This window comes from Telmatospirillum siberiense (assembly GCF_002845745.1).
GTDB lineage: Bacteria > Pseudomonadota > Alphaproteobacteria > Rhodospirillales > Magnetospirillaceae > Telmatospirillum > Telmatospirillum siberiense.
In genome coordinates this window covers 1-42,045 of sequence record NZ_PIUM01000044.1, presented here as the reverse complement: position 1 = coordinate 42,045, position 42,045 = coordinate 1, and the positions used below count along the sequence as shown (strand labels likewise).

The window sequence follows — 42,045 nt, the reverse complement described above, 5'->3', positions numbered from 1 at the left end:
ATCGACCTGGTCATGGGCCTGCGGGTCACCCCGGAAGAGGAATCCGAGGGGCTCGACATCACCCTGCATGGCGAGGTGATCCATTAACCAATCCCCACCGGGATTGGTTAACGAGGGAGCGCCCGAAAGGCGCTCCCTTTTTTATTAAATAGCCCTCAAACGCCGGGCGGGCGGGGCCATTCGGCCCCTTGGCTTTATAAATGTCCCTCAGACGCCGGGCGCCGGCATCCGCCGGCTTGGCTCTCCTCGCTTATGCCTCCGCTGACGCTCCCGGCATAAGCTGCGGCGGCCTTAATGGCCTAGTCACCGGCTGCGCCGGTTCCGGTCGGGTCACGTCAGGCAACGGTGCCAATGAGGAACGGAGCGGGCTTGCCCGCGACTGGGCCGTTGAGGCCCCGCGCGAGCGCTCGCGCGTAAGCCAAGGGCGCGGACGCGCCCGCCCGGCGTTTGAGGGTTATTTAAAAGAAAACTTCGGCTTCGCCGGAGTTTTCGGTAAATTCCCCCCATCATGACCAATCCACGGCTCGATCTTCTTACCGATTATCCGTTCCAGCGTCTCGCCACCCTGCTGCAGGGGCCGCCTGGGGCCGATCCCATCATCATGTCCATCGGAGAGCCGCAGCATCAGCCGCCGGCCTGGGTCTCCGACATCCTCACCGAACAGGTGGCCGGATGGGGAAAATATCCGCCGATGGCCGGAACGCAGGCTTTTCGCGCCGCCGCCGCCGCCTGGCTGACGCGCCGCTTCCGCCTGCCGGACGGCGCCATCGACGGCGACCGGCAGATCCTGCCGTTATCCGGAACCCGCGAGGGCCTGTTTCAGATCGCCCATCTGGTCTGCGATCCGGCCAAGAGCGCCAAACCGCCCGTGGTGTTGCTGCCCAATCCCTTCTACCAGGTCTATGCCGGCGCCGCGCTGCTGGCCGGAGCCGAGCCGGTTTTCGTGCCGGCAGGGCCGGAAAACGGCTTCCTGCCCGATTTCACGGCGCTGCCGAAGGCCCTCCTCGATCGGACGGCGCTGGCCTATCTGTGCAATCCCGCCAATCCGCAAGGCACGGTGGCCGATGCCGCCTATCTCGAGGCCGCCGTCTCCCTGGCCCGCCGCCACGGCTTCACCCTGGCCGTGGACGAATGCTATTCCGAAATCTATGACGGGACCGAACCGGCCGGAGCGTTGCAAGCCTGCGCCAAGCTGGGCGGAGGCATGGAAGGGGTGGTGATCTTCCATTCCCTGTCCAAGCGTTCCAGCGCGCCGGGCCTGCGATCGGGCTTCGTCGCCGGCGAAGCCGGTTTGATCAAGGATTTTGGACGGCTGCGCGCCTATGGCGGAGCGGCCGTGCCGCTGCCCATCCTGGCCGCCTCCACCGCCTTGTGGCAGGAGGAGACCCATGTCGAGGCCAATCGGTCGCTCTATCGGGCCAAGCTCGACGTCGCCGAGGAGATCTTCGGGAAACGGTTGGGATTTTACCGGCCGGCCGGCGGTTTCTTCCTTTGGCTGGATGTCGGAGACGGCGAGCGGGCCGCATCCCGCCTGTGGACAGACGCCGGTGTCCGCGTCCTGCCCGGCGCCTATCTGGCCCGGCCCGACGAAGGAGGCCGCAATCCCGGCGCTCCCTTCATCCGGGTCGCCCTGGTCCATGATCTGGAAACCACGCGGCGGGCGCTTTCGCGCATCGCCGATGTGCTGGTGGAGGCCTGATGGCGAAGCCGGTCGCGCGCCGCAAGATCGAACACCGGTTTCTGCCCGCCGGAGCGGCGGACATGCTGAAACGCTGGTCGCTGCAGGCCGGCGGATTGGCGATCGTCGCCATCGCCCTTGCCCTGGCGGCGGCGCTTGCCACCTATAGCCGGCAGGATCCTAGCCTGGATACCGCCGCCGCGCCCGTCGGCTCCATCCGCAACATGCTGGGGGCGCCTGGCGCCATTCTGTCGGACCTGCTTCTGCAATTGTTCGGACTGACGGCCTGGCTGCCGGTTCTCGCCCTCGTCGCCTGGGGCGGCCGCCTGCTGGTCAGCGGCATCCCGCTTGAGAAAACCTGGGCGCGGGCGCTGCTGCTGATTTGCAGCCTGTTGCTGCTGGCCATCTCCTTGGCCTCGGTCCCGCTGCCCGATGGCTGGCATCTTCCTGGCGTGGTCGGGGGATCGGGCGATGCCCTGGGCGGATCGGCCGGCCGGCTGCTGCTCGAAGGCCTCGGCGAAGCGGCGCGGTTGCTAGGCGGACCGGTCGCGCTCTGGGTCCTTGTACCCTTCAGCGCGCTGCTCGGCCTGGTCTGCGCCTTTTACGCCCTGGGACTTTCCCTGGAGGAATGGCGCTCCATCGCCACCCATCTGCGGACGGCGGCGGCGGCCGTGCGCCGCTGGAGCGAAACCTTGCGCGGACTGCGGCCCATGCGGCCGCTGATGGCCGCCGCCGAGGGTTTCGTTCCGCAAGGGAACCGCCACGACCCGTCATTCTTTGGAGGAGGCGGCGGCGAAGAGCCGGACGAGGAGGAGCAATTCGCCGACCAGCCGGCGGCGGCACCCGTCGCCGCCGAGCGGACGCCCACCATCCGGCCGTCCGAACCCCTGGTCGCGCCGCGCGCACCGCGGACCCAGCCTGGCCGGCGCGAACAGGACGGCCGCCAGGGCCGCCTGGACCTGCCGGACGACAGCTACGAACTGCCGCCGCTCGGCCTTCTGGCCGCGCCTCCGGACAATCGCGGCACCGGCATCAACGAGGATGCCCTGGCCCAGAACGCCCGGCTTTTGGAATCCGTTCTCGACGATTTCGGCGTCAACGGTCAGATCGTCAAGGTGCGGCCCGGTCCCGTGGTCACCCTCTACGAACTGGAACCGGCGCCGGGAACCAAGACGTCGCGGGTGATCAGTCTGGCCGACGACATCGCCCGCTCGATGAGCGCGCTGTCGGTCCGCATCGCCACGGTCCCCGGCCGCTCGGTGATCGGCATCGAATTGCCCAACAGCCGGCGCGAAACCGTCTTTCTGCGCGAACTGCTGGCTTCCGAGGCTTTCGAGCGGGCTCCCTCCCGCCTGACCCTGGTGCTGGGCAAGGATATCAGCGGGCAGCCGATCATGGTCGATCTGGCCCGCATGCCCCACCTTCTCATCGCCGGAACCACCGGATCGGGCAAATCGGTCGCCATCAACACGATGATCCTCTCGCTGCTCTACCGGCTGCGTCCGGAGGAATGCCGCCTGATCATGATCGATCCGAAGATGCTCGAACTTTCGGTTTACGACGGCATCCCCCATCTGCTGGCGCCCGTGGTGACCGAACCCGGCAAGGCGGTCGTGGCCTTGAAATGGGCGGTCCGCGAGATGGAGGACCGCTATCGGGCGATGAGCCAGTTGGGCGTGCGTAATATCACCGGTTACAACCAGCGGCTGGCCGAAGCCCGGACCAAGGGGGAAAGCCTGTCGCGCACGGTGCAGACCGGGTTCGACCCGGAAACCGGAAAGCCGGTTTACGAAGACCAGGATCTGGATCTGCAGCCCCTGCCCTTCATCGTCGTCGTCGTCGACGAGATGGCCGATCTCATGCTGGTTGCCGGCAAGGACATCGAGGCGGCCATTCAGCGGCTCGCCCAGATGGCCCGGGCCGCCGGCATCCATGTGATCATGGCGACCCAGCGGCCCTCGGTCGACGTCATCACCGGCACCATCAAGGCGAATTTTCCGAGCCGCATCAGCTTCCAGGTCTCGTCGCGCATCGACAGCCGCACTATCTTAGGAGAACAGGGCGCCGAACAGTTGCTGGGCCAGGGCGACATGCTCTATATGGCGGCCGGCGGCCGGATCACCCGCGTGCACGGGCCTTTCGTCAGCGACCAGGAAGTCGAGTTGGTGGTCGAACATCTGCGCCAGCAGGGTGAGCCGCACTATGTCGACAACGTGACGGAAGAGGACGAAGGCGGCGGGGAAGATCCGGGCGGCCGTGGCGATTCCGGAGACGGCCTTTACGATCAGGCGGTCGCGCTGGTCGCCCGGGAAGGGAAGGCCTCGACCAGCTTCATCCAGCGGCATCTGCAGATCGGCTACAACCGCGCCGCCCGCATCATCGAGAAGATGGAAGCCGAGGGGGTGGTCAGCCGGGCCAATCATGTCGGCAAACGCGAAGTGCTGGTGCGCAGCCACGGCGACTGAGCCGTCGCCGGCGGCCTTAGTTTTTCTTAGGAGTTTCCATGTCGTTCCCTCAGAACCACTCCGGCCGCGCAATCGCGGGAAAACGCAAAGGAAGGGGCTGGCGTCTGGCTTTGGCGGCGGCGCTGTGCTCGCTATCGCTGACCGGGCCCCTCTCGGCGGCGGTACCGGCCTCGGCCGAGAGCGCCGATGTGGAGAAGGCCGAGAACTATTTGAACGGCATTACCACCTTCAAAGCCCATTTCATGCAGGTCAATCCCGACGGCGCCACCGCCGAAGGCACGGTTTATCTGTGGCGGCCCGGACGGTTGCGGCTGGACTACGACCCGCCCAGCCCCATCGAGGTGGTCGCCGACGGCAATTTCCTCATCTATTACGACAAGCAGTTGCAGCAGGTGAGCTATCTCGGTCTCGATTCCACACCGGCCGGCATCCTCGTCCGTCCCGCGATCAAATTGAACGGCGAGGATCTGAAGGTCACCAAGGTGGGCCATCAGCCCGGCATCATGAATGTGACGGTGATCAAGGCGGCCGATCCGTCCCAGGGACGGATCACCCTGGTCTTTACCGAATCGCCGTTCCAGTTGCGGCAATGGCAGGTCACCGACCCGCAGGGACAAGTCACCACCGTCTCGCTGTTCGACGCTTCGACGGGCCTCACCTTCGACAAGGATCTTTTTTATTTCAAGGATCCGAAGCTGGGTCATGGCCCGGACTTATCCACAAGTGGTCGGTAAACCTCAAGAATTGCTATTTTGCGGGTCAGCCATGTGATATTCACATGGCTGATATGTGACTGGGCGAATTGAGGACCGGCCTCCCCGCGACCATTTCTTAAAACAGATGGTCGCGGTCGCAACGTCCGTGATCGGTGGGAGCGGTTTCCCCTGCCGTTCCCACGCTCCGCAGAGGAGCATTGGGCGCCCGGTTACCCCCCTGACCGGGCGCCCTTCTTTTGTACCAGGCGATCGGTTGGCAACTGTGCTTTTCATATCTTCGTCTTTTCTGATTATACTCCCCGCTTGCTTCTCGCGCGTTCCTCCAAAGGCGGAGTTCCCATGACGTTCTTTGTTTTCCCCCCGCCCGCTCCCGTCGTTTTGCCGGTGTCCGGCGGCGGCCTGTTTCCCGTGCGCCGTGTCTTCTGCGTCGGACGGAATTATGCCGATCACGTCCGTGAGATGGGGAACGACCCCGACCGCGAACCTCCGGTCTTTTTTACCAAGCCGGCCGACGCCATCACGACGCTGCCGACCGTTCCCTTTCCCAGCGCCACGCAAAATCTCCATTACGAGGGAGAACTGGTGGTGGCCATCGGCAAGGGAGGCGACGCCATTCCGGCGACCGCCGCGCTTGAGCATGTGTACGGCTATACCGTCGGCTGCGACCTGACGAGGCGGGATCTTCAGTCGGCCGCCAAGAAGGCGGGGCAACCCTGGGACATGGGCAAGGGCTTCGATTTCTCGGGCCCCGTCGGCGTCCTGCACCCAGTGGAGGAGATCGGCCATCCCGCCACCGGGGCCATCACCCTTTCGGTCAACGGCGCGGCCAAACAGCAAGGCGATATCGGCCAGATGATCTGGTCCGTTTCCGAAGTCATCGCCGCCTTGTCGGAATATGTCCATCTGGCCCCGGGCGATCTGATCTTCACCGGTACGCCGGCCGGCGTCGGTCAGGTGGTCAAGGGCGATCGCATCGAAATCCATGTCGACGGGGTCACCACCCACGTCTTCACCCTGGTCTGAGCGTTGCGTCTCGTCACCTGGAACGTCAATTCGGTGCGGCTGCGCCTGGAGCAGCTCGCCCGGATCGACATGGCCTTGCGGCCGGACGTGGTCTGTCTGCAGGAAACCAAGGTCGCCGATCCGCAGTTCCCCCGGGAAGCGCTGGAAGCGCTGGGCTATCACGACATCGCCATCTTCGGGCAGAAAAGCTACAACGGCGTCGCCATCGCCTCGCGGCTGCCGCTGGAAGACGTGCGAAGCCAAAACTGGTGCGGCCGCGACGATTGCCGCCATCTGATCGCCCGCGTCGGAGAGGTGGAGGTGCATTGCCTTTATATCCCGGCCGGCGGGGATATCCCCGATCCGGAGGTCAACGGCAAATTCGCCCACAAGTTGGAGTTTCTCGATTCGCTGACCGCCTGGTTCGCGGCTCAGGACGCCTCGGATCGGCCCAGAGTGCTTGTGGGCGATCTCAATATCGCGCCTTTGCCGACCGACGTATGGTCGCATCGGCAGATGCTGAAGATCGTCACCCACACGCCGATCGAGATCGAAAAGATGACCGCGCTACAGGAATCGCTCGGCTGGGTCGACGCCGTCCGTCATTTCATTCCTCCTGCGCAACGACTGTCCACTTGGTGGAGCTATCGGGCCGCCGATTGGGCCGCCAGCGACCGCGGGCGCCGTCTCGATCATATCTGGGTGACCCCGCAGTTGACGCCCCGCCTGACCGGTGCCGCCGTCTTCGCGGAAAGCCGGGGCTGGCAGCAACCTTCCGATCATGCGCCGGTCATGATCGACCTGGCTTAGGGCTTCAATTCAGCCGGTAGCCGCCGGCCATGGTGGACAGCAGGGCTTCGGCCCCCGCGGTGCCGGCCAACTTGCGGCGCAAGCGATAGATGTGGGTTTCCACCGTATGGGTGGAAACCGCGTTGGAGTAGCCCCAGACCTGGCCCAGAAGCTCGTCACGCGATACCACGCGGGCACCGGCGCGGTGAAGATAGGCCAGAATGGCGGTTTCCTTTTCCGTCAGATGAATGCGCCGGCCGGCATCGTCGGTCAGGTGGCGCGCAATGGGATGAAGACGAAAGGCGCCAATGGCAATTTCGCCACCCGCCGGCGGATCGCGCAACCGGTCCTGTAGATGTTGAAGCAATTCGGCGAAACGATAGGGTTTTGCCAGACAGGCGTCGGCGCCGGCCGCCTTCAGCGCCGCCTCGCCTTCCCGGCCGACGCCCAGGACGACGATCGGACATGGTCCCAGGGCGGCCCGCATGGTTTGGCAAACCGCCGGCAGCGTGTCGTCCACCGATTGGGCATCGAGCAGCAGCAGATCGATGGCCTTGCCGGCGAGCCACTGGTCGATCCGCGTTACCGAAGGCGCCGCCGCCACCAGATAACCCTGAGCGGTCAACTGATCCGCCAGGGACCGGGCCAGCAATTCGTCGGCCTGCACCATCAAGATGTGTTTCGTCATGGAATATCGAACACTCGAAGCCGAAGACGCCATGCTATCCTATCCGTTTCTCTTTCTCACGATTTCTAATCGGCGGCCGAAAGCGGATTGGTCATGGAACCGAACGGTGATAGAGAAAAGCGGGCCTTGAAGGCCAGGTCAACGCGTTCGTCCTTTTGCATCGGGGGAAAAGCGGCTATGGTGCCGCGCCTCCGGTCTGCTGCCAGAGTTACATGAGCCGATCCTTGATCGTCAAACCCGTTCCCCTTCCCCAACCGCCCAATGCATTGGTCGCGGTCGATCGCGCCGTCGCCGAACTGCGCCGCGGCGGCCTTGTCCAAATCGACGCTGAAGACGGCTCCTCCGTCCTGGTTTTGGCGGCCGAGGCGACTTCGGCGGAGTCCCTGACTCGCCTGACCCGCCTCAGCGGGGATTCTCCGCGGGTAATCCTGACCGGACGCCGGGCGCATGTCCTCGGCCTGATCGAAGACGTTCCGCAAGTCGCGGTCGTCTCCGGCCCTGATCCGCTGACCCCAGTGCAGGTGGCCGGATTGGCCAATCCGCTTGGCGATCTGCGGCTGGATCCGCATTTGACGGTCAGTGCCGATCCGATTCCGGCCTGGGCGCCGGGCGCCGTCGCCCTGGCCAAATTGTCGCGCCTGCTGCCGGCCGTCGTGGCGGCGCCGACCACGGGAGACCACGAGGGTCTGTTCCGGGTCGCGGCCGGCGACATCCTGGCCTATCGGCCGATCGCCGCGCGCAGTCTCAAACGGGTCGCCGAAGCGCGCGTTCCCCTGGCCGATGCCGAAGAGGCCCGCGTGGTGGCGTTCCGGCCCTCGGACGGTGGTATCGAACATCTGGCCATCATCGTCGGTCATCCCGACCGCGACCAACCGGTTCTGACCCGACTGCATTCGGAATGCTTCACCGGCGATCTTCTCGGCAGTCTGCGATGCGATTGCGGCGACCAGCTTCGCGGCGCCATCGCCCTGCTCGCCAAGACCGGCGGCGGCGTGCTGCTCTATCTCGCCCAGGAAGGACGGGGCATCGGCCTGGTCAACAAGCTCCGGGCTTATGAACTGCAGGATGCCGGCTTCGACACCCTGGATGCCAATCAGCAGCTGGGTTTCGACGACGACGAACGGATTTATCTGCCGGCCGCCGAGATGTTGCGTCTTCTCGGCATCCAGCATGTCCGCCTGCTGACCAACAATCCCGGCAAGGTCGAGGGATTGGCCCGTCACGGCGTCGAGGTCATCGAGCGGGTTCCCCATGTGTTTCCCTCGAACGGGCACAATGCCGCCTATCTTCACACCAAGGCGACACGCAGCGGCCATCTCTTCTAGCCCGGCAGAAGCTGCCCGGCAAGACGCGTCCGGAGCGATCCGCGAGCGTCCTGGCAAGATAAAATATCTATATATTCCAATTATTTATAAGTGGCACGACATTTGCTTTTGATTCTTCCGGTTGCCACTCTTGGAAGCGTCGAGCGCCATGACCGTCGAGTCCTCATTCGGACCTGCCCCCTTACCGGCCCATAGCGAGCCGGAATCGGTCGTCGCCGCCAGCCAGACGCCCGGCGACGGGAACTCCACCATCAAAGCCTTCGACGACGACGACGGCCCGAGCTTTTCCGACCTGCTCGATCTGGTCAATCCGCTCCAGCATATTCCGGTGATCAACACCATTTACCGCGAATTGACCGGCGACAAGGAAGGCGCCGTCGCCGACGTGATCGGCGGCGCCCTGTGGGGCGGCCCCATCGGGTTGGGCGCCGCGGTCGCCAACCTGCTCATCGAGGACAGCACCGGCAAAAGCATCGACGGCCATGTCATCGCGCTGTTCTCGGATGACACCGGGGATACGGCCCTCGCCAAGAACGACCCTCCCGCCGCCGAACCGGCCAACACCGCTCGGAACGAGCCGTCGAACGAACCGATCACGATTTCAAGCCTGGCCGGCACCGCCTCGGAGCCGGTGGTTTCCGGCAATGGTCCGGCCACGGCCGGCGACTTCATGGTCTTCGGCGGTTCCACGCCGGCCAGCACGGCGATGGCGACGGCGGCCTCCAAGAGCGCTGCGGTGCCTGCAAGCAATGGCGACGCCATCCTGAGCGGGGTTTCCGACGGACCGGCCCGAAACGGCGACTTCATGGTCTTTGGCGCGGCTGGTGCCGTGGCGACGGCGGCCACACCGTCAAAGGAAAAAGACAGCAGCGCGATTTCCGGCAAACCGGTTGCGGCCGACGCCTCGGCACCCACCACGGCCGGCGATTTTCTGATCTTCGGCAATTCCCAGCAATCCGCGGGAAACGGTGCAGCCACGACGGCGGCAGCCACAGCCCCGGCGCCCGTTCCGGCCACTCCGATCTCCCTGACGCCGGCCGTGGAAGCGAAAGCGGCCACCGCCAATCAGCAAACCGCGGCCGCCACAGCCCAGCCGGCCCGCACCTTCCCCACTCCCACACAGCGCAACACGGTCATCCCCCGGCAGACTTTGCCCATGCCGACCACCGGGCCCGCCGCGGTTCCCGGCAATGCGCGCGCCGTCGCCCAGACGCGCCCGAACCCCTCCTCCGACCAGACCAACACCGCCTGGTTCGCCGGCGCCTTCAACGACGCGATGGATAAATACAATCGCGCCGCCAGTCTTGGAACCATCACCCCGGCAACGCAGAAAACCGACGGCGAGACGGCCAACAGTATTTTGCAGATGAACTGAGCAGTGTCCGATGTAGATCATTCGGCAATCTCACGTCGGGCTTCCTGTTTGGTTCGTGAAAGCGCTGTGAAAGCGGCGGAGCATTTCGTATCATCGAAAATCGGATAATGCTTCGCGGGGGATTCAATGGGAGTGTCAGCGAAAGGCTTGGCCATGGCGGTCTGTATCGCCGTGGGGGGATGGTTCGGGCCCGCTGTGGCGGCCGATCCGAGCTATGTCGCCATCGGCGTCGGGGCCTGGGAGGTTTTTCGCGATGACGCCCATGCCGCCGAGTTCGATGTCGGGTTCCGGCCCGACGTCGGGCTGGGAGTCCTCAGACCGCAAGTCGGATTTCTCGCCGCCACCGATGGCGACTATTTCGGCTATGGCGGTTTTCTGGCCGATTTCGCACTCACCGACCATGTCATCCTGACGCCGAATGTCGCTGTCGGCGGCTATGGCGGCCACGGGTACCGGTTGGGATCCCATGTGGAATTCCGCACCGGGGTCGATATCGCCTGGCGTTTCGAGGACAAGTCGCGTTTGGGCGTGGGCTTCTACCACATGTCCAATGCCGGCCTGACCCAGCGCAATCCGGGCAACGAATCGCTTCTGGTCCAATATTTCATTCCCGTCGGCAACTGACGATCGGAAGAATTGCCGCCGGGCTACCTATGCCCGAAAATGGCGGTTCCCACGCGGACATGAGTGGCCCCCGCGGCTATGGCGCGGGGATAATCGCCGCTCATGCCCATGCTCAAGATCGGCAGGCCATGCCGATGGGCCATGGCGGCCAGCATCCGGAAATGGACCATGGGATCATCGGCTTGCGGGGGGATGCACATCAATCCTTCGACCGCCAGCCGCCGGCGATGACGGCATTCCTCGATGAACGCGTCCGCCTCCTCGGGCAGTACGCCGGCTTTTTGCGGTTCCGCACCGGTATTGATCTGCACGAGGCACCGCAAGGAACGGCCGGTCCGCTCCATTTCCCTCGCCAGCGCATCGGCGAGTTTCGGACGATCGACGGTTTCGATGACGTCGAACAGCGCAACCGCTTCCCTGACCTTGTTGGTCTGCAAGGGACCGATCAGATGCAGCTCCAGATCGGGGAAATCACTCCGCAGCGCCGGCCATTTCTCTTCCGCCTCCTGGACCCGGTTTTCTCCGAACAGACGATGTCCTCTCTCCAGCAGCGGACGAATCCGCGAAGCCGGGTGGGTTTTCGATACCGCCACCAGACGCACCGATCCGCCCGGCCGGCCGGCGGCGGCTTCGGCAGCCGCCAGTTCATCCGTTACGGCTTGATATTGCGCGAGCACATCGGCTTGGGAATCATCGGTCACCACGGGATCGTCCTTATTGGAATGAGAGCATGCGGACCCTAACAGACTTGGCGCGCCACCTCAATTTTGGGGGCGGAAGATATGCACGGCGTTCCGCCCGCCTGCCGCCGATCATCCTGGTAACCGATGACGTCAGACTGCCGGATCCACTTGCCGCCGCCGCCCGCCTGCCCTTTGGAAGCGTGGTGATTTATCGTCACTACCAGGCGCCGGACCGGGCGGTTCTCGCCGCCCGTCTGGCCAAACTGTGCAAGGCGCGGCGGCTGCACCTGTTGATCGCCGGCGATTTCGGACTTGCCGTTCGTCTGAATTGCGGGCTGCATCTGCCCGAAGGTCTGGCGGCTTGCGTTCCGGTGCGCGTCCGGTTGTGGCATCGGCGACGGCACCCGATGCTGACCGCCGCCGCCCATGGACGAAAGGGCTTGCTCAAGGCCGCCCGTCTCAAGGCCACCGCCGCCCTTCTCTCCCCGGTTTTCCCCACCCTCAGCCATCCGGGCGAAGCCAGTCTGGGTCTCCTGGGGTTCCGTCGGTTGGTTCACCGGACGGCTATTAATGTTTACGGATTGGGGGGCATTACCGTCGCCACGGTGACCCGGCTGGTCGGCAGTGGTGCCGCCGGAATCGCCGCCATTGGCGGTTTGGGAGGAAGCGACCGCACTCGGGAATGAATCCCGGGTGCGGTCAAAAAGGGAGAATCGCGCCGGATCAGAAAACGATGCCGGTCTCCAGCGTCAGGCGCGCTTGCGATTTCTTCGTACCGGTGCCGCCGAAGGCCGAACCGCTGGTCGCGTCGATGGTTCCGACGTAGGCCGCCTCGGCGCGGGCGAAGAACAGCTTGTACTGATAAGTCGGCGTGAAGGTGATCGACCAGGCGTCGCTGCCGGCGCCGTAAAGCAGGTTCGGGGTTCCATCGCTCGCGCTGCCCGACGACGAAATATATTCGAAACGGATGGGCAGACTGACGCCGTTGAGCGGCGTCTCGGATCCGAAGCTGTATTTGGCGAGCAGCGCCCCGCCGATGGTCGAGCCGTCATGGGTGATGCCCAGGGAGACATTCTTCGGAACGTAGGAATATTGTATGTAGGGCGCGATGGTGATGGGATCGGCGTTGTAGGTATAAAGCACATTGTAGATTTGCGAATTGTTCTGCGCCAACGGCGTCGCCGTGCTCTGCACGCCGCTCTCGTCGAAATTGCCGCCACCGACGAAGGCCACCGAATTGGCCGGGTCGATGGTATAGGTGGCCGAACCGGTCAGCCATTTGAGCTGGTCCGAATAGAATCCATCGGTCCACTGCAGCGAAAAGGCCAGCGGTCCGACGGTGTAATTGCCTTGCACGCCGCGGGTGACGGCGTTTTCCTGGTTCCACAGCAAGCCGCGGTTGATGTTCATGTTCTCGACCGAGAAGGTGTATTCCCCGCCGATCAGAGTGGTCAGCTTGCCGGCCTGGATGGATAGGCTGTCGTTGGGCGCCACCTTGGCATAGGCGACGGGAACGGCACCGTAGAAATTGTCCACCGTCTTGCTCGACCGCATATAGGGAGTCCCCAGCGACGGCAGCGAATAGGTGCCGGCCTGGACATAGAATTGAAAGAGTCCGTCGGTCTTTTGCACGATGGCCTGACCGTTGGTGATATCGGTCTGGTTGTGATGGTCGCCGCTCGCGTGGTTGGTCTGGATTTGCCCGAATCCGCTCAGGATTCCTGAAACATAGATGGTCCCGGCGGGACCGGCATCGAAGCTGAATGGATTGGGATTGGCGGCGATCGGCCCCGTCATGGCCGGCTGCGACAACGCCGTCGGGCCTGCGTCCGGAGCGGCCGCCGGCGTCTCTTCGGCCCAGGCCGGGAAAGACGCGCCGGAAAGAGCGATCGCGGCAACGCCAGCAAATAAAGTCCTCTTCATTGATATTCCCCTCGTTCCCTTGAATGCCGGCCGGTGAGGCGGCGGGTTCCCTGTCCGCCCTTTTTGTACCGCACCCGTTGGTTGACATGAAAAGGAATGGGATTGCCTTGTAACGTTAGCGTCATGCTGTGATGGGGATGCCACGTTTTGGCCATGCAAAAATCACATTGCTCACGTTTTAAGCAGTATTAGCGACCTTATTAGAGGCAAAATAAATATGGTTTTCGAAGGTTTGCGGCCCGGTTGGCCGAGCGCAAAAAGAAAGGGCGGTCCGAAGACCGCCCTTCCGGGAACGCTAATGATGTCTTCTCGACGAATTAGAAGTCGAGCTTGACGCCGGTGAGCGCCGCGACACCGCTGTTGTTGTTCAGGTAAGCAGCGCTATTATTGATCTTGCTGCCCCGATAGTCGACGTAACCAACACCAGCGCGGAAGGTCACGCCCGGACCGGCGAGATAGGACGCACCGATATCATAAACATCGGTGCTGTCGGCCTTACCCGTGCCGTTGAGGACCTTCAAGCTCTTGGTGTTGTCATGGAAGTACGCGAAGCTGACCGCATAAGGACCGGTCGCATAGCTGAGACCGGCGGTGTAGGAATTACCGGCATAAGCAGCAGCCTGAGCGATCGAGTTCGCCGAGGTGCTAGCGGTGAAGGAGGTTGCAGCACCGACACTGTTAAGCAGGGCGTTCGAATAGATTCCGTTGACCGTCGCATCAGACGGCACGTCACGGATGATCGAGGAGCCGCCGAGGGTGAAGCCACCATAGGACAATTGCAGGCCCTGCTGATAGACGCGCAGATTGGCGACATTGGCCTGCACCACCGTTGCATCGCCCTTCACGCCCACGCCCGCCACAGTATTCGAATAGGCCAAACCGCCGCCGTAAGCGTCACCGCCGTAGTTGGCGCCATTGATCTGGCCATTGCTGACCCAGGTCGCCACGTCGCTCGAGGTGGGCGCGGTGCCCGAACCCGAACCGACCGAGTTGGAAACGCTCGGAACATAGGTGAAGGCGGCGGCCAAGCCGTGGAAGGACGGCGTGATGTAGGTGATCTTGTTGCCGCGATCGTCATAGCGGCTGTCGTTGTCGAGAGTATAGGTCCGATGCTGAGAAGGCGAGCTCACCCACCAATACCAATAACCGTCGCCGATCGGCGAGAGCGGGCTGACGTCGGGAGCGCTATTGTGGACGATGTAGGTGGCGTCCTCGCGCTCGCCCAGGATGAACGTGCCGGCCTGGGTGCCGATGGTCACATAGGCGCGCTTGATCACTTCGTTGCCGACGCACTGCTTGGTGGAAGTCGCCCCGGTGAAGGCGGAGGCGGACGTGTTACCGCAAGAGCCATTCACGCTGCGGCTCTGGCTGCCGCCGTAACCATAGAGATCCCAGTTGGCAGCGACGGTGATGCCGTTGTCCAGCGTGGTCTTGCCGACGATGCTGATGGTGCCGTCGTCCTGCTCATAGATCTTGTTGGTCTTGCTGCCGGCCGGCGTCGAAGCGCTGTTCAGGGTGTAATTGCTGGCATAGCCGAAGTTTTCTACAATAGTGCCCTTCAGCTCGAGCTTGATCGGCTCGGCGGCCTGGGCCGAAATGGCGCCGAGCGCGATCAGAGCGCTGCTGGCGAGAAGAACCTTCTTCATTTTATCTCCTGATCCCAACGTGAGGGGCGAACCCAGGGGTCCCCCGGACAAAACTGAGGATTTGATGAGCTTTAAGAAGCCATTGCTGAGATATCTAGTCAAATAGCTTAACGTGCTTCTTGTGATAAATGTCGCTCACTGTTGCAGATAAAGCACAATTTCTGTCTGGTGGCCTGACCGGAGGGTAACAGTTCCATGACAAGCCGGGGGATTCGCGCAAAGACGGCCTTGGTCCTTACCGGTGCCTGTGGTACGAGAGAGGGTTGCGGCGGCGAACCCATCGGATGAGCCTGGTCGCGGACCGCAAAGACAAGGCCGGAAGAGGTATTTCGATGAACAGGAAGATGTGGACGGCGCTGGTACTGGCCGCCACCACGGCGGCTTTGGCCGCCTGCAGTCAATTTGATTCGGTCTATCCCGACAAGCGTCCGGGCGATGACAGTCCGACCTGGGGAAACCAGGAAAAGCCGGGCCTGTTCGGGGAGGGTGGAATAAACCTGTTCGGCGGCGCAAAGAAAAAGAACGAGGAGGCCGGTGCCGGCCTCGGCGTCAATTCCTATCTGTGGCGCGCCAGCCTCGATACTTTGTCTTTCATGCCGCTTGCCTCGGCCGACCCGTTCGGTGGCGTCATCATTACCGACTGGTACGCGCCGCCGGAAAGCCCGACGGAACGTTTCAAGATGTCGATCTTCATCCTGGACCGTACCTTGCGCGCCGACGGTATCCATGTGTCGGTATTCCGGCAGGTGCAGACCACCGGCGGCGATTGGGCCGATTCCAATGTCGATCAGAAGACGGCGATCGACGTGGAAAACGCCATTTTGACGCGGGCCCGCGAAATGCGCTCGGCCAGTGCCGCGGCCCAGAAGAACTGACTTAACCGTCCGTCTTGATCCCCGCGCCCCGCCCCTGACCATCGGCGGGGCGCTTCATCCTCCGATGGATGCCCGCGCCCTTCGCGGGCATGGCTTGTTTTTATAGAAGATACGGTGATGACCTCGCGCAGCGAAGAGCGCTACAACGTCCGGGAAACCGAAGCCAAATGGCAAACGGTTTGGGAGGAGCGTCAAAGCTTCCTGGCCCGTGACGACGACCCCCGGCCCAAATATTATGTCCTGGAGATGTTTCCCTATCCGTCGGGTCGCATCCACATGGGACATGTCCGCAACTACACCCTGGGCGACGTGGTGGCGCGCTATAAAAGGGCGCGCGGTCATGCCGTGTTGCACCCCATGGGGTGGGACGCCTTCGGCCTGCCGGCGGAGAACGCCGCCATCGAGCGGGGTATTCATCCGGCCAAATGGACCCGCGAAAATATCGCCGCCATGCGGACCCAGCTGAAATCCATGGGGCTGTCCTACGATTGGACGCGCGAGCTGGCCACCTGCGAGCCGGACTATTACCGCCACGAACAGAAGATGTTCCTCGACTTCCTGAAGGCCGGACTGGTCTATCGGAAGGAATCCTGGGTCAATTGGGATCCGGTGGAACATACGGTGCTGGCCAATGAGCAGGTCATCGACGGGCGCGGCTGGCGATCCGGCGCCCTCGTCGAAAAACGGTTGCTCAGCCAATGGTTCCTGAAGATCACCGCTTTCGCCGAGGATCTTCTGACAGGCTTGAGCCAGCTCGACCGATGGCCCGACCGGGTCCGGCTGATGCAAGAGAACTGGATCGGACGCTCGGAAGGCCTGCGCCTGTTTTTCGATCTGGTCGACCGCGACGATCGCATCGAAATCTATACCACCCGGCCCGATACCTTGTTCGGGGCCTCGTTCTGCGCCATCGCCGCCAATCATCCGCTGGCCGGCGCCTTGGCCGCCGACAATCCGGCGCTCGCGCAATTCATCGCCGAATGCAATCGCCTGGGAACCAGCGAAGCCGCCCTGGAAACGGCGGAAAAGAAAGGTTTCGCCACCGGCCTGAAGGTCCGCAATCCGCTGGTCGACGGTCAGGAACTGCCGGTCTATGTCGCGAATTTCGTACTGATGGACTATGGCACGGGCGCCATTTTCGGCTGTCCCGCTCACGACCAGCGCGATCTCGATTTCGCCCGCAAATATGGTCTGCCGGTAACGCCGGTGGTCGCCCCCAAGGGTGTCGATCCGGCCAGTATCGTCGTCGGAAACGAAGCGTTCGTCGAAGACGGCGTGATGATCAATTCCGGCCCGCTGAACGGCCTGCCGGTGGCGGAAGCCAAGGCCAAGGTCATCGATCTGATGGAACGCCGGAATGTCGGACAGCGCGCCGTCAATTACCGGCTGCGCGATTGGGGCGTTTCCCGCCAACGCTATTGGGGATGTCCGATCCCGGTCATCCATTGCCCCGATTGCGGCGTGGTGCCGGTGCCGGCCGAAAGCCTGCCCGTGACCCTGCCCGAGGATGTGACCTTCGACAAGCCGGGCAATCCGCTCGATCATCATCCCAGCTGGAAGCATGTGGCCTGCCCCAAATGCGGCAAGCCGGCGAAACGGGAAACCGACACCTTCGACACTTTCTTCGAATCGTCCTGGTATTTCGCCCGCTTCTGCTCTCCCGGCGAAACCGACCGGGGGTTTTCCCGCGCCGCCGCCGACCACTGGCTCCCCGTCGATCAATATATCGGCGGCATCGAGCATGCCGTGCTGCATCTGCTCTACTCCCGATTTTTCACGCGCGCCTTGAAGACCTGCGGCTATCTGAACGTCGAGGAGCCCTTCGCCGGCCTGCTGACGCAAGGAATGATCTGTCACGAGACCTATAAGGACGCCGACGGACATTGGCTGCTTCCCACCGACGTTGAAAAACGGGCGGATGGTTCCGCCATCGAAATAAACGGTGGACGGCCCGTCGCCGTCGGGCGTTCCGAGAAGATGAGCAAGTCGAAGAAGAACGTCATCGACCCCGCCGGCATCATCGCCACCTACGGTGCCGATACGGCCCGGCTGTTCATGCTGTCCGACAGCCCGCCGGAGCGCGATCTCGACTGGACCGACGCCGGCATCGACGGGGCGTTCCGTTACGTCAACCGGCTGTGGCGCATGGTCGTCGATCCGGTGGTGGCCCTGCCCCCGCCCGGCAGCCCCGCTCCCGACGAGTTCGGACCCAAGGCGAGGAAGGCCAGGCAACAGGTCCACAAGACCATTGCTCTGGTCGGCGAGGATCTCGACCGCTTCCATTTCAACAAGGCGGTGGCCCGCATCCGCGAACTGAGCAATGTCCTTGCCGAAATTCCGGCCACCGAGGCCGGCGCCGGCTGGGTTCTGCGCGAAGGCATGGAGACCCTGGTCCGATTGATCGGTCCCATGATGCCCCATCTCGGCGAGGAATTGTGGTTCGAGCTTGGGTATGAGCAATTGCTGGTCGACAGCGGTTGGCCGGAAGCCGATCCAAGCCTGGTCAGCGAGGACAGCGTCACATTGGCCGTTCAGGTCAATGGAAAGCTCAAGGGAACCGTGGAGATGGCCAAGGATGCCGACAAAGGATTGGCCGAGGCGGCCGCCCTCGCCTTGCCTGCCGTTGCCTCCCTGCTGGCCGGCAAGGCACCGCGCAAGGTTATCGTGGTCCCCAACAGGATCGTCAATGTCGTGGTCTGAACAGTCCCCAACCCGTCGCAGGGCGCCGGTCCGGTGTCTTGCGACGGCTGTGCTATGCCTTGGCGTGCTGTTGCTGACCTCCTGCGGATTCCACCCGCTCTACGGCAAGGATTCCTACAACGCGGCGGTCATGAGCGACCTGGCGAGCGTCCAGGTCAGTCCCCTGGTCGACCGCGAAGGGCAACTGATCCACAACGCCCTGCTGACCGACCTCAATCCGCGCGGCGAAAGCGCAAAAGCGCGATATCGTTTGGTGGTTACCCCCACCATCTCGGAAACCCAGCAGGCGCTCCGCAAGGACGATACCGCCACCCGGAATCTTGTTACTTACGGTGTCACCTACTGGCTCTATGAGGGTTCGACCCGCGTTCTCTCCGGAAGTTTCAGCCAGATGTTCAGTTATGACTTCCTTGAGGAGCATTACGCGAATATTTCCGCCGCCGACGATATTCATCGCCGCGCCGCCCAGTCGATCGCCGACGAGATCCGCAATCGTCTCGCCGCTTATTTCGCCAAGGCGGCGGAAGTGAAAGCGCAAAGCCCCGCCAAATGAAGCTGGCCGGCAACCGCATCGAGAGTTTCCTGAAGACGCCCGATGCCGCCGCTCGCGTGGTTCTGGTCTATGGGCCCGACGCCGGATTGGTCAAAGAGCGGATCGCCCGCCTGACCAAGGGCGTCTGCGCCGATACCAATGATCCTTTCCGTATCGCCGATTTGACGGCGACCGGCGTAAAGGACGATCCCGCGCGGTTGGCCGACGAGGCGGCGGCCATCGCCATGACCGGCGGACGGCGGGTCGTTCGCGTCCATGACGCCGGCGACGGCGTATCGCAGGCCGTGCAATCCTTTCTTGATCATCCGGCCGGCGACGCCCTGGTTCTTCTCGATGCCGGCGAACTGGGACCCCGCTCCGCTCTACGCAAGCTGGTCGAGGGCGCCGACAATGCCGTCGCCCTGCCCTGCTATGCCGACGAGGGCGGAAGCCTGGAGGCCGTCATTCATGAAAGCCTACGGGTACAGGGACTGACGGCCGAACCAGACGCCGTCGCCTGGCTGGCCGATCATCTCGGCGGGGATCGCCTGCTCACCCGCTCGGAGCTGGAGAAGCTGGCACTTTACATGGGCGGCGGCGGCGGCCGTGTCCGCCTGGAGGATGTCATCGCCTGCATCGGCGATACGGCGGCCCTGTCGCTCGACGATCTATCCATGGCCTGCGCCGAGGGCGACCACCCGACGGCCCAAAGGGTCTTGGATCGTCTCTATCGCGAGGGAACCTCGCCTATCGCCGTATTGCGCAGCCTGCAGCGGCATTTTCAACGTTTGCATCTGGCATCCGGAGCCATGGGCCGTGGCAAGAGCCCAGACCAGGCTTTGGCGGTCCTCAGGCCGCCGCCCCATTTTCGCGTAGCGGAGCATATGCGCGGCCAATTGATTCGTTGGCCGGCGGAACGTTTGGGGACGGCCCTCGATTTGCTGGTGAACGCGGAAATGGACTGCAAAAGCACTGGTATGCCAGCCGAGGAAATCTGCAGCCGTACCGTCATGCAACTGACCCGCGCCGCCGGCCGCAAAGGACCGGCCGCACAAAGGCGCTGAAAGATCACCGCCCGGCTTTCTGGGACGGTAGATCGGTTCCAATCACAACCAAAAATCGTCATTTCCGGGCTTGACCCGGCAATTCATGATTGCAAAAATCAACCGGCCTCATTGGAGGCGGACACGGGAATGCCCGGATCAAGTCCACGGCTGTCCGGCATAGTTTGTGCGTTGCTCGCATTTGAGTGATAGCTGCAACCCAAAACCGTCATTGCCGGGCTTGACCCGGCAATCCATGATTACATAGATCGACCGACGTCATTTGAAGTGGGCACGCGGATGCCCGGATCAAGTCCGGGCATGACGACTTTAAGGTAGCTGCTCAAAGAGCGATTCAGTCCCCGTGAACCGCCGCGCGGCCATGGACGCCGTTGCTGAGACGATGCAACACATCGTCGAGCTGCTCCAACGTCGAATATTGGACGGAAATCTCTCCCCCCTTCCCTTGCAGGACGATGGAGACTTTCAGTCCCAGGATGTTGGTCAGATCGCGCTCGAGAGCGAGAAGATCGGCATCCTTGACCGGAGCCGAGGCGCCATCCTTGCGGGATTTGGCCTTTTCCGGCCCCTGCTGAGCCAATTTCTCGGTTTGACGAACATTCAGCCCCTTGCCGATCACCTGTTCGGCCAAGGCGACCGGATCGCTGCTGGTCAGCAGGGCTCTCGCATGGCCGGCGGTCAACGACCCGTCGTCCAGCATATGCTTGACCGGATCGGGCAGCGCCAGGAGCCGCATGGTATTGGCGACATGACTGCGGCTCTTGCCGACGGTTTTCGCCAATTCCTCCTGCGTATGGGAAAAATCGTCCATCAGACGCCGGTAGCCTTCGGCCTCCTCCAGGGGTGACAAATCCTGACGCTGGAGATTTTCGATCAGCGCGACTTCCAAAGCCTCGCGATCGGACAAGTTCCGCACAATGGCCGGGACGTCGTGGAGATGGGCCGCCTGCGCGGCCCGCCAGCGGCGTTCCCCGGCGATGATCTCGAACATTTCCGGCTCATCCGGACATGGCCGGACCAGAAGAGGCTGCAGAATGCCCTTTTCCTTCACCGACTCGACAAGATCATCGATGGCGCTCTGATCGAACACGCGGCGCGGCTGATACCGGCCGGGCTGCAATTTTTCGATCGGAAGATTGCGCAAACCCTTCAGGGGAGAGCCGGCCTGGGAAAATTCACCATCGGCCGCCTGATCCACGGCGGCAACGACGGGATCGCCCAGCAAAGCGGAAAGACCGCGGCCCAAGCCACGGCGACGAGACTCTTCAGCCATACCTATGCCACCAGACTACGTTCACGTTTCAAGACTTCGCCGGCGAGGCGGATATAGGCCTCGGAACCGGAACACCGCATATCGTAAAGAAGGACCGGTTTGCCATGCGATGGGGCTTCGGACACGCGAACGTTTCGGGGAATCACCGTTTTATACACTTTGTCTCCAAAATAACCACGTACGTCGGCGGCCACCATATCGGAAAGATTGTTCCTCTTGTCGAACATGGTCAGCACGATTCCGTGCAATTCGAGATCGGGATTGAAGGCTTGCTTGACCCGTTCGATGGTCTTGACCAGATGGCTGACGCCTTCCAGCGCGAAGAATTCGCACTGCAGGGGCACGAGGACCGCCTGGGCGGCCACCAGGGCGTTCAAAGTCAAAAGCCCGAGCGACGGCGGGCAATCGATCAAGACGAAATCGTACTGGATTTGAGTATTCAAGGCGGCGGCCAGTCGATGTTCCCGCTTGGGCTGGTTCACCAGCTCGATTTCCGCGCCGGAAAGATCGATGGAGGACGGCACCACGGAAAGGTTGGGTATCGAGGTGGCGATCACCCCTTCCGCCAATTCCGCCTCGCCGATCAGCACATGATAGGAACTGACGGCCCGCGTACGACGCTCGATGCCAAGACCGGTACTGGCGTTCCCTTGAGGATCCAGATCGATGATCAGCACCCGTTTTCCCACCGCCGCCATGGCCGTGGCCAGATTGATGGTGGTGGTGGTTTTTCCGACGCCACCCTTCTGATTAGCAACGGCAATGATACGCGACGACGCCAATAAGCCGCGGCTAACGTTCGTCTCGACCACGATGAACCTCTCTCAGATGGAGAATTTGTCCCGACGAATCGGCAAGACTGGGAATTCGTTCTAGGGTCATCATCCAATCTTTGCGCGCGTCGGTCAATTCTTCTTCACCACCACGGCCTTTAAGAAATAGGCAATGAACCGCCGGATGAAGAAAATTTTCAGCCATTTCCAGCAGTTTGGCGAGAGGTGCCAGGGCCCGGGCGGTTATCGCCGCGACGGGAAACGGCGCCAAAGTTTCGATGCGGACGTTGTGCACCACCGCATCGGCCTCCGTCAGGCGAGCGGCCTCTCGCAAAAAGGCGCATTTTCGAACATCCGATTCGACCAGATGCACCGGCCCTCCCCGCATGATGGCCAGGACCAATCCGGGAAAACCCGCGCCGGAGCCGAGATCGAGAACGGGGCCGGATGGCAGATGAGCGGTCAATTGGGCCGAATCCAACATATGGCGCTCCCACAGCGCGGGGATCGTCGAGGGGCCGACCAGGTTGATCCGCGCTTGCCATTTCACCAGCAAATCCGCGTAACGTTGCAAGCGGTCCAGAACATCAGGCGTGACCGGAATGCGGCGGGCGAAGTCGGCGCGGGTCATCGGGCCGATCCCAATGTTTCACGTGAAACCATCATCATGTCCTTCCAGGCGCTTAAGCCCGAGCGGCGCCTGAGCCCGCCGTAGCGGAGCGCAGGCGTCATATGGAATCTTAGGGTTTGGAGCGATAATTTCGCGACAAGCCCTAAGCCGCCTGCCCCCGGTCCGAGCGCCTGACATGGGCGAGAAGCGCGGTGAGCGCCGCCGGTGTGATCCCCGGAATACGCCCTGCCGCCCCCAGGGTGGCCGGACGTGCCGACGTCAACTTCAATCGAACCTCGGCCGACAATCCACCGACCGCGCCATAGTCGAGATCGTCGGCGAGAGCCAACGATTCGTCCCGCCGGAAGGCGGCGATATCGGCCTCCTGCCGATCGAGGTAACCGGCGTAGCGTCCCTCGATTTCCAACTGCTCGGCCACCTGAGAGGTGATCGAGCCCAGCTCCGGCCAAATCCCGACCAACTTCGACCAGGTGATCTCGGGATATCCCAGCAAGGTAAAGGCCGAACGTCGAACGCCATCCTGATTGATCGCCAATCCCTGTGCCTTCAAGGCATTGGGCGTGGCCTCCAACCGCTCCATCAGCGCCCGGCCCGTCTCCAGGCAAGCCATCTTCCGGCGGAAAACCCCTTCCCTCTCCGACCCGACGCATCCGACGGCCAAACCCCGGCCCGTCAGACGCAAATCGGCGTTGTCGGCCCGCAACAAAAGGCGGTACTCGGCCCGCGAAGTAAACATGCGATAGGGTTCGCTGGTCCCCCGCGTCACCAGATCATCGATCAGAACGCCGATATAAGCCTCCGCCCGGTCGAGCACGAAAGGCACCTCGCCACCGCCCGCGCGCAAGGCGGCATTGATCCCCGCCATCACCCCTTGCGCCGCCGCCTCCTCGTAACCGGTGGTGCCGTTGATCTGACCGGCGAAGAACAGACGGGCGATCTTGCGGGTTTCCAACCAGGGATGAAGGGCTCGCGGATCGACGAAATCATATTCGATGGCGTATCCCGGCCGCAGCATGACGGCCTTTTCAAGACCGGGAATGGTCGGAAGTAGCGCCCGCTGCACATCCTCGGGCAAGGAGGTGGAGATTCCGTTGGGATAGACGGTCTCGTCGTCCAGTCCTTCCGGCTCAAGGAAGATCTGATGCCGCTCCCGCTCGGCGAACCGAACGACCTTATCCTCGATGCTGGGGCAGTATCGTGGACCAACGCTGCCGATCTGCCCGGAATACATCGGCGCCCGATGCAGATTGGCGCGTATCAGCTCGTGGGAGGCTTGCGTCGTGCCGGTGATGCCGCAGTTGATTTGCGGCGTGGTGATGCGATCGGTCAGGAAGGAGAACGGGACCGGCGGCGTATCCCCCGGCTGACTCTCCAGCGCCGCCCAATCGATCGTCCGGCCATCCAGGCGACAAGGCGTTCCGGTTTTCAGTCGTCCCAGGACGAATCCGGCCTTCTCCAGACTGGCCGACAGTCCGATGCTCGGTTCGTCCCCCATGCGGCCCGCCGGAAAACGTCGCTCGCCGATATGAACGAGCCCCCTTAAAAAGGTTCCCGTGGTCAAGATCACGGCGCCGGCGGAGATCGTCTCGCCGGCGGCGGTGACGACACCGCTCACCCGGCTCGCCTCGTCGCTCAGCAGCAATTCCTCGACCGCCGCCGCCTCGATGACGAGATTGGGCGTTTCGGACAGGATTTCGCGCATCGCCTGGCGATAGCGCTTGCGATCGGCCTGGGCGCGGGGACCGCGAACGGCCGGTCCCTTGCTACGGTTAAGAACCCGGAACTGAATGCCGGCGCGATCGATCACCCGCCCCATCACGCCATCCAGGGCGTCGATTTCCCTGACCAACTGCCCCTTGGCCAATCCACCGATGGCGGGATTGCAACTCATCTCGCCGATGGTGTCCAGACGATGAGTCAGCAAAAGGGTCTTGGCACCTTGACGGGCCGCCGCCGCCGCGGCTTCGCAGCCGGCATGTCCGGCGCCGATGACGATAACGTCAAATTGCCTCATAGTTCGTCCTTAAAGATCGATTGCTTCAATTCGCACCGCAACGCGCGAGCGATAACACAAGCGACACCATTGTTCCACGTGAAACAGTCTATTTTCCGATGCAGAACTCGCGGAAAATCACGTCGAGCATTTCCTCCACATCGATCCGTCCGGTGATCCGTCCCAGTTCCCGTCCGGCCAGACGGATATCTTCCGCCGCCAATTCGGCCGACGATGCCTCCAGGGCCCGACGCAACGCCGTCTCGGTCTCCTCAAGCGCCCGACGATGCCGGGCTCGCGATATGACCGGCGCACCGCTTCCGTCGAGAAGCTCGGATGCCTTTTCACCCAAGGCGGCCAGCAATCCATCAACCCCGTCGCCATTTTCCGCCGAAACCGCCAGGACGGGATATCCTTCGATCCGCTCGGGAAGGGTGACCGAAGCCAGATCGCTCTTGTTGACGACGATCAGGGAACGCCCATCCACCAAAGCCAAACTGACCGGATCGAGGGCCGGCAATGCGGCGGCGTCGAATACCACCAGACGCAGATCGGCGATCTCCGCCCTGGCCTTGGCCCGACGAACCCCCTCCTCCTCGATGGCCTCCGCGGCATCTCGCAGGCCGGCGGTATCGGCCAGGGTCACCGGATAACCGGAAAGATCGAGATTCACCTCGATGATATCGCGCGTGGTTCCGGCAATCGAAGAGACAATCGCAGCTTCCCGTCCGGCGATACGGTTGAGAAGACTCGACTTGCCGACATTGGGGGCGCCCAGAATGGCCACCGACAATCCTTCTCTCAGACGCTCTCCGCGGCGCCCGTCGGCGAGATGCCTTCCAATCTCTTCGCCGAGTGCCGCCAAGGCCGTTCGCGCCGCTTCCCCCAGACCATCGGGAAGGTCCTCGTCGGAAAAGTCGATTTCCGCCTCAAGATGGGCCTGGCAGCGCAGCAACCTTTCCCGCCAATCGTCATAGAGACCACTGAGCGAGCCCTCCAATTGACGCAAGGCCTGCCGCCGCTGCGCCGTCGTCTCGGCATCGACCAGATCGGCGATCGCTTCCGCCTGGGTCAGATCGAGTTTGCCCGCCATGAAGGCCCGGCGGCTGAATTCCCCCGGTTCCGCCGGTTCCAGACCCGCCGCAAGAAGAGCCTCGGTCAGCGCCCGGGCAATGGCGCGACCTCCATGCAGATGCAGTTCGACGACGTCCTCGCCGGTAAAGCTGCGGGGGGCCGGAAACCACAAGACCAGGCCATCGTCCAGAACGTCGCCCGCGGCATCGCACAGCCGGCGACGGCAGGCCCGCCTTGGTTCCGGCAAGGGCCGTCCCGTCAGATCGACCAGGGTCCGTCCAGCCGCCGGGCCGGACAGACGATAGACCGCCATCCCTGCCCGCCCCACGCCGCTGGCCAGAGCGAAGATCGTCTTCATGGGAGCCATGGACACCGTCTTACGTCAGGCCTGAACCGATTGGCGGATCTCCGGAGTATCATTGGGTTGCAACAGCAACCGGGCGACACGGCCACCCTTGACCAGATGGGTCTGGAGAATTTCTTCCACATCCTCGCTGGTCCGAAATCCGTACCAAACCCCTTCCGGATAAATCACCATGACAGGCCCCAGCTCGCAGCGGTCGAGACAGCCCGCGCTGTTGATCCGCACATCAGCCAGTCCGAGTTCCTTGGCGCGGGCCTTCAGGTAATCGCGCAACGATTCGGATCCCTTCCCCGCGCAGGAGCCGCGGGGATGCCCATCGGGACGACGGTTGGTGCAAAGAAAGGCATGGAGCCGATAATAAGGCGGGGGGTCTTGAGGAATGGACAAGGGTTTTACTCTCCGTATCTTATTTCTTTTCCGGTTTGTCGCGGCTTTGCGCGGATTGCAAGCCGGTCCAAAACATCTTCTGCAGCTGTTCGATGCCCTGCACGCCGGCCGGCAACCAGGTGCGCAGCAACGCTTCCGGACTGATCGCATCGAGATTGGCGGCCATTCGCTCCTCGATTTTGGCCAGCAAGGCATCCTGCATCGGCTTGACGTCGGGAAGACCGAAAAAGCTGCGCGCCTCCTCCGGCGTACAGTCCACGTCGAAGGTGATCTTCATAACATGGATCCTCCATCTTCGATCGCAAGGTTGCAACCGATCCTCTCCCACCCAAACTAAGCTTTCACCCCGCCCTCTGCAACGTCCTCAAGGAAAGGGGTTTTTCCGTTTCATCCAGCCTTTAAGGATGCCTTCATGAGCCGTAACCGCCTCGACCAGGAAACCAGCCCCTACCTGCTGCAACATCGTTTCAATCCGGTCCATTGGCGGGCCTGGGGGGCCGAGGCCCTGGCCGAGGCGAAAGACGCCAACAAACCCATTCTTCTTTCGGTCGGTTACGCGGCCTGCCACTGGTGCCATGTCATGGCCCATGAAAGCTTCGAGGACGAGGCGACCGCCAAACTGATGAATGAGCTTTTCATTCCCATCAAGGTCGATCGCGAGGAACGACCGGATATCGATGTGATCTACCAGTCGGCTCTGGCCAGTCTCGGCCAGCAGGGCGGCTGGCCGCTCACCATGTTCTTGACGCCGGACGGAGAGCCGTTCTGGGGAGGAACCTATTTTCCGCCGACGCCGCGATTTGGCCGTCCCTCCTTCCAGGACGTGCTGAGGGGCGTGGCTGATGCCCATGCAACGGAACCGGAGAAGATCACCACCAACGTCTCGGCCCTGAAAGAGGCATTGAAGCGGCTGGCGATGCCGGCGCATGGAGACCTTCCTGATCAGGATCTATTGGATCGCATCGCCGTAGCCCTGCAGGGCGCCATCGATAAAATCGAAGGGGGTCTTTCCGGGGCTCCGAAATTTCCCCAAGTTCCCGTTCTTTTTCTGCTTTGGCGCGCCGGTTTGCGTCTCCGGGAGAAAGACTTCGAACAAGCCGTCATCCTCTCCCTCGACAAAATGAGCCAAGGCGGAATCTACGACCATCTGGGCGGCGGATATTCGCGCTATTCCACCGACGAACATTGGCTTGCCCCGCATTTCGAAAAAATGCTCTACGACAATGCGCAGTTGATCGATCTCCTGTCGTCTGCCCGGCAGAAAACGGCCAACCCTCTTTATGCCGCCCGCGTGACCCAGACCATCGACTGGCTGCACCGAGAGATGATGGCCGATCATCAGGCGTTCGCCGCCACTCTCGACGCCGACAGCGAAGGAGAGGAGGGAAAATATTATGTCTGGAGCGAGGACGAGATCGATCGCGCCCTGCCTGCCGATGAGGCGGCTCGGTTCAAGGCCGTCTATGACGTGAGCGCGGGAGGAAATTGGGAAGGAAAATCCATCCTTAACCGCAATCATCGTCTTGGCGCGCCTTCCGACGCGACGGTGGAACAAGCCCTTGCCGACGCCAGGAGCGCCCTCCTCGCTTTGCGCCGCCAGCGGATTCCGCCCGGCCGCGACGACAAGGTCCTCGCCGATTGGAACGGCATGATGATCGCGGCCCTGGCCAATGCCTCCTTCGTCTTCGATCGGCCCGATTGGCTCGCCACGGCAAAAGCGGCCTTTGACGCCATAGAACATCACCAAACATCCGACGGGCGTCTGGCCCATTCGTCGCGCTGCGGCCGACTGCAAAACGAAGCGATGCTGGACGATTATGCGCAAATGGCCAGGGCGGCGCTTCTCCTTTACGAGGCGACCGGAACAGCCCATTACCTCGCCCAGGCGGTCCAATGGACGGACATCCTCGATCGCTACTATTGGGATGTCGCCGACGGCGGCTACTTCTTCACGGCAAGCGACGCGGAAGGCCTGCTGATCAGGACCAAATCCGCCTTCGACCAGGCAACCCCTTCCGGCAACGCGGTGATGATCGAGGTCCTGGCCAGGCTTTATTATCAGACCGGCCGGCCAGCCTACCGGGAACAGGCAGAAGCCGTCATGCGAGCCTTCGCAGGCCTTGTTGAAAAAACCTTTCCAAGCATGGCCGCCATGCTCAATGCCTGGGACCTTCTCGCCAACGCCGTACAGCTGGTGCTCATCGGTCCGCCGGAAGACGAGACCTATCGCGACATGCTGAAAGTCATCACCGGGATTTGCCTTCCCAATCTTATTTTAACCCGCCTTTCAGCCGATCAGCCGCTTCCCAAAGACCATCCGGCATTCGAAAAAGTGACGGCGGCGTCCCACTACACGCCCACGGCCTTCATCTGCGTTGGTCCGGTCTGTTCCCTGCCCCTCTCCAATCCGGCGGAGTTGCGCCACTCTCTCCTCGAGGTCTAAGCTGAGCCACATGAGCTATCACTCCTTCAGCAGCCCGCTCGGCGACCTCACGGTTTTCGAGACGGACGGAAAACTGGTCGCTTTGGAATGGGGCCGGGTCCCGGGCGGCGACGGCTCCGCCGGCGTTCTGCAAATGGCGGAACGCCAGTTGGACGACTATTTCGAAGGACGCCGAAAAAGCTTCGATCTTCCTCTCGACCCGGATGGTTCCGTCTTTCAAAAGAAAGTCTGGGCTGTTCTTCAGCATATTCCTTATGGCTCGGTCATGAGCTACGGACAGATCGCCCTCCACATCGATAGCGCGCCGCGTGCCGTCGGTGGAGCCTGCGGTCGCAATCCCCTGCCGGTCATCATCCCCTGTCACAGGGTCGTGGCCGCAGCCGGCTCATTGGGCGGCTATTCCGGTTTGGACGGTTTGGACACCAAGAAATTCCTGCTTACCCTGGAAGGATGGCCAAACCACTAGGGCGCGTGGACGCCCTAAAGGCCCATAGAAAATGTCATTCAAATGATGAAGCGGAGCACATCGTGAGCAAAGCCATTCTGATACATCGCCAAGGCGGACCGGAAGAAATGCGCTGGGAGGAGGTCGAGGTTCTCGCTCCCGGCCCCGGTGAAGCCCTGATTCGCCATACCGCCGTCGGTCTCAACTTCATCGACGTTTACCATCGCAGTGGCGTCTATCCCCTGGCCAAGCTTCCCAGTTCCCTAGGGTCCGAGGGAGCGGGAGTCGTCGAGGCCATCGGATCGGGCGTCCAAGAGGTCAAGGTGGGCGACCGCGTCGCCTACGCCGGTGGTCCGATCGGCGCCTATGCCGAACGACGGGTTCTTCCCGCCGCCCGCCTGGTGGTTCTTCCCCCCTCCATCGAGGACCGTCAGGCGGCGGCGATGATGCTCCAGGGAATGACCACGCAATATCTTCTTCGCAGCACCTACCGGGTTCAGCCCGGCGACACCATTCTTCTCCACGCGGCGGCTGGCGGTGTCGGTCTGATCGCCTGCCAATGGGCGAAACATCTCGGCGCCACCGTCATTGGAACCGTCGGCAGTTCCGCCAAGGCGGAATTGGCAAAGGCCCATGGTGCCGACTATGTCATTGACTACAGCAAGGAAAACTTCGTCGCCCGGGTCAAAGAGATCACCGGCGGCAAGGGTGTTCCGGTGGTTTACGATTCGGTCGGCAAGGATACCTTCGAGGGTTCCCTCGACTGCCTGCGGCCACGCGGCCTGATGGTAAGCTTCGGACAATCCTCGGGACTCGTGCCGCCCTTCAATCCGGTCGTGCTCTCCACCAAGGGATCGCTATTCCTGACTCGGCCGACGTTGGCGACCTATACCGCCAGCCGGGGTGACCTTCTGGCCAGCGCCGGAGAACTGTTCGACGTGGTTGGCAAAGGCGCGGTAAAGATCGAAATCAATCAGAGCTATCCGCTGGCCGAGGCCGCCCAGGCCCACCGCGATCTGGAAGCCAGAAAGACCACCGGATCGACGGTTTTCCTCGTCTGATCATCTTCAGACGGCACATGAGAAAGGGCTGTGTTTCACGTGAAACACAGCCCTTTTCTACGTTCAAACTAACAAAATGCTCTAGCTGTTCATCGCTTCGAAGAAATCGGAATTGCTCTTCGAATGCTTCAGCTTGTCGACCAGGAACTCCATCGCGTCGGTTACGCCCATCGGCATCAGCACGCGACGCAGCACCCACATCTTCGATAGAACGCCCTTGTCGACCAGCAGTTCTTCCTTACGGGTGCCGGACTTCGTGATGTCGATGGCCGGGAAGGTCCGCTTGTCGGAAAGCTTGCGGTCAAGGATGATTTCCGAGTTACCGGTTCCCTTGAACTCTTCGAAGATGACCTCGTCCATGCGGCTGCCGGTATCGATCAGCGCCGTGGCGATGATTGTCAGAGACCCGCCTTCCTCGATGTTGCGCGCCGCGCCGAAGAAGCGCTTCGGCCGCTGCAGGGCATTGGCGTCCACACCACCGGTCAGCACCTTGCCAGAGCTCGGCACCACGGTGTTGTAGGCCCGGGCCAGACGGGTGATCGAATCGAGGAGGATCACCACGTCGCGCTTATGCTCGACCAGCCGCTTGGCCTTTTCCAAGACCATCTCGGTAACCTGGACGTGACGGGAAGCCGGCTCATCGAAGGTCGAACTGATCACTTCGCCTTTCACCGAACGCGCCATATCCGTCACTTCTTCCGGCCGTTCGTCGATCAGCAGAACGATCAAATAGACTTCCGGATGATTGGCGGCGATGGCATGGGCGATATTCTGCAGCATCACCGTCTTGCCGGTGCGCGGCGGCGCGACGATCAGACCGCGCTGACCCTTGCCCAGCGGCGAGACCAGATCGATCACCCGGGTGGTCAGATCCTTGGTGGTCGGATCCTCGATTTCCAGATGCAGCCGCTCATCGGGATAGAGCGGCGTCAGATTATCGAAGTTGATCCGATGCCGCACATTGTCCGGCGGCTCGAAATTGATGGTGTTGACCTTGAGAAGAGCGAAATAGCGTTCGCCATCCTTCGGCGCGCGGATCTGCCCTTCCACCGTATCGCCGGTGCGAAGCGAAAAGCGCCGGACTTGACTGGGCGACACATAAATGTCGTCTGGTCCCGGCAAATAATTCGCTTCCGGCGATCGCAAGAAGCCGAAACCATCCTGAAGGATTTCGAGAACACCGTCGCCATAGATCGGGGTGTCATTCTCAGCCAACTGCTTGAGAATGGCGAACATCATGTCCTGCTTACGCAGAGTCGATGCATTCTCGATCTGCAATTCTTCGGCATAGGCGAGAAGTTCGGCCGGTGTCTTGGCCTTCAGCTCCTGGAGATTCATGTGGCAGGTCCACTATGGGAAATGAAAACAATTGGGGAATGGCCATTGACGGCCGAGAGAAAACTTCCGCTTCGGACGAAGCCGGTCCGAAGGATCAGACAGCGTTGCAAATCGGATCAAACCGCTGGGGATTCCGCAGCTTTATCCAAAGGTGCCAAGCAAGTCAAACGAAGATTGATGATCCGCGCAGATTTTTACAAAGAGTTCAGGAAAGGACTCCCGCATGGCCACAAGCTTTCCACGCTTCACCGCATTGACGGTCGTTCCCTTCCGAACAAAAGGACCGCTCGCTCGACGCCGTCTTGCCGATGAGATCCGCCAGGCCTTCGATGAACAAAGGATGACTTCCCAGGGCCGGAACCCGCACATAAAGCGGCACGCCGGCTTCTTTGGCCAGATGGGCATATTCGATGTCCAACTCGACCAGGGTTTCCGAATGTTCCGACACGAAAGCGACCGGTTGCACGACGAGGGCCTTGCCCTCCGCTCCCGCCCTGCGGATCTCGGCATCGGTGGCCGGGCCGATCCATTCCATCGGACCGACCCTGCTCTGGTAGCTGACCAGCCAATCGAGATCCGATCGTCCCAAAGCCGTCACGATGGCCCGCGCGGTCATTTCCACCTGCGACTGATAGGGATCGCCGCGTTCGATGACCTTTTTGGGCAGCCCATGCGCTGAAAACAATACCCTCGCCCCAGTGCCGGCCTTCTGGAGGGCTTCCTCCAACAAGGCCGCCTGCGCCCTGATCATCTTTTCCTGGGTCGGATAACAGCAGATACCGGTGGTCGGCTTGACCAATCCGGCCTTGGCGGCCGCTTTTCCCCACTCCTTGACCGATGAGGCGGTGGTCGTCGTGGAAAACTGCGGATAAAGCGGCAGTAGAACGATACGATCGGGATTCCAGGCCTTGACGGCGCTCACCGCCTCATCGGTGAACGGCGTCCAATAACGCATGGCGATGAAGACCCTGACATGATCGCCCAGACGGGCTTCGATGGCCGAAGCCTGATCCCGGGTCAGCTCCAGCAAGGGCGAGCGGCCGCCGAGATGGGCGTAAATTCCTTTGGCGACCGATTCCCGGCGCGTCGAAATCAGCCAGGCCAAGGCCCTCCGGATCGGGGCTGGTGCGCCGATGATGGCCGGATCATTGAAAAGATTGAATAAAAACGGCCTGATCGCCTCGGGACTGTCAGGTCCACCCAGATTGAAGAGGACGACGGCCAGTTTTTCCATGATCACCCTCTCCAGGCTCTGACCCGTTCGACCAGTCTGGCGACATGATCAGGCGGCGTGGTCTGCAGGATGCCATGGCCGAGATTGAAGATGAAAGGGCCCTTGGCGCAAAGCGACAGGATACGATCGATCGCGGCATCGAGCGCCGGTCCGCCCGTCACCAGTTTGACCGGATCCAGGTTCCCCTGGATGGTGACTTTCGGTTGCAGGACCTCAACAGCCCAATCGAGCGGAATGGTCGTGTCGAGACTGACCGCATCCACGCCGGTTCGCTCGACGAACGGCTTATAAAGCGCGCCGGCCCCACGGGGAAAGCCGATCACCGGTATTCCCGGCCTTTCCGTTTTGATCCGTTCGACAAGGCGGCGCGTCGGAGAGATCACCCATTTTTCGAATTCGTCTTCAGGCAGGGCTCCCGCCCAGCTATCGAACAACTGAATGGCTTCCGCCCCGTGATCGATCTGGGCGAGGAGATAATCCCCGGTCGCCTCGACGAGGAGATCGATGATTTTTTGAAACAGGTCGGGACGGCCGTAAGCCATTGCCTTGGCTTCGAGATAGTCCTTCGACCCTCCTCCCTCCACCATGTAGGTGGCTACCGTCCAGGGGGCTCCGGCAAATCCGATCAAAGCCGTCGATGTCGGGATAGCGGTCTTCAAACGGGAGACGGTCTCGAATACGGGCCGCAATCGATCCTGAAAACCATCGAGCGTCAGGGCATCGATCTGCCGGGAGTCTCGCACAGGCGTCAGTTTCGGTCCTTCACCTTCCTGGAAGCGGACGGCTTGGCCCAAGGCGTCGGGAACAACCAGGATGTCCGAAAAGAGGATTGCCGCGTCGAAACCATAGCGCCGCAAGGGCTGCAAGGTGACTTCCGTGGCTTTGTCCGGCGAATAGCAAAGGTCGAGAAAGCCGTTGGCTTCCGCTCGAACCGACCGATATTCCGGCAGATAACGGCCGGCTTGACGCATCAGCCAGCAAGGGGGTGGCGTCAGGACGTTGCCCTTGAGGCTTTGAAGAAAGGGTTTGATGGGCGTCGATGCGTCGGTCACTGGGGCCCCCGGCAAGAAAGTTCTTCAGAGCCCCCATTCAATACAGGTCTTGGAAAGTTATGGAAAGGTAGCTGTGGTAGTGGATGGCTGTGGATAACGGGGATCCGCCGCGGCGCAGGAAACATCCCTTCGGTTATCCACGGTTTTTCCTGGAATAGGAAAAATGTGGATAATCCTAGGGAATAATTCCGGATCCATTTGATATTACAGAACAAAAATTGTGGAATACTGGGGCGGGCAAAGTGGGGAAGATCCTCTTTAAAGGGAGAATTCCCCATATTTCGCCACCCCGTCCCCTCGAACTTTCCACATCGGTACGGAACGACCCATTCGTCGATGGTCATCGGGGAGCAAAAAAGGCACAATCGACCGAAGGGGCCACTTATCCCCGTTAAAACGATTTATCCACAGACGCGGCCGCCTCCTTGTCGATCAAACAGTTTCATTTGCACCTCGTTTCCGACGCCAGCGGCGAGACGGTCTCCTCGGTTGCCCGGGCATGCCTGGTGCAATTCGAAGGCATCGAGGCGATACCTCATTTGTGGTGGCTGGTGCGGACCCAGGGCCAGGTGGAACGGGTGGTCGAGGGCATCGAGGCTAGTCCCGGCGTCGTCCTCGTCACTTTGATGGATGGCGCGGTTCGCGGTCTGCTGGAGGAAGCCTGTCGCCGGTTGAGCGTTCCCTATATTCCGGTTCTCGATCCGGTCATGGCGTCCCTGGCCGGCTATCTGGACGCCGACTTCGGGACACAGCCCGGTCGTCAGCACGCCCTCGATGCGGCCTATTTCCAGCGAATCGACGCCATGCATTTCACCTTGTCGCATGACGACGGACAGATGCTGCACGATCTCGACGCGGCCGACGTCATACTGGTCGGCGTATCCCGGACATCGAAGACGCCGACCTGCATGTATCTCGCCAACCGGGGTCTCAAGGCTGCCAACATCCCCCTGATCCCCGGCATGCCGCCGCCGCCGGAACTTTTCGCGACCAAGCGGCCGCTTATTGTCGGTTTGACCAAGGAACCGAAAAGCCTGACGGATATCCGCCGCTCGCGCCTGCGTTTTCTGAGCCAGGCCGAGGAAAGCGATTATGCCGACCCCGACCGCGTACGCGAGGAGGTGGGCATGGCGCGCAAGCTGTTCACCCAGCAGGGGTGGCCGGTGATCGATGTTTCCCGTCGCTCCATCGAAGAGGCCTCGGCGACGATTCTCCAGCTTTATATCCGCCGCAAGGGAGCACCGACATGACTGCCGCAATGCCCGCTCTGCTTCTCGCGTCGGCCAGTCCGACCCGTCTGGCCCTTCTGACCGCCGCCGGCGTCGCCGTGAAGGCCATTCCGGCGGATGTCGAGGAGGACGCCATCAAGATGCGGTTGCGGGCGGCCGGAGCCGAGGTTGGAAGCGTCGCGCGGGCCCTGGCGCAAGCCAAGGCGGTGGCGGTGGCGAAAGCCTGGCCCGATGCCCTCGTCATCGGTGCCGACCAGATGCTCATCTGCGGAGAGAACTGGTACGACAAACCGGGCGACGTGGGAGCGGCCCGGCGGCAGTTGCGCTCGCTACGCGGCAAGACCCATCGGCTTCTGAGCGCGGCGACGGTGGTGCGGGGAGAGACCGTCCTCTGGCAGCATTTGTCCGAAGCCACCTTGACCATGCGTTCTTTTGGTCAAGACTTTCTCGATGATTATCTTCAGGATGCCGGCCCGGCGATCTTATCGTCGGTCGGCGCCTATCAATTGGAGGGCCTTGGCGCGCAGTTGTTCGAGCGGATCGAAGGAGACCATTTCACCATTCTCGGTCTGCCTTTGATCGCCCTGCTCGATTTTCTGCGGAGCGCAGGGGTATTGAAGACATGATTTTATCCGGCAAAGCCAAATTGGCCGGTGTTTTCGGTTGGCCCGTCGGTCACTCCCGGTCACCGAAATTGCATGGTTTTTGGATCGAGCAGCATCGCATCGACGGGGCCTATGTGCCCTTGTCGGTAAGGCCCGAGGACTTCGCCTATGCCTTGCGCGCCTTGCCGCGCATGGGTTTTGCCGGGGCGAATGTGACGATTCCCCATAAGCAGACGGCGCTTGCCCTGGCCGATCATGTCGAACCCCTGGCCCGTCGCATCGGTGCCGTCAATACGCTGGTCGTTCGTGAGGACGGCAGTATCGAGGGGCGCAATACCGATGCTTTCGGTTTTCTTGAAAATTTGCGGCATGCCGTTCCCGATTTCAGCGCGGCCACGGGGGTGTCGGTTGTGATCGGCGCCGGCGGCGCGGCTCGCGCCGTGGCGGCGGCTCTGCTCGACGACGGGGCGCCGCGGGTCCGTCTGATCAACCGGACGCGGTCGCGGGCGGTCGAAGTGGCCGAGGCCCTGGGCGGCCCGATCGAGGTCGTCGACTGGGAAGACCGTGCCGAAGCCCTGGCCGGATCCAATCTTCTGGTCAATACGACGAGCCTCGGCATGACCGGCCAGCCGCCGCTGGATTTGGCTCTCGACGCTTTGCCGCGCGACGCCCTGGTCACCGATATCGTCTATGTGCCCCTGGAAACACCGCTGCTTTTGCAGGCCCGGTTGCGCGGACATCGGACGGTCGACGGTTTGGGCATGTTGTTGCACCAGGCCCGCCCGGGATTTCTTGCCTGGTTCGGCGTGATGCCGGCGGTCACCGACGAACTCAGGCGGTTCGTGGAAAGCTGATGATCGTCCTCGGTCTGACCGGATCGATCGGCATGGGAAAAACCACGGCGGCGCGGCAATTGGCTTGCCTCGGCATTCCGGTCCACGACGCCGACGCGGTCGTACACCGTCTGTTGGCGAAAGGCGGTGCCGCCGTGGCCCCCATCGGACGGGCATTTCCGGAAGCGCTCGTCGACCGATCGATTGATCGCCAACGGCTCGGCGCCAGGGTTTTCGGTGATGATATCGCCCTGTCGCGACTGGAGGCGATCATCCATCCCCTGGTCCGCCGGCAGGAACGATTGTTCATCGAGCGCTCGCGCCGCCGCCGGGAACGTCTCGTCGTCCTCGACGTGCCCCTATTGTTCGAGACGGGCGCATGGCGCCGGGTCGACGCCGTCCTTGTGGTGTCATGTCCGGCCTTCCTGCAGGAGCAACGGGTATTGGCCCGTCCCGGCATGACGGTTGAAAAACTGGCCGCCATCCGCCAACGGCAGATACCCGATTCGCGGAAGCGTCGTCTGGCGGACGTCGTCATTCCCACCGGCGCCGGCCGGCGTCTGGCCTTGCGGAAATTGCATATCGCCGTCAGGGTGCTGTTGGAAAAAAAATCGGCGCCCCGCCGCCGTCGACCTATCGATAAGTGAAGATTTGAAATGCGCGAAATCGTTCTCGATACCGAAACCACGGGTCTTGATCCCGCCGCCGGCCATCGGCTCGTCGAAATCGGCTGTGTCGAACTGGTCAACCACCTGGCCACCGGGCAGGCCTACCACGTCTATATCAATCCCGAGCGCGATATGCCCGAGGAGGCCTTCAAGGTCCACGGCCTTTCCGAGGAATTCCTGCGCGACCAGCCCTTATTCAACCTTGTGGCCGCCGATTTCCTGGAGTTCATTCAGGACTCGCCGCTGGTCATCCACAATGCCGAATTCGATATGAAGTTCCTCAACTGGGAACTGAAAGCGCTCGGCCATCCGGTGATCCCGCGGGACCGGGCGATCGATACCGTGGTCATGGCCCGGCGGCGCTTTCCCGGATCGCCCGCCAACCTTGACGCTCTTTGCCGTCGTTTCGGCATCGACAACACGGCGCGCACCAAGCATGGGGCTCTTCTCGACGCCGAACTGCTGGCGGAAGTTTATCTTGAACTGATCGGCGGTCGCGAGCCCGGTCTGGCGCTTGGCGCCGCCGCCAAAAAGGACGAAACCGTCCAGGCGGCTCCTCGGGAACGGGTGGTCCGCGCTCCGCGGCCGCATGCGCCCAGCGAGGAGGAATTAGCCGCCCACGCGGAATTCATCGCGCAGCTTAAAAATCCGCTTTGGCAGATAGAATAAGCTTTAGCGAAGCAATCCAGCCTGCCGGAAGGGCTGGATTGCTTCGCCTGAAGGCTCGCAATGACGCTTAATATCAGGCGGTTCCGTGCTGTTCCTGCGCCATCTGTTCAAGACGGCTGCGATAAAGAGTAACGAAATCGATCGGTTGCAGCATCATCGGCGGGAAACCGCCGTCACGGGTGATTTCCGCGACGATGTTGCGGGCGAAGGGGAACAGGAGCCGGGGACATTCGATCAACAGAATCGGCTGCACATGCTCGTCCGGCACATTGACGCTGAAAACGCCGCCGTAGGACAATTCGACGATGAACGCCGTGCGGTCCTTGATCTTCGCCTCGATGGCCAGTTGCAGAACCACTTCGAAGACATTCTGCTGCAAGGGTTCCGCCGCCAGATCGACGCGGACGGAAATTTCCGGCGAACCTGAGGCCAACTCACCATAGATGGACGGGGCGCCAGGCACCTCGAACGACAGATCCTTGATATATTGAGCATTCACCTGCAGCTGCGGCAGCGTTTGTTGGTCGGCAGCGTCGGTCATCTTGCACTCCTGCGTATCGCGTTTGGTCGTCTGGACCGGCCATGAAATCGTGGTCGGACCACTAACATGGAACACCGGCGGACACAACCCGAGTCCCGGACCGTTACAGGGCAATCGGGTTCACCCGATTGCCCTGCTTTAAATTTTTGTCCCTCACGCGCCGGGCGGCGGACATCCGTCCGTCTAGGCTTCCTCCGCTTAAGCTTCGGGGGCGCGCAGCGCGCCATCGCGGCGAAAATCACTTTTGGAAGAACAACTTGCGCGCGTTCACCCGATTGCCTTGCGGACCGTTATTCCTTGGGAAGCTTCTTCGGCACCGGCCTCCGCGCTCCATCATTTTCCTCGACCACCGTCCAATCGCCTTCGATGACCGTGGTGGTCCCGCCGCCGCTTCCCGCCGGTCCGCTGCCGCCCAGCCGGGATCCCAACGCCCGGCGCAGCAATTGCCGCACCGGCGCCAGCAGAAGCGGCAGGGCGATGAGGTCGGTGACGAAACCGGGAAGCATCAGAAGACCGCCGGCCACCGCCAGACAGGCGCCGTCGAACAGCGCGGCCACCGGCATTTCTCCCCGGTTCATCTGCGCCTGGGCCAGGCGGGCCGTGGCCAGGCTTTGAGTCCTCAGGACCGCGAGGCCGGCCAAGCCCGACAGAATGATGCCGGCGATGGCTCCCGGCCAGCCCAACCATTGCGCGACCTCGATCAGGACGGCGATTTCCACCACCGGCCAAGCCAGGAAGAGAAAAGGGAATACCCAGGCCATGCTTGCTCTTTATCCTGCAACCGCTTATGTAAAAACCAATGCTTCTTCATGAAGCACCGTCGCGCCCGGCTCTCGGTAGGGCCTCCGGAAATGGAACCATGACAGACGGCTCACAGTTCATCGATATCATTCTTTTCGCCATGGTCGCGTTGTTTCTCGGCCTACGTTTGCGCAGCGTCCTTGGACGCCGTACGGGAACCGAGAAACCACCGGCTGAAATCGGCCTTGCCGCCCGGCCGGGACCGGATAACAACGTCGTCGACATCGCTCAGCGGCGGCGGCCCGACGCCGCGCCGATCGATGACGGCGCGGTGCCGCTCACCGGAGCGCTGTTGCAGATTCATCAGGCCGATCGCAACTTTACGCCCGAGGGCTTTCTTCAAGGCGCCCGGGCGGCCTTCGAAATGATCGTCTCGGCTTTCGCCCGTGGCGACAAGGAGGGCTTGCGTCCCCTGCTTTCCGACGAGGTCTTCGAAAACTTCCGACGGGCCATCGACGCCAGGACCCAGGCCGGCGAAACCTGCCAGTCGGAATTGCTGAGCATCACCTCGGCGGATATCGAGGACAGTCGTCTCGAGGATCAGAAGGCCACTCTTTCGGTCCGCTTCGTCAGCCAGCAGATCATCGTCGTCAAGGATCCCGAGGGCAAGGTTGTCGAAGGCGACCCTTCGCGGTCGGTGAAGATCATCGATCTGTGGAGCTTCCAGCGTGATACGCGGGCCGCCAATCCCAATTGGTTGTTGGTGGCGACGCGCAGCCTGGAAGAATGAAGATTGCCGGCCTGCCTGCCTCGGGCCGGCTGATCAGCCTCGCCGCGGTGTTTCTGCTGGCGGCCTGTTCGACCACCTCCGTCAAGGCACCGCCGGAGACGTCGGCGGGGCCGGATCGGCTGGTGCTGACCGCCGTCGATTTCGGACAGCTTCCGGGCTGGCGAAACGATATCCAGGCCCAGGCGCTGCCGGCGTTCAAACGAAGCTGCGATCGCATCACGCAAATGCCGGCCGGCCAATCGGTCGGGGCCGGGGGACAGGGCGGACTGGCCGGCGATTGGCTGGGGCCCTGCGGCGCCTTGCGCTCCGTCAACCCGAACGATCCCACGGCGGTGCGCGATTACTTCGAGACGTGGTTCCAGCCGTTTCTCGCCGCCAACGGCCAACGGTCCAGCGGCTTGTTCACCGGATATTTCGAGGCGGAACTGCGGGGTTCGCGCCATCGCGGCGGGCGCTATCAAACCCCGCTTTATGCCCGCCCCGCCGACCTGCCGACCGATTCCGCCCAAAGCTATTTCAGCCGTGCCGAGATCGAGGGCGGAGCCTTGCGAGGCAAGGTCAGGGAACTGTTGTGGGTGGACGATCCGGTCGATGCCCATATCCTGCATATCCAGGGATCGGGACGCGTCATTCTGGATGACGGCAGCATCGTTCAGGTCGGCTATAACGGCAGCAACGGTCGAAAATTCCTTGGATTAGGCCGGATCCTGCTGGATCACGGCAAGATCTTTCCCGGCGACACCACCATGCAGACGGTCAGGGCCTGGCTCAAAAGCCATCCGAAGGAAGCCGGCCCCCTGATGGCGGAAAATCCCCGTTATGTATTCTTCCGTTTTCTCGATGCCGATGGGCCGGTCGGCGCGGCGGGCGTTCCCTTGACCGCCGGTCGCAGCCTGGCGGTTGATCCGCATTTCGTGCCGCTCGGGGTGCCGCTGTGGCTGGACAGCGTCGAGCCGGACGGTCAGCCGCTGCGGCGTCTGATGGTTGCCCAGGATAGCGGGGCGGCCATCAAGGGACCGGTTCGCGGCGACGTCTATTGGGGGCCCGGCGAGGCCGCGTTCGATAAGGCCGGTCGCATGAAAAGCCAGGGGTGCTATTATCTTTTGCTGCCACGTGAGCGATCCGGGCCCGTCGCCCTGGCAAAGGAGCCGGATCAGCCGGTTTTGTAACGAAACGCGATTTTGAAGAGGCATGAGCAAAAGCACTCCCCACAGCTATGCGGCCCATGACGCGTTGCGGAAAGCCCATGCCGCCGGGCGGGTGCTCATCTATAGCGACGCGCGGATTCTCGGCCGGCCGGGGTCGCCCCTCTACAATGCTTTCGAGGTCTTCATCCCCCCCCTGGTGTTGATGGCCAGCAGCCTGACCCTGCTGTTCGCCTTCGGTCTCATCGAATGGCTCATCGCCCTGGTGCTGGTTGTGCTCTATCAGCTCTACGGAGCGCCGCGCGTGGTGAATTGGCGGGTGCATCGCCGCGCCGTCGCCGCCGTTCTCGCCAATCCCCAGAATTTGCAAATTCTTTGGGACATGGGGGGCATCGCCCTTGCACTGAAGGATTGGCCGGAACAGGCTTGCGTCGGGCCGAAGGGGGACTGGCGGGCATTCTGCGGGGAATTCCTCGTCGTGCCGGAAACGACCGAGTTCTGATCCGTGGGAAACGATCGGCGCCGGCGGGTGGTCACCAGTGAAGAAACCAAGCTGTGGCGTGAGGTCATGCGCGGGACGCGAAAAATTTCGCGCGAGGACGCGCCAGAGAACGCGTCAGACCCTCTCCCGGATCCCACATCTCCATCGCCAGCGGTTTCCCCTCCCCGCC

General features: G+C 62.2%; 40 protein-coding genes. 24 read left to right on the top strand and 16 right to left on the bottom strand.

What is annotated here, in order from left to right:
• Positions 1–508: 508 nt before the first annotated feature.
• The 5 genes from CWS72_RS25105 (at position 509) to CWS72_RS25085 (ending at position 6,671) form a co-directional block, all read left to right on the top strand.
• Positions 509–1,699 (top strand): aminotransferase class I/II-fold pyridoxal phosphate-dependent enzyme, encoded by a 1,191-nt coding sequence (locus CWS72_RS25105; RefSeq protein ID WP_101253404.1) that lies wholly within the window; start codon positions 509–511, stop codon positions 1,697–1,699.
• Entirely contained in the window at positions 1,699–4,143 is a 2,445-nt protein-coding gene (locus CWS72_RS25100; protein ID WP_101253403.1) for an FtsK/SpoIIIE family DNA translocase, read from the top strand. The genes CWS72_RS25105 and CWS72_RS25100 overlap by 1 nt, the downstream gene beginning before the upstream one ends.
• A gap of 38 nt (positions 4,144–4,181) precedes the next feature.
• Positions 4,182–4,877, top strand: coding sequence for a LolA family protein (locus CWS72_RS25095; RefSeq protein WP_101253402.1), 696 nt, complete (start codon positions 4,182–4,184; stop codon positions 4,875–4,877).
• Between the two features lie 321 nt (positions 4,878–5,198).
• Positions 5,199–5,882, top strand: a complete 684-nt coding sequence (locus CWS72_RS25090) for a fumarylacetoacetate hydrolase family protein (protein WP_101253409.1) — start codon at positions 5,199–5,201, stop codon at positions 5,880–5,882.
• A 3-nt stretch (positions 5,883–5,885) separates the two neighbouring features.
• On the top strand, positions 5,886–6,671 hold the full coding sequence (locus tag CWS72_RS25085) for an exodeoxyribonuclease III (RefSeq protein WP_101253401.1): 786 nt from the start codon (positions 5,886–5,888) through the stop codon (positions 6,669–6,671).
• A gap of 4 nt (positions 6,672–6,675) precedes the next feature.
• Here the strand turns inward: CWS72_RS25085 and CWS72_RS25080 are convergent, their stop codons facing one another.
• On the bottom strand, positions 6,676–7,338 hold the full coding sequence (locus tag CWS72_RS25080) for a response regulator transcription factor (RefSeq protein WP_158240813.1): 663 nt from the start codon (positions 7,336–7,338) through the stop codon (positions 6,676–6,678).
• A gap of 212 nt (positions 7,339–7,550) precedes the next feature.
• Here CWS72_RS25080 and ribA point away from each other — a divergent pair, with 212 nt between their 5' ends.
• The 3 genes from ribA (at position 7,551) to CWS72_RS25065 (ending at position 10,662) form a co-directional block, all read left to right on the top strand.
• Positions 7,551–8,663, top strand: a complete 1,113-nt coding sequence (gene ribA, locus CWS72_RS25075; protein WP_101253399.1) for a GTP cyclohydrolase II — start codon at positions 7,551–7,553, stop codon at positions 8,661–8,663.
• 148 nt (positions 8,664–8,811) lie between these two features.
• Entirely contained in the window at positions 8,812–10,038 is a 1,227-nt protein-coding gene (locus CWS72_RS25070) for a hypothetical protein (protein WP_101253398.1), read from the top strand.
• Between the two features lie 132 nt (positions 10,039–10,170).
• On the top strand, positions 10,171–10,662 hold the full coding sequence (locus tag CWS72_RS25065; protein ID WP_158240812.1) for an acyloxyacyl hydrolase: 492 nt from the start codon (positions 10,171–10,173) through the stop codon (positions 10,660–10,662).
• Positions 10,663–10,685: 23 nt separating this feature from the next.
• Here the strand turns inward: CWS72_RS25065 and CWS72_RS25060 are convergent, their stop codons facing one another.
• Complete coding sequence (locus CWS72_RS25060) at positions 10,686–11,366, bottom strand: YggS family pyridoxal phosphate-dependent enzyme (RefSeq protein ID WP_420824085.1); 681 nt, start codon at positions 11,364–11,366, stop codon at positions 10,686–10,688.
• Positions 11,367–11,392: 26 nt separating this feature from the next.
• Here CWS72_RS25060 and CWS72_RS25055 point away from each other — a divergent pair, with 26 nt between their 5' ends.
• Complete coding sequence (locus tag CWS72_RS25055) at positions 11,393–12,031, top strand: thiamine phosphate synthase (protein WP_101253395.1); 639 nt, start codon at positions 11,393–11,395, stop codon at positions 12,029–12,031.
• A gap of 37 nt (positions 12,032–12,068) precedes the next feature.
• Here the strand turns inward: CWS72_RS25055 and CWS72_RS25050 are convergent, their stop codons facing one another.
• Complete coding sequence (locus CWS72_RS25050; protein ID WP_101253394.1) at positions 12,069–13,268, bottom strand: outer membrane beta-barrel protein; 1,200 nt, start codon at positions 13,266–13,268, stop codon at positions 12,069–12,071.
• A gap of 317 nt (positions 13,269–13,585) precedes the next feature.
• Complete coding sequence (locus CWS72_RS25045) at positions 13,586–14,932, bottom strand: porin (protein WP_146002880.1); 1,347 nt, start codon at positions 14,930–14,932, stop codon at positions 13,586–13,588.
• Positions 14,933–15,246: 314 nt separating this feature from the next.
• Between CWS72_RS25045 and CWS72_RS25040 the strand changes: the two genes are divergently transcribed.
• The 4 genes from CWS72_RS25040 (at position 15,247) to holA (ending at position 20,085) form a co-directional block, all read left to right on the top strand.
• Positions 15,247–15,789 carry a DUF3576 domain-containing protein gene (locus CWS72_RS25040; RefSeq protein ID WP_101253408.1) on the top strand — a complete coding sequence of 181 codons (543 nt, stop codon included), beginning with the start codon at positions 15,247–15,249 and terminating at the stop codon, positions 15,787–15,789.
• Positions 15,790–15,906: 117 nt separating this feature from the next.
• The gene (leuS, locus tag CWS72_RS25035; RefSeq protein ID WP_101253392.1) at positions 15,907–18,489 is read left to right on the top strand and encodes a leucine--tRNA ligase; all 2,583 of its coding nucleotides are present in this window, start codon (positions 15,907–15,909) and stop codon (positions 18,487–18,489) included.
• A complete protein-coding gene (gene lptE, locus CWS72_RS25030; protein ID WP_101253391.1) occupies positions 18,476–19,042 on the top strand; it encodes an LPS assembly lipoprotein LptE in 567 nt (188 codons plus the stop codon). The genes leuS and lptE overlap by 14 nt, the downstream gene beginning before the upstream one ends.
• Positions 19,039–20,085 carry a DNA polymerase III subunit delta gene (gene holA, locus CWS72_RS25025; protein WP_101253390.1) on the top strand — a complete coding sequence of 349 codons (1,047 nt, stop codon included), beginning with the start codon at positions 19,039–19,041 and terminating at the stop codon, positions 20,083–20,085. Before lptE ends, holA begins: the two co-directional genes overlap by 4 nt.
• A gap of 334 nt (positions 20,086–20,419) precedes the next feature.
• On the opposite strand, the gene CWS72_RS25020 is transcribed toward holA, so the two are convergent.
• The 7 genes from CWS72_RS25020 to CWS72_RS24990 form a co-directional block, all read right to left on the bottom strand.
• Positions 20,420–21,358, bottom strand: a complete 939-nt coding sequence (locus CWS72_RS25020) for a ParB/RepB/Spo0J family partition protein (RefSeq protein WP_101253389.1) — start codon at positions 21,356–21,358, stop codon at positions 20,420–20,422.
• Between the two features lie 2 nt (positions 21,359–21,360).
• A complete protein-coding gene (locus CWS72_RS25015; protein WP_101253388.1) occupies positions 21,361–22,170 on the bottom strand; it encodes a ParA family protein in 810 nt (269 codons plus the stop codon).
• Positions 22,151–22,762, bottom strand: a complete 612-nt coding sequence (gene rsmG / locus CWS72_RS25010; protein ID WP_101253387.1) for a 16S rRNA (guanine(527)-N(7))-methyltransferase RsmG — start codon at positions 22,760–22,762, stop codon at positions 22,151–22,153. The genes CWS72_RS25015 and rsmG overlap by 20 nt, the downstream gene beginning before the upstream one ends.
• 142 nt (positions 22,763–22,904) lie before the next feature.
• Positions 22,905–24,776, bottom strand: a complete 1,872-nt coding sequence (mnmG, locus tag CWS72_RS25005) for a tRNA uridine-5-carboxymethylaminomethyl(34) synthesis enzyme MnmG (protein WP_101253386.1) — start codon at positions 24,774–24,776, stop codon at positions 22,905–22,907.
• 88 nt (positions 24,777–24,864) lie between these two features.
• Positions 24,865–26,196, bottom strand: coding sequence for a tRNA uridine-5-carboxymethylaminomethyl(34) synthesis GTPase MnmE (mnmE, locus tag CWS72_RS25000; protein ID WP_101253385.1), 1,332 nt, complete (start codon positions 26,194–26,196; stop codon positions 24,865–24,867).
• A 15-nt stretch (positions 26,197–26,211) separates the two neighbouring features.
• A complete protein-coding gene (locus tag CWS72_RS24995; RefSeq protein WP_101253384.1) occupies positions 26,212–26,580 on the bottom strand; it encodes a (2Fe-2S) ferredoxin domain-containing protein in 369 nt (122 codons plus the stop codon).
• 19 nt (positions 26,581–26,599) lie between these two features.
• The gene (locus CWS72_RS24990) at positions 26,600–26,857 is read right to left on the bottom strand and encodes a DUF6489 family protein (protein WP_101253383.1); all 258 of its coding nucleotides are present in this window, start codon (positions 26,855–26,857) and stop codon (positions 26,600–26,602) included.
• Positions 26,858–26,992: 135 nt separating this feature from the next.
• On the opposite strand from CWS72_RS24990, the gene CWS72_RS24985 reads away from it, so the two are divergent.
• From CWS72_RS24985 to CWS72_RS24975, 3 genes are all read left to right on the top strand, one after another.
• Positions 26,993–29,023: a thioredoxin domain-containing protein gene (locus tag CWS72_RS24985; protein ID WP_101253382.1), complete on the top strand. Its 2,031-nt coding sequence runs from the start codon at positions 26,993–26,995 to the stop codon at positions 29,021–29,023.
• Positions 29,024–29,033: 10 nt separating this feature from the next.
• Entirely contained in the window at positions 29,034–29,489 is a 456-nt protein-coding gene (locus CWS72_RS24980; RefSeq protein WP_101253381.1) for a methylated-DNA--[protein]-cysteine S-methyltransferase, read from the top strand.
• 62 nt (positions 29,490–29,551) lie between these two features.
• A complete protein-coding gene (locus CWS72_RS24975; RefSeq protein WP_101253380.1) occupies positions 29,552–30,529 on the top strand; it encodes a quinone oxidoreductase family protein in 978 nt (325 codons plus the stop codon).
• 81 nt (positions 30,530–30,610) lie between these two features.
• On the opposite strand, the gene rho is transcribed toward CWS72_RS24975, so the two are convergent.
• From rho to hemE, 3 genes are all read right to left on the bottom strand, one after another.
• Complete coding sequence (rho, locus tag CWS72_RS24970) at positions 30,611–31,867, bottom strand: transcription termination factor Rho (RefSeq protein ID WP_101253379.1); 1,257 nt, start codon at positions 31,865–31,867, stop codon at positions 30,611–30,613.
• A 205-nt stretch (positions 31,868–32,072) separates the two neighbouring features.
• Entirely contained in the window at positions 32,073–33,101 is a 1,029-nt protein-coding gene (gene hemH, locus CWS72_RS24965) for a ferrochelatase (RefSeq protein ID WP_101253378.1), read from the bottom strand.
• Positions 33,102–33,103: 2 nt separating this feature from the next.
• The gene (gene hemE, locus CWS72_RS24960) at positions 33,104–34,153 is read right to left on the bottom strand and encodes a uroporphyrinogen decarboxylase (RefSeq protein WP_101253377.1); all 1,050 of its coding nucleotides are present in this window, start codon (positions 34,151–34,153) and stop codon (positions 33,104–33,106) included.
• A 425-nt stretch (positions 34,154–34,578) separates the two neighbouring features.
• Here hemE and CWS72_RS24955 point away from each other — a divergent pair, with 425 nt between their 5' ends.
• Genes CWS72_RS24955 through dnaQ form a run of 5 tightly spaced genes read left to right on the top strand, consistent with a single transcriptional unit; the run spans position 34,579 to position 38,157 of the window.
• Positions 34,579–35,403 (top strand): pyruvate, water dikinase regulatory protein, encoded by an 825-nt coding sequence (locus CWS72_RS24955; RefSeq protein WP_338056225.1) that lies wholly within the window; start codon positions 34,579–34,581, stop codon positions 35,401–35,403.
• Positions 35,400–36,008, top strand: coding sequence for a Maf family protein (locus CWS72_RS24950; RefSeq protein WP_101253376.1), 609 nt, complete (start codon positions 35,400–35,402; stop codon positions 36,006–36,008). The genes CWS72_RS24955 and CWS72_RS24950 overlap by 4 nt, the downstream gene beginning before the upstream one ends.
• A complete protein-coding gene (locus tag CWS72_RS24945; RefSeq protein WP_199175976.1) occupies positions 36,008–36,841 on the top strand; it encodes a shikimate dehydrogenase in 834 nt (277 codons plus the stop codon). Before CWS72_RS24950 ends, CWS72_RS24945 begins: the two co-directional genes overlap by 1 nt.
• The gene (gene coaE, locus CWS72_RS24940) at positions 36,841–37,467 is read left to right on the top strand and encodes a dephospho-CoA kinase (protein WP_101253374.1); all 627 of its coding nucleotides are present in this window, start codon (positions 36,841–36,843) and stop codon (positions 37,465–37,467) included. The genes CWS72_RS24945 and coaE overlap by 1 nt, the downstream gene beginning before the upstream one ends.
• Before the next feature lie 9 nt (positions 37,468–37,476).
• Positions 37,477–38,157, top strand: coding sequence for a DNA polymerase III subunit epsilon (dnaQ, locus tag CWS72_RS24935; protein ID WP_101253373.1), 681 nt, complete (start codon positions 37,477–37,479; stop codon positions 38,155–38,157).
• Positions 38,158–38,230: 73 nt separating this feature from the next.
• Here the strand turns inward: dnaQ and secB are convergent, their stop codons facing one another.
• A complete protein-coding gene (gene secB / locus CWS72_RS24930; RefSeq protein ID WP_101253406.1) occupies positions 38,231–38,698 on the bottom strand; it encodes a protein-export chaperone SecB in 468 nt (155 codons plus the stop codon).
• A 290-nt stretch (positions 38,699–38,988) separates the two neighbouring features.
• Positions 38,989–39,459, bottom strand: coding sequence for an FxsA family protein (locus tag CWS72_RS24925; protein WP_101253372.1), 471 nt, complete (start codon positions 39,457–39,459; stop codon positions 38,989–38,991).
• A gap of 98 nt (positions 39,460–39,557) precedes the next feature.
• Between CWS72_RS24925 and CWS72_RS24920 the strand changes: the two genes are divergently transcribed.
• The 3 genes from CWS72_RS24920 to CWS72_RS24910 are packed head-to-tail and all read left to right on the top strand — an operon-like array spanning position 39,558 to position 41,876.
• Positions 39,558–40,229: a Tim44/TimA family putative adaptor protein gene (locus tag CWS72_RS24920; protein WP_101253405.1), complete on the top strand. Its 672-nt coding sequence runs from the start codon at positions 39,558–39,560 to the stop codon at positions 40,227–40,229.
• Entirely contained in the window at positions 40,226–41,398 is a 1,173-nt protein-coding gene (gene mltA / locus CWS72_RS24915) for a murein transglycosylase A (RefSeq protein ID WP_101253371.1), read from the top strand. The genes CWS72_RS24920 and mltA overlap by 4 nt, the downstream gene beginning before the upstream one ends.
• A gap of 22 nt (positions 41,399–41,420) precedes the next feature.
• Complete coding sequence (locus CWS72_RS24910; protein WP_101253370.1) at positions 41,421–41,876, top strand: hypothetical protein; 456 nt, start codon at positions 41,421–41,423, stop codon at positions 41,874–41,876.
• Positions 41,877–42,045: the final 169 nt, after the last annotated feature.

Excerpts from the sequence above, each read along its gene's own strand:
- CWS72_RS25105 (WP_101253404.1), top strand. The coding sequence starts at position 509 with ATGACCAATCCACGGCTCGATCTTCTTACCGATTATCCGTTCCAGCGT.
- CWS72_RS25100 (WP_101253403.1), top strand. The coding sequence starts at position 1,699 with ATGGCGAAGCCGGTCGCGCGCCGCAAGATCGAACACCGGTTTCTGCCC.
- CWS72_RS25095 (WP_101253402.1), top strand. The coding sequence starts at position 4,182 with ATGTCGTTCCCTCAGAACCACTCCGGCCGCGCAATCGCGGGAAAACGC.
- CWS72_RS25090 (WP_101253409.1), top strand. The coding sequence starts at position 5,199 with ATGACGTTCTTTGTTTTCCCCCCGCCCGCTCCCGTCGTTTTGCCGGTG.
- CWS72_RS25080 (WP_158240813.1), bottom strand. The coding sequence starts at position 7,338 with ATGACGAAACACATCTTGATGGTGCAGGCCGACGAATTGCTGGCCCGG.
- ribA (WP_101253399.1), top strand. The coding sequence starts at position 7,551 with ATGAGCCGATCCTTGATCGTCAAACCCGTTCCCCTTCCCCAACCGCCC.
- CWS72_RS25070 (WP_101253398.1), top strand. The coding sequence starts at position 8,812 with ATGACCGTCGAGTCCTCATTCGGACCTGCCCCCTTACCGGCCCATAGC.
- CWS72_RS25055 (WP_101253395.1), top strand. The coding sequence starts at position 11,393 with ATGCGGACCCTAACAGACTTGGCGCGCCACCTCAATTTTGGGGGCGGA.
- CWS72_RS25050 (WP_101253394.1), bottom strand. The coding sequence starts at position 13,268 with ATGAAGAGGACTTTATTTGCTGGCGTTGCCGCGATCGCTCTTTCCGGC.
- CWS72_RS25040 (WP_101253408.1), top strand. The coding sequence starts at position 15,247 with ATGAACAGGAAGATGTGGACGGCGCTGGTACTGGCCGCCACCACGGCG.
- leuS (WP_101253392.1), top strand. The coding sequence starts at position 15,907 with ATGACCTCGCGCAGCGAAGAGCGCTACAACGTCCGGGAAACCGAAGCC.
- lptE (WP_101253391.1), top strand. The coding sequence starts at position 18,476 with ATGTCGTGGTCTGAACAGTCCCCAACCCGTCGCAGGGCGCCGGTCCGG.
- holA (WP_101253390.1), top strand. The coding sequence starts at position 19,039 with ATGAAGCTGGCCGGCAACCGCATCGAGAGTTTCCTGAAGACGCCCGAT.
- CWS72_RS25020 (WP_101253389.1), bottom strand. The coding sequence starts at position 21,358 with ATGGCTGAAGAGTCTCGTCGCCGTGGCTTGGGCCGCGGTCTTTCCGCT.
- rsmG (WP_101253387.1), bottom strand. The coding sequence starts at position 22,762 with ATGACCCGCGCCGACTTCGCCCGCCGCATTCCGGTCACGCCTGATGTT.
- mnmG (WP_101253386.1), bottom strand. The coding sequence starts at position 24,776 with ATGAGGCAATTTGACGTTATCGTCATCGGCGCCGGACATGCCGGCTGC.
- mnmE (WP_101253385.1), bottom strand. The coding sequence starts at position 26,196 with ATGGCTCCCATGAAGACGATCTTCGCTCTGGCCAGCGGCGTGGGGCGG.
- CWS72_RS24990 (WP_101253383.1), bottom strand. The coding sequence starts at position 26,857 with ATGAAGATCACCTTCGACGTGGACTGTACGCCGGAGGAGGCGCGCAGC.
- CWS72_RS24985 (WP_101253382.1), top strand. The coding sequence starts at position 26,993 with ATGAGCCGTAACCGCCTCGACCAGGAAACCAGCCCCTACCTGCTGCAA.
- CWS72_RS24980 (WP_101253381.1), top strand. The coding sequence starts at position 29,034 with ATGAGCTATCACTCCTTCAGCAGCCCGCTCGGCGACCTCACGGTTTTC.
- rho (WP_101253379.1), bottom strand. The coding sequence starts at position 31,867 with ATGAATCTCCAGGAGCTGAAGGCCAAGACACCGGCCGAACTTCTCGCC.
- hemH (WP_101253378.1), bottom strand. The coding sequence starts at position 33,101 with ATGGAAAAACTGGCCGTCGTCCTCTTCAATCTGGGTGGACCTGACAGT.
- CWS72_RS24950 (WP_101253376.1), top strand. The coding sequence starts at position 35,400 with ATGACTGCCGCAATGCCCGCTCTGCTTCTCGCGTCGGCCAGTCCGACC.
- coaE (WP_101253374.1), top strand. The coding sequence starts at position 36,841 with ATGATCGTCCTCGGTCTGACCGGATCGATCGGCATGGGAAAAACCACG.
- dnaQ (WP_101253373.1), top strand. The coding sequence starts at position 37,477 with ATGCGCGAAATCGTTCTCGATACCGAAACCACGGGTCTTGATCCCGCC.
- secB (WP_101253406.1), bottom strand. The coding sequence starts at position 38,698 with ATGACCGACGCTGCCGACCAACAAACGCTGCCGCAGCTGCAGGTGAAT.
- CWS72_RS24925 (WP_101253372.1), bottom strand. The coding sequence starts at position 39,459 with ATGGCCTGGGTATTCCCTTTTCTCTTCCTGGCTTGGCCGGTGGTGGAA.
- CWS72_RS24920 (WP_101253405.1), top strand. The coding sequence starts at position 39,558 with ATGACAGACGGCTCACAGTTCATCGATATCATTCTTTTCGCCATGGTC.
- mltA (WP_101253371.1), top strand. The coding sequence starts at position 40,226 with ATGAAGATTGCCGGCCTGCCTGCCTCGGGCCGGCTGATCAGCCTCGCC.
- CWS72_RS24910 (WP_101253370.1), top strand. The coding sequence starts at position 41,421 with ATGAGCAAAAGCACTCCCCACAGCTATGCGGCCCATGACGCGTTGCGG.